This window comes from Pseudomonas reidholzensis (genome assembly GCF_900536025.1).
In the GTDB taxonomy this organism is placed as follows: Bacteria; Pseudomonadota; Gammaproteobacteria; order Pseudomonadales; family Pseudomonadaceae; genus Aquipseudomonas; species Aquipseudomonas reidholzensis.
Window position 1 is genome coordinate 114357 of record NZ_UNOZ01000037.1, and the last position, 56059, is coordinate 170415.

Annotated in this window: 51 protein-coding genes, 2 tRNA genes and 2 pseudogenes (2 of these 55 only partly in view); 17 read left to right on the forward strand and 38 right to left on the reverse strand. The window is 63.9% G+C overall.

Features of this window, described 5'->3' with window-relative positions; genetic code table 11:
* A protein-coding gene (cbpA, locus tag CCOS865_RS25845; RefSeq protein ID WP_119146234.1) for a curved DNA-binding protein crosses the window boundary here: on the reverse strand, window positions 1-441 show its start. The gene continues 528 nt to the left of window position 1, outside the view; 441 of the gene's 969 nt are visible here — the first part of the coding sequence; its start codon is at window positions 439-441; its stop codon lies off the left edge, out of view.
* A 163-nt stretch (window positions 442-604) separates the two neighbouring features.
* Between cbpA and CCOS865_RS25850 the strand changes: the two genes are divergently transcribed.
* Window positions 605-1876, forward strand: coding sequence for an Hsp70 family protein (locus CCOS865_RS25850; protein WP_119146236.1), 1272 nt, complete (start codon window positions 605-607; stop codon window positions 1874-1876).
* 142 nt (window positions 1877-2018) lie between these two features.
* Here the strand turns inward: CCOS865_RS25850 and CCOS865_RS25855 are convergent, their stop codons facing one another.
* From CCOS865_RS25855 to CCOS865_RS25865, 3 genes are all read right to left on the reverse strand, one after another.
* A complete protein-coding gene (locus CCOS865_RS25855; protein WP_119146238.1) occupies window positions 2019-3026 on the reverse strand; it encodes an AI-2E family transporter in 1008 nt (335 codons plus the stop codon).
* 71 nt (window positions 3027-3097) lie between these two features.
* Window positions 3098-3379 (reverse strand): PsiF family protein, encoded by a 282-nt coding sequence (locus CCOS865_RS25860; RefSeq protein WP_119146240.1) that lies wholly within the window; start codon window positions 3377-3379, stop codon window positions 3098-3100.
* A 74-nt stretch (window positions 3380-3453) separates the two neighbouring features.
* Complete coding sequence (locus tag CCOS865_RS25865) at window positions 3454-4239, reverse strand: AraC family transcriptional regulator (protein ID WP_119146242.1); 786 nt, start codon at window positions 4237-4239, stop codon at window positions 3454-3456.
* Between the two features lie 212 nt (window positions 4240-4451).
* On the opposite strand from CCOS865_RS25865, the gene CCOS865_RS25870 reads away from it, so the two are divergent.
* Window positions 4452-5345, forward strand: coding sequence for a DMT family transporter (locus CCOS865_RS25870; RefSeq protein WP_119146244.1), 894 nt, complete (start codon window positions 4452-4454; stop codon window positions 5343-5345).
* Here CCOS865_RS25870 and CCOS865_RS25875 read toward each other — a convergent pair.
* Complete coding sequence (locus tag CCOS865_RS25875) at window positions 5326-6216, reverse strand: esterase/lipase family protein (RefSeq protein WP_119146246.1); 891 nt, start codon at window positions 6214-6216, stop codon at window positions 5326-5328. The two genes, CCOS865_RS25870 and CCOS865_RS25875, sit on opposite strands and share 20 nt — an antisense overlap.
* Before the next feature lie 122 nt (window positions 6217-6338).
* On the opposite strand from CCOS865_RS25875, the gene osmE reads away from it, so the two are divergent.
* A complete protein-coding gene (gene osmE / locus CCOS865_RS25880; protein ID WP_119146248.1) occupies window positions 6339-6680 on the forward strand; it encodes an osmotically-inducible lipoprotein OsmE in 342 nt (113 codons plus the stop codon).
* Between the two features lie 43 nt (window positions 6681-6723).
* On the forward strand, window positions 6724-7254 hold the full coding sequence (locus CCOS865_RS25885; RefSeq protein ID WP_119146413.1) for a ferritin-like domain-containing protein: 531 nt from the start codon (window positions 6724-6726) through the stop codon (window positions 7252-7254).
* An 84-nt stretch (window positions 7255-7338) separates the two neighbouring features.
* On the opposite strand, the gene CCOS865_RS25890 is transcribed toward CCOS865_RS25885, so the two are convergent.
* Entirely contained in the window at window positions 7339-9402 is a 2064-nt protein-coding gene (locus tag CCOS865_RS25890) for an AsmA family protein (protein WP_119146250.1), read from the reverse strand.
* A gap of 340 nt (window positions 9403-9742) precedes the next feature.
* Here CCOS865_RS25890 and CCOS865_RS25895 point away from each other — a divergent pair, with 340 nt between their 5' ends.
* The 4 genes from CCOS865_RS25895 (at window position 9743) to CCOS865_RS25910 (ending at window position 12665) form a co-directional block, all read left to right on the forward strand.
* Entirely contained in the window at window positions 9743-10198 is a 456-nt protein-coding gene (locus tag CCOS865_RS25895) for a phage infection protein (RefSeq protein ID WP_119146251.1), read from the forward strand.
* A gap of 121 nt (window positions 10199-10319) precedes the next feature.
* The gene (locus tag CCOS865_RS25900; RefSeq protein WP_119146253.1) at window positions 10320-10952 is read left to right on the forward strand and encodes a TetR family transcriptional regulator; all 633 of its coding nucleotides are present in this window, start codon (window positions 10320-10322) and stop codon (window positions 10950-10952) included.
* Window positions 10953-11153: 201 nt separating this feature from the next.
* Window positions 11154-12263: an AGE family epimerase/isomerase gene (locus CCOS865_RS25905; RefSeq protein ID WP_119146255.1), complete on the forward strand. Its 1110-nt coding sequence runs from the start codon at window positions 11154-11156 to the stop codon at window positions 12261-12263.
* A gap of 81 nt (window positions 12264-12344) precedes the next feature.
* Complete coding sequence (locus CCOS865_RS25910) at window positions 12345-12665, forward strand: hypothetical protein (protein ID WP_119146256.1); 321 nt, start codon at window positions 12345-12347, stop codon at window positions 12663-12665.
* On the opposite strand, the gene CCOS865_RS25915 is transcribed toward CCOS865_RS25910, so the two are convergent.
* The 6 genes from CCOS865_RS25915 to CCOS865_RS25940 form a co-directional block, all read right to left on the reverse strand.
* Window positions 12616-13383 (reverse strand): SDR family oxidoreductase, encoded by a 768-nt coding sequence (locus CCOS865_RS25915; RefSeq protein ID WP_119146258.1) that lies wholly within the window; start codon window positions 13381-13383, stop codon window positions 12616-12618. The two genes, CCOS865_RS25910 and CCOS865_RS25915, sit on opposite strands and share 50 nt — an antisense overlap.
* 601 nt (window positions 13384-13984) lie before the next feature.
* Window positions 13985-14701: an ABC transporter ATP-binding protein gene (locus CCOS865_RS25920; RefSeq protein ID WP_119146260.1), complete on the reverse strand. Its 717-nt coding sequence runs from the start codon at window positions 14699-14701 to the stop codon at window positions 13985-13987.
* Window positions 14698-15573, reverse strand: coding sequence for an ABC transporter ATP-binding protein (locus tag CCOS865_RS25925; RefSeq protein ID WP_119146261.1), 876 nt, complete (start codon window positions 15571-15573; stop codon window positions 14698-14700). Before CCOS865_RS25925 ends, CCOS865_RS25920 begins: the two co-directional genes overlap by 4 nt.
* The gene (gene livM / locus CCOS865_RS25930; protein WP_119146263.1) at window positions 15570-16859 is read right to left on the reverse strand and encodes a high-affinity branched-chain amino acid ABC transporter permease LivM; all 1290 of its coding nucleotides are present in this window, start codon (window positions 16857-16859) and stop codon (window positions 15570-15572) included. The genes CCOS865_RS25925 and livM overlap by 4 nt, the downstream gene beginning before the upstream one ends.
* 2 nt (window positions 16860-16861) lie before the next feature.
* On the reverse strand, window positions 16862-17776 hold the full coding sequence (locus tag CCOS865_RS25935; protein ID WP_119146265.1) for an ABC transporter permease subunit: 915 nt from the start codon (window positions 17774-17776) through the stop codon (window positions 16862-16864).
* A gap of 154 nt (window positions 17777-17930) precedes the next feature.
* Window positions 17931-19067: a branched-chain amino acid ABC transporter substrate-binding protein gene (locus CCOS865_RS25940; protein WP_119146267.1), complete on the reverse strand. Its 1137-nt coding sequence runs from the start codon at window positions 19065-19067 to the stop codon at window positions 17931-17933.
* A gap of 434 nt (window positions 19068-19501) precedes the next feature.
* Between CCOS865_RS25940 and pncB the strand changes: the two genes are divergently transcribed.
* Entirely contained in the window at window positions 19502-20707 is a 1206-nt protein-coding gene (pncB, locus tag CCOS865_RS25945; RefSeq protein ID WP_119146269.1) for a nicotinate phosphoribosyltransferase, read from the forward strand.
* Window positions 20708-20710: 3 nt separating this feature from the next.
* Window positions 20711-21538 (forward strand): ammonia-dependent NAD(+) synthetase, encoded by an 828-nt coding sequence (gene nadE / locus CCOS865_RS25950; RefSeq protein WP_119146271.1) that lies wholly within the window; start codon window positions 20711-20713, stop codon window positions 21536-21538.
* A gap of 55 nt (window positions 21539-21593) precedes the next feature.
* Here the strand turns inward: nadE and azu are convergent, their stop codons facing one another.
* Entirely contained in the window at window positions 21594-22043 is a 450-nt protein-coding gene (gene azu / locus CCOS865_RS25955) for an azurin (protein WP_119146273.1), read from the reverse strand.
* 348 nt (window positions 22044-22391) lie between these two features.
* Between azu and CCOS865_RS25960 the strand changes: the two genes are divergently transcribed.
* Window positions 22392-22979, forward strand: coding sequence for an LOG family protein (locus CCOS865_RS25960; RefSeq protein ID WP_119146275.1), 588 nt, complete (start codon window positions 22392-22394; stop codon window positions 22977-22979).
* A 158-nt stretch (window positions 22980-23137) separates the two neighbouring features.
* On the opposite strand, the gene CCOS865_RS25965 is transcribed toward CCOS865_RS25960, so the two are convergent.
* The 8 genes from CCOS865_RS25965 to rnr form a co-directional block, all read right to left on the reverse strand.
* A complete protein-coding gene (locus CCOS865_RS25965) occupies window positions 23138-25435 on the reverse strand; it encodes a YgiQ family radical SAM protein (RefSeq protein ID WP_119146277.1) in 2298 nt (765 codons plus the stop codon).
* Window positions 25436-25643: 208 nt separating this feature from the next.
* A complete protein-coding gene (gene dnaB, locus CCOS865_RS25970) occupies window positions 25644-27041 on the reverse strand; it encodes a replicative DNA helicase (protein WP_119146279.1) in 1398 nt (465 codons plus the stop codon).
* 113 nt (window positions 27042-27154) lie between these two features.
* Window positions 27155-27601 carry a 50S ribosomal protein L9 gene (gene rplI / locus CCOS865_RS25975; protein ID WP_119146281.1) on the reverse strand — a complete coding sequence of 149 codons (447 nt, stop codon included), beginning with the start codon at window positions 27599-27601 and terminating at the stop codon, window positions 27155-27157.
* Between the two features lie 13 nt (window positions 27602-27614).
* Entirely contained in the window at window positions 27615-28511 is an 897-nt protein-coding gene (locus tag CCOS865_RS25980; RefSeq protein ID WP_119146283.1) for a YybS family protein, read from the reverse strand.
* A 33-nt stretch (window positions 28512-28544) separates the two neighbouring features.
* Window positions 28545-28775, reverse strand: a complete 231-nt coding sequence (gene rpsR, locus CCOS865_RS25985) for a 30S ribosomal protein S18 (RefSeq protein WP_003249563.1) — start codon at window positions 28773-28775, stop codon at window positions 28545-28547.
* A 28-nt stretch (window positions 28776-28803) separates the two neighbouring features.
* Complete coding sequence (gene rpsF, locus CCOS865_RS25990; protein WP_119146285.1) at window positions 28804-29229, reverse strand: 30S ribosomal protein S6; 426 nt, start codon at window positions 29227-29229, stop codon at window positions 28804-28806.
* Between the two features lie 301 nt (window positions 29230-29530).
* Window positions 29531-30277, reverse strand: a complete 747-nt coding sequence (gene rlmB / locus CCOS865_RS25995; protein ID WP_119146287.1) for a 23S rRNA (guanosine(2251)-2'-O)-methyltransferase RlmB — start codon at window positions 30275-30277, stop codon at window positions 29531-29533.
* Window positions 30274-32895, reverse strand: coding sequence for a ribonuclease R (gene rnr / locus CCOS865_RS26000; RefSeq protein WP_119146289.1), 2622 nt, complete (start codon window positions 32893-32895; stop codon window positions 30274-30276). Before rnr ends, rlmB begins: the two co-directional genes overlap by 4 nt.
* 271 nt (window positions 32896-33166) lie before the next feature.
* Here rnr and CCOS865_RS26005 point away from each other — a divergent pair.
* The 4 genes from CCOS865_RS26005 (at window position 33167) to CCOS865_RS26020 (ending at window position 36211) form a co-directional block, all read left to right on the forward strand.
* Window positions 33167-33253 (forward strand) — tRNA-Leu (locus tag CCOS865_RS26005).
* An 80-nt stretch (window positions 33254-33333) separates the two neighbouring features.
* Window positions 33334-33420, forward strand: a tRNA-Leu gene (locus CCOS865_RS26010).
* A 212-nt stretch (window positions 33421-33632) separates the two neighbouring features.
* Complete coding sequence (locus CCOS865_RS26015; RefSeq protein ID WP_119146291.1) at window positions 33633-34646, forward strand: extracellular solute-binding protein; 1014 nt, start codon at window positions 33633-33635, stop codon at window positions 34644-34646.
* Window positions 34646-36211 (forward strand): ABC transporter permease, encoded by a 1566-nt coding sequence (locus tag CCOS865_RS26020; protein ID WP_119146293.1) that lies wholly within the window; start codon window positions 34646-34648, stop codon window positions 36209-36211. The genes CCOS865_RS26015 and CCOS865_RS26020 overlap by 1 nt, the downstream gene beginning before the upstream one ends.
* Before the next feature lie 121 nt (window positions 36212-36332).
* Here CCOS865_RS26020 and CCOS865_RS28870 read toward each other — a convergent pair.
* The 13 genes and pseudogenes from CCOS865_RS28870 to CCOS865_RS26080 all read right to left on the reverse strand — a co-directional run.
* Window positions 36333-36848, reverse strand: a pseudogene (locus tag CCOS865_RS28870) (methyl-accepting chemotaxis protein); the annotation flags it as partial.
* A gap of 390 nt (window positions 36849-37238) precedes the next feature.
* Window positions 37239-37931: pseudogene (locus CCOS865_RS28875) on the reverse strand (methyl-accepting chemotaxis protein); the annotation flags it as partial.
* A 528-nt stretch (window positions 37932-38459) separates the two neighbouring features.
* On the reverse strand, window positions 38460-39752 hold the full coding sequence (locus CCOS865_RS26030; protein ID WP_119146297.1) for an adenylosuccinate synthase: 1293 nt from the start codon (window positions 39750-39752) through the stop codon (window positions 38460-38462).
* A gap of 56 nt (window positions 39753-39808) precedes the next feature.
* Window positions 39809-40996 carry an ATP phosphoribosyltransferase regulatory subunit gene (locus CCOS865_RS26035; RefSeq protein ID WP_119146299.1) on the reverse strand — a complete coding sequence of 396 codons (1188 nt, stop codon included), beginning with the start codon at window positions 40994-40996 and terminating at the stop codon, window positions 39809-39811.
* Between the two features lie 289 nt (window positions 40997-41285).
* Window positions 41286-42155 carry a protease modulator HflC gene (hflC, locus tag CCOS865_RS26040; protein ID WP_119146302.1) on the reverse strand — a complete coding sequence of 290 codons (870 nt, stop codon included), beginning with the start codon at window positions 42153-42155 and terminating at the stop codon, window positions 41286-41288.
* Window positions 42155-43336: an FtsH protease activity modulator HflK gene (gene hflK, locus CCOS865_RS26045; RefSeq protein ID WP_119146304.1), complete on the reverse strand. Its 1182-nt coding sequence runs from the start codon at window positions 43334-43336 to the stop codon at window positions 42155-42157. Before hflK ends, hflC begins: the two co-directional genes overlap by 1 nt.
* Before the next feature lie 96 nt (window positions 43337-43432).
* Complete coding sequence (gene hflX, locus CCOS865_RS26050; RefSeq protein ID WP_119146306.1) at window positions 43433-44734, reverse strand: ribosome rescue GTPase HflX; 1302 nt, start codon at window positions 44732-44734, stop codon at window positions 43433-43435.
* A gap of 12 nt (window positions 44735-44746) precedes the next feature.
* Complete coding sequence (gene hfq, locus CCOS865_RS26055; protein ID WP_028631835.1) at window positions 44747-45007, reverse strand: RNA chaperone Hfq; 261 nt, start codon at window positions 45005-45007, stop codon at window positions 44747-44749.
* A gap of 93 nt (window positions 45008-45100) precedes the next feature.
* Complete coding sequence (gene miaA, locus CCOS865_RS26060; protein WP_119146308.1) at window positions 45101-46072, reverse strand: tRNA (adenosine(37)-N6)-dimethylallyltransferase MiaA; 972 nt, start codon at window positions 46070-46072, stop codon at window positions 45101-45103.
* Window position 46073: 1 nt separating this feature from the next.
* Window positions 46074-47960, reverse strand: coding sequence for a DNA mismatch repair endonuclease MutL (gene mutL, locus CCOS865_RS26065; RefSeq protein WP_119146310.1), 1887 nt, complete (start codon window positions 47958-47960; stop codon window positions 46074-46076).
* A complete protein-coding gene (locus CCOS865_RS26070; protein ID WP_167469109.1) occupies window positions 47957-49402 on the reverse strand; it encodes an N-acetylmuramoyl-L-alanine amidase in 1446 nt (481 codons plus the stop codon). Before CCOS865_RS26070 ends, mutL begins: the two co-directional genes overlap by 4 nt.
* The gene (gene tsaE, locus CCOS865_RS26075; protein WP_119146314.1) at window positions 49403-49876 is read right to left on the reverse strand and encodes a tRNA (adenosine(37)-N6)-threonylcarbamoyltransferase complex ATPase subunit type 1 TsaE; all 474 of its coding nucleotides are present in this window, start codon (window positions 49874-49876) and stop codon (window positions 49403-49405) included. It lies immediately after the preceding gene.
* Entirely contained in the window at window positions 49864-50724 is an 861-nt protein-coding gene (locus tag CCOS865_RS26080) for an NAD(P)H-hydrate dehydratase (protein WP_167469110.1), read from the reverse strand. The genes tsaE and CCOS865_RS26080 overlap by 13 nt, the downstream gene beginning before the upstream one ends.
* Before the next feature lie 65 nt (window positions 50725-50789).
* Here CCOS865_RS26080 and queG point away from each other — a divergent pair, with 65 nt between their 5' ends.
* A complete protein-coding gene (queG, locus tag CCOS865_RS26085) occupies window positions 50790-51863 on the forward strand; it encodes a tRNA epoxyqueuosine(34) reductase QueG (protein ID WP_119146317.1) in 1074 nt (357 codons plus the stop codon).
* A 94-nt stretch (window positions 51864-51957) separates the two neighbouring features.
* Here queG and CCOS865_RS26095 read toward each other — a convergent pair whose 3' ends face one another.
* Window positions 51958-52569 carry a trimeric intracellular cation channel family protein gene (locus CCOS865_RS26095; RefSeq protein WP_119146321.1) on the reverse strand — a complete coding sequence of 204 codons (612 nt, stop codon included), beginning with the start codon at window positions 52567-52569 and terminating at the stop codon, window positions 51958-51960.
* Window positions 52570-52661: 92 nt separating this feature from the next.
* Complete coding sequence (gene orn / locus CCOS865_RS26100) at window positions 52662-53204, reverse strand: oligoribonuclease (protein ID WP_119146323.1); 543 nt, start codon at window positions 53202-53204, stop codon at window positions 52662-52664.
* Between the two features lie 127 nt (window positions 53205-53331).
* Here orn and rsgA point away from each other — a divergent pair, with 127 nt between their 5' ends.
* Complete coding sequence (rsgA, locus tag CCOS865_RS26105) at window positions 53332-54363, forward strand: small ribosomal subunit biogenesis GTPase RsgA (protein ID WP_119146325.1); 1032 nt, start codon at window positions 53332-53334, stop codon at window positions 54361-54363.
* A 62-nt stretch (window positions 54364-54425) separates the two neighbouring features.
* Here rsgA and motB read toward each other — a convergent pair whose 3' ends face one another.
* Both motB and motA read right to left on the reverse strand, forming a co-directional pair.
* Entirely contained in the window at window positions 54426-55436 is a 1011-nt protein-coding gene (gene motB / locus CCOS865_RS26110) for a flagellar motor protein MotB (protein WP_119146327.1), read from the reverse strand.
* 3 nt (window positions 55437-55439) lie between these two features.
* Window positions 55440-56059: the 3' portion of a flagellar motor stator protein MotA gene (motA, locus tag CCOS865_RS26115; RefSeq protein WP_119146329.1), read on the reverse strand. 232 nt of this gene lie beyond the right edge of the window; 620 of the gene's 852 nt are visible here — the last part of the coding sequence; the start codon falls outside the window, past its right edge; it ends in the stop codon at window positions 55440-55442.

Sequence of the window (56059 nt, forward strand, 5' to 3'; positions counted from 1 at the left end):
CTCCTCCAGGAAGACTGCCAGTTCCAGTTCCACGTCCTGCCCTCGCCTGCCCGCGCTGCGCTGTTGTTGCTGCTGCTGTCCGCGACCGAACGGGCTGCCACCACGGGCGCCGAAGATCGAGCTGAAGAAGTCCGAGAAGTCGCCGCCCTCGAAGCCTGCGCCGGCACCCGCACCGCCGCGGCTCTGCCAGCCTGGCGGTGCCTGGAACGGCCGGCCGTGCTGGCCGCCGTACTTGCGGATCTCGTCGAACTCGGCACGTTTCTGCGCATCGCCGAGCACTTCGTAGGCCTCGTTGGCCTCCTTGAACTTGTCCTCGGCGTCACGCTCCTTGCTGACATCGGGATGATACTTGCGGGCCAGTTTGCGGTACGCGGCCTTGATCGCCTTGTCGTCCGCGGTGGGCTCTACGCCGAGTATCTTGTAATAGTCTTTGAAGTCCATCTATGGATCACCAGTGTGAATTTGCGTGTTGCATCTGAAGATTGGGGTCAAGCATAGCCTTTCAAGGTCGGCTTGGGGTTGCTATAGAGCAGACGACTGGTCTTGATTCTGCTGGCCACTCGCATAAACTGCGCGGCCGTTTTGCCTCCGGAAGCTATTTCCCATGTCCGACGTATCCCCGGCCCGCGCCCTGGGCATCGACTTTGGCACCTCCAACTCCACGGTCGGTTGGCACCGCCCGGGTGCCGAGTCGCTGATTGCCCTCGAGCAGGGCAAGATCACCCTGCCCTCGGTGGTCTTCTTCAATATCGAGGAGCGTCGCCCGGTCTACGGCCGCCTGGCCCTGCACGAGTACCTGGAAGGCTATGAAGGCCGCCTGATGCGCTCGCTGAAAAGCCTGCTCGGCTCCAAGCTGATCAAGCACGACACCAGCGTGCTCGGCAGTGCCCTGCCGTTCAAGGACCTGCTCGGGATGTTTATCGGCGAGCTGAAAAAACGCGCCGAAACCGATGCCGGCCGCGAATTCGACCAGGTGGTACTGGGCCGTCCGGTGTTTTTCGTCGACGATGACCCGGCCGCCGACCAGGAGGCCGAAGACACCCTGGCCGACGTAGCGCGCAAGATCGGCTTCAAGGACGTCTCGTTCCAGTACGAGCCGATCGCCGCCGCCTTCGACTACGAGTCGGGCATCGACCGTGAAGAGCTGGTGCTGATCGTCGACATCGGCGGCGGTACCTCGGACTTCACCTTGATCCGCCTGTCGCCGGATCGCCACCTGATCGACGACCGCCAGAGCGACATCCTCGCCACCGGCGGCGTGCACATCGGCGGTACCGACTTCGACAAGCAGTTGAGCCTGCAGGGCGTGATGCCGCTGTTCGGCTATGGCAGCCGGATGAAGAGCGGCGCGTTGATGCCGACCAGCTACCACCTCAACCTGGCCACCTGGCACACGATCAACGCGGTGTATGCGCAAAAGTCGCAGCTGGCGCTGGGCAACATGCGCTACGACATCGAAGACGCGCTGGGCATCGACCGCCTGTTCAAGCTCATCGAGCAACGCGCCGGGCACTGGCTGGCGATGGAAGTCGAAGCCAGCAAGATCGAGCTGACCGACCAGCAAAGCCGCCAGATCGACTTGCGCCGGGTCGAGCCGGAGCTCACCGCAGAGCTGACCCGCGTGCTGTTCGAGGAAGCCATCGGCAGCCTGCTGGAGCGCGTGCGCGGCAGTGTCAGCGAGTTGCTGAACAAGGCCGGCGTGAGCGAGAGCCAAGTCGACACGGTGTTCTTCACCGGTGGTTCGAGTGGTATCCCGGCGCTGCGCAACAGCGTGGCGGCGATGCTGCCGAATGCGCGGCATGTCGAAGGCAACATCTTTGGCAGCATTGGTAGCGGCCTGGCAATCGAAGCGCGCAAGCGCTACGGGACTGTCTGATCCATCCCAGCAGCCAGTGCCTGCCTCTTCGCGGGTAAACCCGCTCCCACAGGGTTCTGTGGAGTTCCCAGAACTCGGACCTTACCGAGAAACCTGTGGGAGCGGGTTTACCCGCGAAGAGGTCAGACTGTCGAACTCGGTCTCAGACCAGCTCGGCGCGTCGCAACTCACTCTTCAGGTACGCGTAATAGATCGGCCCCGCCACCACCCCCGGCAAGCCGAACGCCGCCTCGAACACCAGCATCGCCAGGAGCAACTCCCACGACTTGGCACTGATCTGCCCACCGACGATCCGCGCGTTGAGGAAGTACTCGACCTTGTGGATGACGATCAGGTACCCCAACGCCGCCAGCGCCACCCAGATCGACAGCGACAAACCGACGATGGTGATCAGGGTGTTGGACATCAGGTTGCCGATCACCGGCAGCAGGCCGAGCAGGAAGGTCAGCACGATCAGGGTCTTGGTCAGCGGCAGGTGCACGCCGAACATCGGCAACACCACGGCGAGGAAGATGCCGGTGAAAAAGGTGTTGAGCAGGGAAATCTTGATCTGCGCGAAGACGATGTTGCGAAACGCCTGGACCAACAGGTTCAAGCGCTCGAACAACGCCGCTGCCAACGGCTTGCGCCGGGAGATGTCGGGGATCCGCTGCAAGGCCACGATGGCGCCGAGGATCATCCCGATCAGCAGCGTGACGAACATGTGCGCCATGCCCTTGCCGACCAGTTGCAGCTCGCCCAGGTGGCTCTTCAGCCACTCGCCGATGGCCACCTTGAACTCGGCCGCACTGGCCGGCAGGTAACCCTCGATGAACGGCGGCAGCTGGCTGCGCGCGCGCTCGACCAGGAGCATGAACTTGTCCAGCGAGGCACCGGGGTTTTCGGCCTCATGCAGCAGGAAGCTGAACGCGCCGGCGATCAACAGGGTCAGGGTGCTCACCACCAGCGTGCCCAGCAGGGCCACGGCCAGCCAGCGCGCACGCTGCCCGGCGATCAGCGGCTGCAACCGCGGGGTCAGCATGTTGACCAGCTCGAACACCAGCAGGCCCGCCAGCAGGCTGGGCAGCAACTTGAGCGGCAGCGCCAGCAGCAGGCCGGCAAAGACGATGATCCAACTGGCCAGGGTCACCTGGCGAGGGGTGAAAGTCATACAGCCTCAGGGGCAGACAGCGGAAAAGACCCGCAGTCTGCCAGCCTTCGTCCTGCAAACATAGGCGCAGGTCACTTCTTCTTCAGGCAGTCGCTCATGAACGCTTTGCGCGCGTCACCCTTGAGGGCTTGCTCGCCGGCCGTGGCGTTGCAGGTCTTCATCTTGTCCTGCTGGGTCGCCGGCTTGGCCTTCAGGCAAGTGCTCATGAACGCCTTGCGCTCATCGCCCTTGAGGGTCTTGGCGGTGGCGTCGGCATTGCAAGTTTTCATCTTCTCCTGCTGGGCGGTGGCGGCGAAGCCCTGCGCACTGATCAACACACCCAACACCAGCAACGGCACGTGCAGCATCTTCATGGCGTGGTCTCCTGGCTTCCGCGCCTGATGCACGGACATGCGCCTGAGTGTAGCCAAGATTTTTCAGCGTCTCTTCAGGCCGTGCGCGCCCGTCGCCGGTACTGCTCCGGGGTGCACTGGGCCTGGCGCTGGAACATCGCGATGAACGCCGAGGCGCTGCTGTAGCCAAGGTCGAAGGCGATCGCCTGGATCGGCGTGCCGGCCTCCAGCGCTTCGATCGCACGCAGGAAGCGCAGGCGCAGGCGCCACTCGCCAAAGCTCATGCCCAGCTCGCGCACGAACTGCCGGGCCAGGGTCCGCTCGCTGACATGCAGGCGGGCGGCCCAGTCGGCCAGCGGGCGCTGGTCGCCGGGTTCGGCGCTGAGTGCCTCGAGTACCTGACCGAGGCCCTCGCTGCGGGCGAACGGCAGGTAGCAGGCCTGGGTCGGCGACAGCTGCAACTGGTCGAGCAGGACCTCTACCAGGCGTTGATCGCGCGCGTCCTGCGCGACGGTGAGGTCGCGCCGGGCGAAGTCGCCGAGGATCGCCTTGAGGATATCGCTGATCTCCAGGCTGCACGGTTGCGCGGGCAGCGAGCGGCACAGGTCGCGGTGCAGGTAGACCGAGCGGTAGACGATGGCCTGCGGGTTGTAGCAGCCGTGCTCGGTGGCCGGCGGGACCCACACCGCGTAGCTCGGCGGCGAAACGAAGCGCTGGCCGGCGACGTCCAGGTGCATCACGCCGTGGGCGGCGTAGTTGAGCTGGCCCCACGCGTGGCAATGAGGCGCGCTGATGGTGTCGGCGCTGAATTCGTCGTAGCGAAAGTAGACCGGGGCGGGGAGCTGGTCGAACTGGGGGATCTCGAGGTATTTACCGGTCATGTCTGCTTCCAGGCACAGGTTGTCTGGATACAAGTATAGGCGTGCAGACAGTCAGCGGATAATGCGCGACAACCTGGGGGCGCTTTGCGCCCCTTTCGCGACACAAGGCCGCTCCCACAGGATTGCGCGGTCCTTGTGGGAGCGGCCTTGTGTCGCGAAAGGGGCGCAAAGCGGCCCCACGATCTTCGCTACAGCACAAGAGCACCTGCTAGATGAACTACACCTTCCCGCTGCTGGCCATCCTTATCTGGGCCGGCAACACCGTCGTCACCAAGCTCTCGGCCGGGGCCATCTCCCCGGCCGAGATCGGCTTCTACCGCTGGCTCCTGGCCGGCCTGCTGTTCACCCCGTTCCTGCTGCCCAAGGTCTGGCACAACCGCGCGGCAATCCGCCCGCACCTGGGCAAGGTGTTCATCCTCGGCATCCTCGGCATGGCCCTGTATCAGAGCCTGGCCTACTTCGCCGCCAGCATCACCAGCGCGACCAACATGGGCATCATCCTGTCGCTGATGCCCCTGATGTCGCTGGCCCTGGCGATCGCCTGGCTGGGCCAGCGGCTGACCTTTGGCGCCCTGCTCGGCGCACTGGTGTCGTTGGTCGGCGTACTCGAAGTGGTTTCCGCCGGCCAGCCGCTGGCCCTGCTCGACCAAGGCCTGAACCGCGGTGACCTGCTGATGCTGGTGGCCACCTTCGCCTATGCCCTGTACAGCGTTCTGCTGAAGAAATGGCAATTGCGCCTGCCGCCGTTGCAGCTGCTGTACCTGCAGGTACTGGTCGCGATCATCGTGCTGCTGCCGGCGTTCCTGTTCGCCAGCAAGACCGGGCTCGATGCGCACAACATCGGCCTGGTGCTGTACGCCTGCGTACTGGCCTCGATGGTCGCCCCGCTGCTGTGGATGCAGGCCGTGCACCGCCTGGGGCCGAGCCGCACGACGCTGTTCTTCAACCTGCTGCCGGTGGTTACCGCGCTGATCGCGGCCTGGGTACTGGACGAGGAACTGGCCAGCTACCACCTCTACGGCGGCCTGCTGACCCTGGCCGGGGTGCTCATCGCCGAACGCTGGACCACCCCCGTGCGCCGCGCCGCTACAGCCCCGCAGCCTTGAGCCGGGCCGCGTGCTCGGTGAACAGGCGCACCGGTTCGGCGCCCTTGCCCACTGCGCCGAGCGACTGGTTGACGATGTCCAGGTGGTCGAGCGGGTAGTCGTCGCCGATCACCTGCCCGAGGTGCGAGCTGCTGCGCCCGACCATGCCGTCGCACTGGCCCTGCTCGCGCTCGAAGCTGCGGGCGAACAGGCGGCAGAAGCGGTTGCTGCCGTCGAAGCGATTGCGCCCCTGGTCGGTGAGCCCGGGTTGCAGTGTGCCGGACCAGGAGTAGTACCTCACGGCATTGACCTCGTACGGCCCTTCCCCGCCCCACACCTCGGGCAACCCCTGTGGATACGCCAGGTTGAAGCGGGCCACGCCATGGTGGGTAAGGGACTGGTGCGAGGCGTGCACATCAACGGGCAGCGGGTCGCGCCGCCAACCGGTCTCCAGCCACACCAGCAGCACCGCCAGGCCATGCAATACGGCTTTGAGGATGCGCCCGTGAGGTGAGTCGCCTGGTGCCTTGTGGTCAAGGTAATCGGCGAGTTCCGAGCCATGGTTGGGCCCGGCGACCGAGGTCACCGACGCCACCCGGTCCGGCCGCTTGGCCGCCGCATAGCGCGCAGTCAGCGCGCCCTGGCTGTGGCCGATGAGGTTGACCCGCTCGGCGCCGGTGCGCTGGCAGATGTCTTCGATGATCGCCAGCAACTGCTCACCGCGCACTTCGCTGCTGTGCAGCGGTGAGACCTGCACCGGGAACACCTTGGCGCCGCCACGGCGCAGGGCCGGGACGATGCCGAACCAGTAGGGATAGAGCACCAGCCGGACGAATCCGAGCATGCCCGGCACCAGCACCAATGGGTATCGCGTGGCCAGATCCTGGTTCATCGCCCTTCCCTCTTCCGTGATCAGTCGGCCAACACTAGCGCCCCGTTGATGAACATCGCAATCGAACTCCTGACGCGCCGCGCGGTTCCAAACCAAACAGACCCTGAGCAAGGAGCGGGACCATGTACAAGCAGACCCTGGCAATCCTTCTGGCCAGCGCCACCCTGGCCGCCTGCGGCAGCCGTCCGGAAAACCCGGTGGACTACGTCACCTACCGTGATGAGCCGCTGGTCAAGCAGGTCGAGAACGGCATGACCATGCAGAAGGTCATCGCGATCGGCGGTAGCCCGTCCATGGTCATCGACCTGCCGCATGGCGGTACCTGCAACGACTACATCCTCAACCGCGACGGCCACCAGCAGCCGTACTACGTGCGCTTCGATGCCACGGGCCACGTCGACGCCAAGGGCTTCAAGACGTGCAAGCAACGAGAAGAGGACAAGGAAGCCGTTTCTGGCACCTGAGCCCTCCTGACACCCTGACCACCCTGATTCTTCGGAGATGACCATGAGCAACGTTGAACTGACCGATGTACAAACCCTGCGCCAGCGTGCCCGCCAGCACGTCGAGCAAGGGGCAGTGACCGAAGGCTACAGCGCTGATCGCGAGAAGATCCTGCGTGTGCTCAACGAGTCACTGGCGACCGAGCTGGTCTGTGTCCTGCGTTACAAGCGCCATTACTTTATGGCCAGCGGGATCAAGGCCAGTGTTGCCGCCAAGGAGTTTCTCGAACATGCCAACCAGGAAGCCGAGCATGCCGACAAGCTCGCCGAGCGCATCGTCCAGCTCGGTGGCGAACCGGATTTCAACCCGGACAACCTGACCAAGAACTCGCATGCGCAGTACGTGGCGGGTAACTCGCTCAAAGAGATGGTGCTGGAAGACCTGGTGGCCGAGCGCATCGCGATCGACAGCTACCGCGAGATCATCCAGTTCATTGGCGAGAGCGACCCGACTACCCGGCGCATCTTCGAAGACATCCTGGCCCAGGAAGAAGAGCATGCCGATGATATGGCGGATCTGCTGCAAGGCCTGTAATTGCTGAGGGCGCTTTGCGCCCTTTGCGCGACACAAGGCCGCTCCCACAGATACGGCGCACGCTTGCAAAGCGGCGCCGTATTTTCATTTCCTGGTTTTCACCGCCGCCGGTGCCTTGCCCGCACGCATCTGCTCGAGCAACGGCGTGCACTGGTTCGGCACATCGCCACTGGGCGCGATCAGCGCCAGCAAGCCCGCCGCCGGCCCGATCGCCACACCCAGCGCAACCATCCCCGCGCCGCGCAAGGCCAGCGGCACGGCTTGCACGCCGGCACTGGGCTTGGCGAACGGCCCGCGCACATACAGCGGTGAGCGCAGCGAGAACAGCCGCAGCCCCTTGGACTCAGGGGTGATCTTCAGGTCCAGGCGTTCGCTGGCAAAGTTGGCCGTGCCGTCGACATAGATGATCGCGTTCTCGGTATCGAAGAGGAACAACCGGGTGGTCGCCAGGCCGTCCTTGATGCCGACATCCGCCGCCGCGCAGTTGATCTTCACATCCTTGTCACCGAACAGTTTGCCGACCACATAGTTGCCGACGTTGAGCCCGGCAATTTCCATCAGGTCGCGGCTGATCGCACCGTCGTTGATCAACAGGCGCATGTCACCATTCGATGTCCCCAGCAAGGCCGCCACCGAGTTACCCCGACCGCGCAGGTCAGCGTCGCCGTTGAGCTCGCCGAAGCTGGTCTGCATCGGCGCAAAGCCTGGGAACAGCTGTTTGAGCTTGAAGCCGCGCGCGGTCAGCTTGGCGCTGCCCTGCAGCGGCACACTGCGCCCGTCCAGGCGAACGTTCGAGGCCAGGTTGCCGCCGGCCACGCCAAAGCGCAGCGGCTGCAGGCGCAGGAGGCCGTCGTCGAGAATCACATGGGCGCTGAGGTCATTGAACGGCAACTGCTCGCTGTGGACGATCCGCTTGCCGCTGAAGGTGACGTCGGCGTCCATCGCCCGCCAGCGCTCGGTCCGAAACTCCTCGACGGGCAGGACCTTGCCGGTCGGCTGCTTGCTGGCACCGCCACGGGCCTTTTGCTCGGTATTGGAGTCCGCGCCGATCAACGGCGCCAGGTCCTTGAACAGCAGTTGGTTGGACACCAGCTTGCCGGACAACCTGGGCCGCGGCTTACTGGCGACAAAGGCCAGGTCGCCATGAATATCGCTGTCGCCGATCTTGCCGTTGAAACCCTGATAGTTGAACTGTGCGCCCTCGGCGGCATGCAGGTTGGCCGTCAGGTGGCCGTCGGTGGCGTAGGCCGGGGTGTCCGGCAGGGTCACCCCGGTCAACGGGAACAGGTTGCCCAGGCTGCTGCCCGACAGACGCAGGCGCAGGTCGAGCGCGCCGAGGTTGCGCGGGTCGGTCAGGGTACCGGCGAGCACCACGTGGGTGTCGGCGATGCGCACATCGGCCTGCAGCGGGAACGGCTGGCTGGCGTCCTGCAGCTCCAGCAGGCCGCCGATCTTGCCGGTGCCGGAGACAGGCTGGTCCTTGTAGCGCCCCTTGGCCTTGAGACCGAACGCGTAGTCCTGGGCGCCAGCGGCTTTCTCGGCGCTGGCCTTGCCGACGATCTCGCTGAACGGGATCGGCTTGCCGAGCGGGTCGATCTGCACCTTCATGCGGGTGTTCAGGGTCTGGTCGTCGAAGCTGACGTTGCCTTGGTCGAAACCGATGGCACCGATGTCCAGCACCCATTTCGAGGGTTCGGCATTTTCATCCTTGGGGCCGAAGTCGAACGTCCAGTTGGCCCGGCCATCGGCCAGCCGGGTCAGGCTGGCGTTGGGCTGGGTCAGGTCGATGCGCGGGATGACGATCCGCTGGAAGATCAGCGGCAACGGTGCCAGGCGAAACTCGACACGCTCGAGGCCGACCATCTGCGGCGTCTTGGCCCACTCCGGGTTGCCCAAGGTCAGGTCTTCGGCGATGAAGTGCGGCCACGGCACCCAGGCCCGCCACCCGCCCTCCTCGGGCTCGGTGCGCCATTGCACGGCGAGGTTGCCGTTGATCGCGAAGGGGCGGTGCAAGGCCTCGGAGACCTTTTCGTTGAGCAGCGGCTTGGCCCGGTTCCAATCGAACGTGGCGATGACCACCACCAGTATCGCCAGCACGGTGACAAGGCTGGTGAAGATCCAGGTGAAGATTCTGGCAGGGCGCGTCATTGCGTAATTCTCCTGACTGCATGGCACACGGCGAGCGCGACGATGGCACTTAGTATGTCGGACTGATGAAAAGCCGCTGGGTTTAATCCAAACACGCATGATACCGAGGATTTTCCTGACAGCCTGCTCAGCTTTCGACCTGCCAGCGAGGGCGGGCTGACCTGCCACGCCCGCCATCACTTAGCCACCTAAGGCCTCGCAAACACTGTGCTAGAGCCCTCCTCGACCAGTATCAATGCGGTCGATTGTTACCATTATCCTTATGAACTTTTCTCTGGAGTTACCGGGAGTAGCATTGGCTCCGTACCCACTTTCCAGCCCCCCAGAGGAGCACCGAATCATGAAACGCCACCTGCTGCTGAGCCTGACCCTGACCCTCGCCGCCACCAGCGCTTTTGCCCTGCCGGCCCAGGACCAACACCTGACCGCCGAATCCCGCTCGAGCTCGGCGACCGTTGCCCAGCCCCTGAACACCCTGGCCGAAGGCGGCGCTGAACGCCTGCAAGAACGTGCCGGGCGTGTTGCCGAAGGTGGCTCGGATCGCTTGATCGAACGCAGTGGTCGCGTAGCCGAAGGTGGCTCGGATCGCCTGATCGAACGCAGTGGCCGCGTCGCCGAAGGTGGCTCGGATCGCCTGATCGAACGCAGTGGTCGCGTCGCCGAAGGTGGCTCGGATCGCCTGATCGAACGCGGTGGTCGGGTCGCTGAAGGTGGCTCTGATCGCCTGATCGAACGCAGTGGTCGGGTCGCTGAAGGTGGCTCTGATCGCCTGGTTGAAATCAGCCGTGTGAGCTGATCGCCATGGTCGAAAAGAACAATCCAAGACACTGCGCCTGCTACCCTCCAAGCCCGGTCCATTGACCGGGCTTCGTTTTTCTATCCAGAATGCGCAGTCGTACAGCCACAGAATCCTCGCCATGCTGCCTCGCGCCGAACAGAAGCTACAGACCCGACAGGCCCTGCTGGATGCCGCCTGCCAGCTCATGGAGAGCGGCCGCGGGTTCGGCGGCATCAGCTTGCGTGAAGTGGCCAAGGCCGCCGGCATCGTGCCCACCGGCTTTTATCGACACTTCCCGGACATGGACGCGTTGGGCCTGGCCCTGGTCGAAGAGGTCGACGTGACCTTCCGCCGGACCATCCGCCTGGTGCGCCAGAACGAATTCGAGCTGGGCGGCATCACCGACGCGTCGGTACGGATCTTTCTCGACGTGGTCGCGGCTCACCGCGCCCAGTTCCTGTTCCTCGCCCGCGAGCAGTACGGCGGCTCGCAGCCGGTGCGTCAGGCAATCGCCCGCTTGCGCCTGGACATCAGTTCCGACCTGGCCACCGACCTTGCGCGCATGCCGCGCTGGCAGCACCTCGACGCGGCCGCCCTGGAAGTGATGGCAGACCTGGTGGTGAAAACGGTGTTCGCTACCCTGCCCGAGCTGATCGACAGCCCTGATCCGCAGCTGGCACAACCGATGAGCGCGCAGGAAAAGATCACCCAGCAGTTGCGCTTCATCTTTGTCGGCGCGCGTCACTGGCAAGGCTTGAGCACCTCCGGCTGATCCCATTATCTGCAGGGTCGTCACTGTCCTCTTCGCGGGGCAAGCCCGCTCCCACAGGATCTCTGCTGGCCGGGAGAGCGACACAGTACCTGTGGGAGCGGGCTTGCCCCGCGAAGAGGCCAGAGCTGGCCGACTACCGCTCCAGCCCCCGTCCGCAGTTCTGCTACCATGGCGCACTGCCCGATTGCGACGAGCGCATCCATGTCCGACCCCCGCCCCACCCCGTCCGAGCTGACCACCCGCCTCGCCGGTTTGCGCCAGCATTTTGCCGAGCGCATCGTGCCGTTGTGGCAAGGTCCGGGCTGGAACGCCGAGCTGGCCCTGCCGTTCGAAGCACTCGACGCCGAACATCGGCCCTTGCCTGTGCAGCGCTACCGCGCCATGGCGGTGGCCCGTCAGCTGTACCTGTTCAGCAGCCGCATCGAGCAACCGGGCGCGGCAGAGCGGGCCGAGGCGCTGTTCCGTTCACTGCAGCGGCACTTTCACGACGCCGAGCACGGTGGCTGGTTCTACAGCATCGACGCCGCCGGCCAGCCACTGGATCGCCGCAAGGACCTCTACACCCACGCCTTCATCGTCTTCGCCTGTGCCCATTACTGGGGCCAGGTCCGCGAGGGCCTGGTCGAAGCCACGCTGAATGCCGCGCTGGACATCGTCGCCGAGCGCTTCGCCCGCGATGATGGCCTGTACGAGGCCAGCCTCGGCGAAGACTGGGCGGACCTGAGCAGCGGCCCGCTGCAAAATCCACAGATGCACCTGGCCGAGGCGTTCCTGCAGACCTTGGCGGTGCGTGAGGATGAGGACGTGCAGCAGGCGTTATTGCAGCTGTGCGATGCCCTGCAGGCGCACTTCGTCGAGCCCGAACACGGGCTGATGCTGGAGAAACCGCGCGGGGCTGTGGATAACTGGTTCGAACCCGGCCACCAGTTCGAGTGGTTCTACCTGCTGCAAACCTCGCCGCTGTTGCGTGGCACACCCCTGCACCGCTCCATCGAGCGCGCGTTCGGCTATGCCGAGCACACCGGCGTAAAGGATGCGGCGGTATTGGCGATGCTCGAGGTAGACGGCAAGGTCAGCGACCCGACCCAGCGCATCTGGGCCAAGGCCGAGTACCTGCGGGCACTGGCATTGCGTCCAGGCAGCGAAGCGCAGCTGCTTGAGCAACTGGTGACACTGGAACAGCACTTTCTCCACGCCGGTGGCTGGCATGAATGCCTGGACGCCAACGGCGCGGTCAGCCGGCATGACATGCCGTCGACCACGCCCTATCACTTGGCGACCTGCCTCGAAGGCCTGCAGCGCCTCGCCTGAACCCCCTACCTGGCATTTTTGCCAGTAGCAGGGTGGTCGCCCCCTTGTTAGCGTTGAGCCTCCACTGATGGGGGTTCAACGATGGACACAGCAGCGCTCAAGCACTTCCTCGAAGAGAAAATCGACGCAGCGGCCAAGCAGATCCAGGACAAGAAAAAGGCTGACCTGGATCATCTCGCCTATGGCCAGCTCAGTTATCTGATGAGCCTGCGCCGGCTGGTCGAGGGCACGCACACCAAGGAGGACCTCGGCCTGCACGACGCCATCAACGATGTCCTGGAAGAGCTCGGCGTGATTGGCTTGCTGCAACAAAGCGGCAAGCTCAAAAAAGCCGAGAGCTACCTGAAACTGATTACCCCTTCACCGACCGATCAACCGAGAACCCTGCCCAATCCTGGCTGACCGGCATCAGCTCGAGGCTGTTGATGTTGATGTGCGCCGGTTGGTTGAGAATCCAGAAGATAGTCTCGGCGATGTCCTGCGGCTGGATCGCCTCGGCGCCAGCGTAGGTGGCGTCGTACTTGGACTGATCACCGCCAAAGCGCACCAGCGAGAACTCGCTTTCGCACAGTCCCGGCTCGATGTTGCTGACCCGTACGCCCGTGCCGCGCAGGTCGCAGCGCAGGCTCAGCGAGAACTGGCCGACGAAGGCCTTGGTGCCGCCATACACATGGCTGCCCGGGTACGGGTAGTTGCCCGCGACCGAACCGACGTTGAGGATCGATGCGCCACGGCCGTGGGCGATCAGCCGTGGCAGCAGCAGGCGGGTGGTGTACATCAGGCCCTTGATGTTGGTGTCGACCATGGTGTCCCAGTCGTCCAGGTCGCATTTCTGCGCCGGGTCCGCGCCCAGCGCCAAACCGGCGTTGTTGACCAGGCCGCGAAGCTTGTCGAAGGCCGGCGGCAGGTTGGCGACGGCCTGCTCCATGGCCGCACGGTCGCGCACATCGACTACCACGCCGTGCACCTCGGTCTTGGCCGAGAGCTCGGCACAGAGGGCGTCCAGGCGCTCCTTGCGGCGGCCGGTGAGGACCAGTTTCCAGCCGGCGTCCGCGAACAGACGGGCCGTGGCCTCGCCAAAACCGGAAGTGGCGCCAGTGATGAATACGGTGGACGTCATGCTGTTCTCCTTCGCAATAGGGGTGTCGTCGGCAGGCCTTGAAGGATGCCCGCCGCCAGCGTCGCCAGCAAGCCGTTTCGCCAGCTGGTCAGAAAACGATCAAAGCTGGCAAAGCCTTGCAGCAGAGGCCTCGGCGAAGGGTATACGCATGTTATCCACAGGCCTTTCCCCACGGAATGGGGGCAACTCGTCGGGCGGTGGGAACCGAAGCGCGGCAAAGACGACTGGGGATATCTTTCCGGTGATGGCGCAAGGCTTTCAACGGTGCCGGTTGCAGCGGTCTGTACAAGGCTTTTGCACAGAGTTATCCACAGAATTGGCGAGTTTTCAAAAGATTGACCTTCAGGACAGTTATCCCTGATAAATCAACTACAAAGCGCACTTGATCAAAAAACGACCAACACGGTGCAAGCCTTTATCCGCGTAGCTTGCAGCGGATTGCCACCATGTTTTCCACAGGCGGTTCCACACGATCCGTGGACAGTTTTGTGCCTGTGGAAACAAGGGCTTGGCGCAGGCTTCGGAGAGGGATCAGGAAAGATATGCGACAAGTTGTCCACATGTGCCAGCGTAATGGGGCCGCAAAGCGGCCCCATGCATCTCAATGCCCGCCGAGGTAGGCGTTGCGCACCTCTTCGTTGACCAGCAGCTCCTGGCCAGTGCCGGTCATGCGAATCTGCCCGTTGACCATCACATAGGCCCGGTCCGACAGCTTCAGCGCATGGTTGGCGTTCTGCTCGACAAGAAAGATGGTCATCCCGGTCTTGGCCAGCTCACGCAAGGTGGCGAAGATCTGCTTGACCACGATCGGCGCCAGCCCCAGCGACGGTTCGTCGAGCAGCAGCAGCTTCGGCCGGCTCATCAACGCCCGGGCGATCGCGAGCATCTGCTGTTCACCACCGGACATGGTCATGGCCCGCTGGGTACGCCGCTCCTTCAACCGCGGGAACAGTTCGTACATGCGCTGCATGTCCTCGGCGGCATATTTGTCGCCGATCGGGATGGTGCCCATCATCAGGTTCTCCTCGACGGTCATGTCGGGGAACACCCGGCGGCCTTCCGGCGACTGGGCAATACCGTTGGAGGCAATGTAGTGCGATGACTTGCGGGTGATGTCGGTGCCGCGGTAGACGATCTGCCCGGAGGCCGCGCGCGGCTGGCCGAAGATCGACATGAGCAAGGTCGACTTGCCCGCGCCGTTGGCGCCGATCAGGCTCACCGTCTCGCCTTCGTTGATGTGCATCGAGACGCTCTTCAGGGCCTGGATCGGCCCGTAGAACACGTCCAGGTTCTTCAGTTCGAGAATGGGTGCAGTCATACCAGTTCCTCTTCGTCAGCACCCAGATAGGCGGCGATTACCGTCGGGTTGTGGCGGATTTCCTGCGGGGCGCCTTCGGCAATGACGTTGCCGTGGTCGAGCACGACGATGTGGTCGGAGATGCTCATGACCATGCCCATGTCGTGCTCGATCAGCACCACGGTGATGTCGTGCTCGTCGCGCAGCACGCGGATCATGCGGCTCAGCGCCTCGGTTTCCTGCGGGTTGAGGCCGGCCGCCGGTTCGTCGAGGCAGATGATCTTGGGCCGCGTGCACATGGCCCGGGCGATCTCCAGGCGGCGTTGCTGGCCGTACGACAGTTCGCCGGCCAGGCGGTTGGCGCAATCGACCAGGTCGACCACTTCCAGCCAGTAGAAGGCGTGATCCAGCGCATCGCTTTCGGCCTTGCGGTAGCCCTTGGTGTTGAGCACCCCGGCCAGCAGATTGCGGTTGACCCACATGTGCTGGGCCACCAGCAGGTTCTCCACCACCGACATTTCCTTGAACAGGCGAATGTTCTGGAAGGTGCGGGCCAGGCCCGCACGGTTGACCAGGTGGGTACCGCCGAACATCTTGTAGTACAGACGGTTGGCAAAGCGCGCAGGTGAAACGAAGTCGGTCGCCTGGAAGCGCTCGCCGAGCAACTGGATGACGTCGGTGCGGTTGCCGCGCACGTTGAGTTCGATGCGCCCACCGCTGGCCTTGTAGAAGCCGGTCAGGCAGTTGAACACCGTCGTCTTGCCGGCACCGTTGGGGCCGATCAGGGCGAAGATCTGGTTGCGTTTGACCTGCAGGCTGACATCGCTGAGCGCCTTGATGCCGCCGAACTGCATCATCAGGTGTTCGACCGAGAGAATGATTTCGTCGCTCATGGCGCCACTCCTTTACGCGGGACCACGCCGGCACGGCTGATCCGGATCAGCCCGCGCGGTCGCCAGATCATCATCAGCACCATCAATACGCCGAACAGCAGCACGCGGTACTCGGAGAAGCTGCGCAGCAACTCCGGCGCCACGGTCAGGACGAACGCCGCGATGACCACGCCAACCGTCGAACCCATGCCGCCGAGGACGACGATCGCGAGGATCAGCGCCGACTCGAAGAAGGTGAACGACGACGGGTTGACGAAGCCCTGATAGGTGGCGAAGAACACCCCGGCCAGGCCCGCAGTAGAAGCCCCGAGGGTAAACGCCGAGAGTTTCACCAGGACGTGGTTGAGGCCCATCGAACGGCAGGCGATCTCGTCTTCGCGCAGCGCTTCCCAGGCGCGGCCCACCGGCATCCGGGTCAGCCGGTGCTTGATGTACAGCACCGCCAGTACCACCAGGAACAGCACGATGTAGATGAACAGGAATTTGATGTTGGGGTTGTAGTCGAGGCCGAAGAACTCGTGGAACGGCACCCCACCGTCCTTGGCCCGGCGGCCGAACTCGAGGCCGAAGAAGGTCGGCGACGGTGCCGGCATGCCGTTCGGCCCGCCGGTGAACGACAACCAGTTGTTCAGCACCAGGCGGATGATCTCGCCGAAGCCCAGGGTCACGATCGCCAGGTAGTCACCGTGCATGCGCAACACCGGGAAGCCGAGAATACACCCCGCCAACGCCGCCGCGATGGCCGCCAGCGGCAGCACGCTCCAGAAGCCCAGGCCCAGGTACTGATAGCCCAGCGCCAGGCCGTAGGCGCCGATCGCGTAGAAGGCCACGTAGCCGAGGTCGAGCAGGCCGGCCAGGCCGACCACGATGTTCAGGCCAAGCCCGAGCAACACGTAGATCAGGCCGAGAATCACCACGGTCAGCAGGTACTTGTTGGCGAAGATCGGGAAGACGATGGCGATCACCACCAGTGCCGGGATGATGTAGCGCAGCCGCGACTTGTAGTCCGGCGCCAATACGTGCACGCCCGAGCCACCACTCTCGAAGCCTTGCAGCAGGCGCTGGCCGGTGCCGCTCTGGAAGAACAGGCTGAGCAGGAAACGCCCGGCCATCACCCCGCCGACCAGCCAGGCGACACGGGCCGGCTCGGCGTTGAAGGTATAGCCGTCGAGCACCACGCCGACCACCGGGCCGAACACGATCAGCGCCAGCAGGCCGGCGACCACGGTTTCGATCAGGCTGCGTTTGATATCGAAGGCAGAAGCAACAGTAGGGGCAGAGGACATGATCACACCTTAGCCACGAGCGGGCGGCCCAGCAGGCCTTGGGGACGGAAGATGAGGATCAGTACCAGCAACGAGAAGCTGAACACGTCCTTGTAGTCGGAGTTGATCAGGCCGGCGAACAGCGACTCGGAAATCCCCAGGATGATCCCGCCCAGCATTGCCCCCGGCAGCGAGCCGATGCCGCCCAGCACCGCCGCGGTAAACGCCTTGATGCCGATGATGAAGCCGGCATAGAAGTCGAAGGTGCCGTAGTTCATGGTGATCAGCACGCCGGCGAGGGCGGCCATCACCGCGCCGATGACGAACACGTAGGAAATCACCCGGTCGGTATTGATGCCCAGGATCGAGGCCATCTTGCGGTCTTGCTGGGTGGCGCGGCACATGCGGCCGAGCTTGGTGTACTTGATCACATAGGTCAGCAGGGCCATGCCGGCAAACGCGGCGATCAGGATGAAGATCTTGGTGTAGGTCAGTTGCACGAAGCCCGTGCCGACTTCGACGCGCCAGGCGCCTTCGAGCAGCGTCGGTACGCCTTGCTGGCGAGCGCCCTGGCTGATCTGCGCGTAGTTCTGCAGGATCAGCGAAATACCGATGGCACTGATCAGTGGGGCCAGGCGGGTGGAGTTGCGCAGCGGTTTGTAGGCGATGCGTTCAATGGTGAAGCCGTACACACCGGTGACCACCACGGTGAACAGCAGCGTGCCGAGCATCAGCAGGGGGAAGGATTCGACACCGAAATAAGCCAGCAATGCCAGGCTGATCGCCGCAAGGTATGCGGAGATCATGTACACCTCGCCGTGCGCGAAGTTGATCATGCCGATGATGCCATAGACCATTGTGTAGCCGATGGCGATCAAGCCATAGACCGACCCGAGGGTCAGGCCGTTGACCAGTTGCTGCAGGAAAATACCATCCATAACGCAATCTCGCTGATTGAGATTGCACGAGCGCCGACCACGGCGGGCCTCGGATGAAGCGGCCCTCGCAGCGCAGAACCGGTGCAGATCTACGGATAAAGACAGGTACCGCGGGGGTGTCGGCCCGGGCGTGTGCCCGGGCCTTCAGCCGTTATTATTTTTGTTTGTCCAGCTGGTGGTATTTACCGTCCTTGTCCCACTGGTAGACCACGTAGTCGGAGACGGTCAGGTCGCCCTTGCTGTCCCATTTCTTCTCGCCCATGACGGTCTGCACCGGGTTGGCCTTGAGCCATTTGGCGGCGTCTTCGCCCTTGTTGGTCTTGGCGCCGTTGAAGGCGGCTGCCAGCGCCTGGACCGAGGCGTAGGCGTACAGGGTGTAGCCTTCAGGCTCGGTGCCGTTCTTGCGGAACTCATCGACCACCGCCTTGCTGTCCGGCAGCAGGCGAGGGTCGGCGCCAAAGGTCATGTACACGCCATCGACGTACTGCGCGCCGCCGGCGGTGGCGACCAGTTCATCGGTGACGATGCCGTCATCGGACATGAACTTGACGTCTTTCAGGCCAGCTTCGCGCAGCTGGCGGACCAGTGGGCCGGCTTCCGGGTGCAGGCCACCGAAGTAGACGACGTCGGCGCCGGTGCCGCGGATCTTGGTGACCACAGCGCTGAAGTCCTTCTCGCCACGGGTCAGGCCTTCGTACAGCACCGGCTTGACGCCGCGCTTCTCGAGCTGCGCCTTGGTCGCATCGGCCAGGCCCTGGCCATAGGTGTCCTTGTCGTGCAGGACGGCGACTTTCTTGCCCTTGAGCACGTCGACGATGTAGTCGCCGGCGACGATGCCCTGTTGGTCGTCACGCCCGCACATGCGGAACATGGCGCCCAGGCCGCGTTCGGTAACCTGCGGGTTGGTCGAGCCTGGGGTGATGGCGATAACGCCGGCTTCGTCGTAGACCTCGGAGGCCGGTATGGTGTTGGACGAGCAGAAGTGGCCGACCACGCCGACCACCTTGTCCTGGTCGACCAGGCGGTTGGCCACGGCCACGGCCTGCTTCGGCTCACAGGCGTCATCGCCCTTGACCAGGAGGATCTTCTCGCCGTTGACGCCGCCTGCGGCGTTGATCTTGTCGGCCGCTGCCTGCGCACCTTTCATGTACTGCTCGCCAAACGCTGCGTTGGCCCCGGTCATCGGGCCTGCGACGCCGATCTTGATGTCGGCCTGAACATACGAAGAAACACCCAGCGCTGTTGCTACGGCGAGCGCCAGGAAGCCTTTCTTGTAAAACGTCTGCGACATGAGGTGGTGCTCCTAGAGTTTTTTTGGTTGGCACTACAACTTCAGCACCTTGCTCAGAGCAAGGGCCGTGCCATCGGTTTTGTTATTCGAGGAAACGCACTGGCAGGGCGCTCGACGAGCGACCGACGGGCTTTCTTTATTGAGCGTGCAACCGTCTGGCACACGTCGGGCGCCACCACGCGAGCAACAAAGGAGCAACCCGTCAGTGCCATCATTGCAACCCTGCCCAGTGTTAACGTGCAACCGACCTGTAACAGACGACGTCACCGAAGTGCACACCGCTGGTGCGCGACTGCTACAAGGGGCACTGTTTCAAGGCTAGCTGGTGCACGAAAAAACACCTGTTTTGGCAGCCCCGGCAAAGGCTGGCACAATGGCCGCCATCCCCGCGCGCTTGCGCCGTTTCAGCGAGCGCCGCCGACCTGGAGCTTCACATGAGCGAGAGCGCATTCGCCGAGCGCATCGTGCACAACCTGCTCGACACCGACTTCTACAAGCTGACGATGATGCAGGCGGTGCTGCACAACTACCCGGACGCCGACGTCGAATGGGAGTTTCGCTGCCGCAACGGTGAAGACCTGCGGCCTTACCTGGGCGAGATCCGCCACCAGATCGAGCTGCTCAGCGAGCTCACCCTGGAGGATGCCCAGCTGGCCTTCCTGGAACGCATCAGCTTTCTCAAACCCGACTTCCTGCGGTTTCTGCGGCTGTTCCGCTTCAACCTGCGCTACCTCCAGCTGGGCATCGAAAACGACCAGCTGTGCCTGCGCCTGCGCGGCCCGTGGCTGCATGTGATCCTCTTCGAAGTGCCGCTGCTGGCGATCATCAGCGAAGTGCGCAACCGCCACCTGCACCCCCGCATGCGCCTGGCCGATGCCAGCGACCAGCTGTACCGCAAGTTCGACTGGTTGCGTGCACACGCCAGCGACGACGAACTGGCCGAGCTGCAGGTCGCCGATTTCGGCACCCGCCGGCGCTTCTCCAGCCGCGTCCAGGCAGAAGTGGTGCGGGTCCTGCGCGATGACTTCCCGGGGCGTTTCGTCGGTACCAGCAACGTTGACCTGGCATGCAAACTGGATATCAAGCCACTGGGCACCATGGCCCATGAATGGTTGATGGCCCACCAGCAGCTCGGCCCGCGGCTGATCGACAGCCAGATCGCCGCGCTCGACTGCTGGGTCCGCGAGTACCGTGGGCTGCTCGGTATCGCCTTGACCGACTGCATCACCATGGATGCCTTCCTCAACGATTTCGACCTGTACTTCGCCAAGCTGTTCGACGGTTTGCGCCATGACTCCGGCGAACCGGTGGCCTGGGCAGAGAAAGCCATCGTCCATTACGAGCAACTGGGTATCGACCCGATGACCAAGACCCTGGTGTTTTCCGACGGCCTCAACCTGACCCGCTCGCTGGAAATCTTCCGCGCCCTGCGCGGGCGCATCAACGTCAGTTTCGGCATCGGCACCAACCTGACCTGTGACCTGCCCGGCGTGGCGCCGATGAACATCGTGCTTAAAATGACCGACTGCAACGGCTCACCGGTGGCGAAGATCTCCGACGAGGCCGCCAAGACCCAATGCCGCGACGAAAACTTCGTCGCCTACCTGCGTCACGTATTCAAAGTCCCCCACAAGGAGTAACCCATGCAAGCCGTCCAGCAAGAGATCGCGCAGCAGCTCAAGGTGCAGCCGCCGTTCGCCGACGCGGCCGCGCTCGAGGCCGAAGTCGCCCGGCGCGTGGCGTTCATCAAGGACTGCCTGGCCAATGCCCGGCTCAAGACCCTGGTCCTGGGCATCAGCGGCGGGGTCGACTCGCTGACCGCCGCCCTGCTCGCCCAGCGCGCGATCAACGAGCTGCGCGCCACCACGGGCGATGCTGCCTACCGTTTCATTGCCGTGCGCCTGCCGTACCAGGTGCAGCATGACGAACACGACGCGCAGGCCTGCCTGGACGTGATCAAGGCGGATGAAGTGCACACCGTCGACATCGCCCCTGCGGTACGCGCCCTGGCCGGAGAAGTGAAAACCCTCGAAGGTGCCTCGCCCACCCTGGTCGACTTCGTCGTCGGCAACACCAAGGCGCGCATGCGCATGATCGCCCAGTACACCATCGCCGGTGCGCGCGGCGGCCTGGTGATCGGCACCGACCACGCCGCCGAGGCGGTGATGGGGTTCTTTACCAAGTTCGGTGATGGGGCGTGTGATCTGGCGCCGCTGAGCGGGCTGGTGAAAAACCAGGTGCGGGCCATCGCTCGCAGCTTTGGCGCGGCCGAGGCGCTGGTGGAGAAGGTGCCGACAGCGGACCTGGAAGACCTCGAGCCGGGCAAGCCGGATGAGGCGTCACATGGCGTGACCTACCAGCAGATCGATGCGTTCCTGCACGGCCAGCCGGTGAGCCAGGAGGCGTTCGACATCATCGTCAACACCTACCGCAAGACGCAGCACAAGCGCGAGCTGCCTTTCGCGCCGTAAAACGTAACGTAGGAGCGGGCCAGCCCGCTCCCACGTGATACACGTCAGGCCTCGATTACTTGACGACAACCTTGCCCTTCATCATCGAGATGTGGCCCGGGAAGGTGCAGAAGAAGCTGTAGTCACCACCAGCTTCCAGTTTCGACGTGTCGAATTTCACCTCGGTTTCTTTCTCTGGCGCGCCAATCATCGCGGTGTGCGCAATGATGTTGGCGTTGTCTTCCTTCAGGTAGCCCTTGTCGACGCCCTGGGTCATGCCTTCAGTGGCAATGGCCTGCATGTCGGCCGTCTTGCTGATCACCAGGTTGTGGCCCATGACGTTCTTCGGCAGGTTGCCGGTGTGGGTCAGCTTGACCGTGAATTCCTTGCAGCTCTTGTCAACGGTGAACTCTTTGCTGGTGTACGACATCTGGTCGGTCGACTCGACCGTTACCGAACATTCGGCTGCAAAGACAGAAGCGCTGGCGAGGGTCAGCAGGGATACCGCTACAGCTTTCGCAAACATCGTGAATCTCCTTGGCAGGGTTTTATCAGTTGCGAGACTGCCTGAAGCCGGTACGACCGTCCCTGATGTGCATCAAGGGGGTGTCCAGTGGCCAGTCAGTTAATTTGTTCTATGGATTGTATACAACCAATCTAAGTGCACATCATGCCCTCTTACTAGACGATGAGACAACCTCACATTTAGGAGCAATTGATATGTCCCTTGGTAGCTTGATCAACAGCTTGCTCGCCGCCTACGCCCACGGCGCCACCGGCGCCGCCTGCGAATTCTCCCGCCCGGAGTGAATTCACCCCTTGGAAGCGGCAGGCCTGCGCCTTACCCTGTGCGCCATGTAAAGGGAGAGAAGCAATGCCTGTACGTTCCGTTTGTGTCTTCTGTGGTGCCAGCATCGGCAGCAATCCGGCCTACCGCCAAGCCGCGGTCGCCCTCGGCGAGGCCATCGCCCGGCGTGGCCTGACACTGGTCTACGGCGGTGGAGCGGTCGGCCTGATGGGCACGGTCGCCGACGCTGCGATGGCGGCGGGCGGCGAAGTGATCGGGATCATCCCGCAGAGCCTGGTCGACGCCGAAGTCGGCCACAATGGCCTGAGCCGCCTGGAAGTGGTCGACGGCATGCACGCGCGCAAGGCGCGCATGGCCGAGCTCAGCGATGCCTTCATCGCCCTGCCGGGTGGCCTGGGCACGCTTGAGGAGTTGTTCGAGGTGTGGACCTGGGGGCAACTGGGCTATCACGCCAAGCCGCTGGGGCTGCTGGATGTGAACGGCTTCTATGCCAAGCTCGGCGGGTTCCTCGACCATATCGTCGAAGAAGGCTTCGTGCGGCCGCAGCACCGGGCGATGCTGTTGCTCGGCGAGCAGGCGGATGCGCTGCTCGATGGGATGGATGAGTTCGTGGCACCGGTGGCGCCGAAGTGGGTCGATCGCGCGCCTGATTGACCGCGCAGCTGGGCCCGCTGCGCGGTCCTTTCCGACCGGTCCGGCGCCCCGGCAAGGCCGCTCCCACAGGGTGGCGCAAGTTGGATGCCTTACGCGATTCCTGTGGGAGCGGCCTTGCGTCGCGAAAGGGCCGCAAAGCGGCCCCAGCAGTCTTCAGATCAACGCGGTACAGCAGGCTGACGCTGCGGCTTCTTGCCGCCGCCCTTGGCGGCTTCCTTGCGTTCCTTGGCGGCCTGCTGGTTACGCGCAAATGCTTCGGCCTTGGCCTTCTCGCGCTTGTCCCACGGCTTGCTGCCATCGCTGGCACGTGGCGGCAGGCCGCTGTGCTGGGTGAGGATCTTCTGTTCCTTGGCCACCTTGTGGCTGCCGCTCGGCGTCGAGTTCTTGCGCCGGGCGCTCTGGTAGCTGTCGGTCTGCGGCTGGTGCAGCGGGATCAGCTGGTGCTTGCCCGGGCCGATCAGGTCGGCACGGCCCATCCGCTCCAGGGCTTCACGCAGCATCGGCCAGCCCTTCGGATCGTGGTAGCGCAAGAACGCCTTGTGCAAGCGGCGCTGCTCGTCGCTCTTGACGATCTCGACCCCTTCGCTCTTGTAGGTGACCTTGCGCAGCGGGTTCTTGCCCGAGTGGTACATGGCCGTGGCCGAAGCCATCGGCGACGGGTAGAACGCCTGCACCTGGTCCGCACGGAAGCCGTTGCCCTTGAGCCACAGCGCGAGGTTCATCATGTCCTCGTCGGTGGTGCCTGGGTGCGCGGCGATGAAGTACGGGATCAGGTACTGCTCCTTGCCCGCCTCCTTCGAATACTTCTCGAACATGCGCTTGAAGCGGTCGTAGCTGCCGATGCCCGGCTTCATCATCTTGTCCAGCGGGCCACGCTCGGTGTGCTCCGGGGCAATCTTCAGGTAGCCGCCGACGTGGTGGGTGACCAGCTCCTTGACGTACTCCGGCGACTCCACGGCGAGGTCGTAACGCAGGCCCGAGGCGATCAGGATCTTCTTCACACCTGGCAGGGCACGGGCCTTGCGGTACAGTTCGATGAGCGAGCTGTGGTCGGTATTGAGGTTCTCGCAGATGCCCGGGAACACGCACGACGGCTTGCGGCAGTGCTTCTCGATCTCGGTGCTCTTGCAGGCGATGCGGTACATGTTGGCGGTCGGCCCGCCGAGGTCGGAGACCACGCCGGTGAAGCCCGGCACCTTGTCGCGCATCTCCTCGATCTCGTGCAGGATCGACTCGTGCGAGCGGTTCTGGATGATCCGCCCTTCGTGCTCGGTGATCGAGCAGAAGGTGCAGCCACCGAAGCAGCCACGCATGATGTTCACCGAGAAGCGGATCATCTCGTAGGCCGGGATACGCTCCTTGCCATACGCCGGGTGCGGAATGCGCGCGTAGGGCATGCCGAACACGTAGTCCATTTCTTCGGTGGTCATCGGGATGGGCGGCGGGTTGAACCAGACGTCCACTTCGCCATGCTTCTGCACCAATGCGCGGGCGTTGCCCGGGTTGGTTTCCAGGTGCAGCACGCGGTTGGCGTGGGCGTACAGGACCGGGTCGTTACGGACCTTCTCGAACGATGGCAGGCGCAGCACGGTCTTGTCGCGGGTCATGCCCGGGCTGTCGAGGATCTGCACCACCTTGGCTTCGTTCGGGTCTTCGACCTCGTCCTTGGCCTGTTCGATCGCACAGGCCTGGGTGTCCTGGGTATTGACGTAGGGGTTGATGATCTTGTCGACCTTGCCCGGCCGGTCGATGCGGGTGGAGTCCACCTCGTACCAGCCCTGGGGCGTATCGCGACGCACGAACGCGGTGCCGCGCACGTCGGTGATCTGCTCGATGCTCTCACCGTGGGACAGCCGCTGGGCGACTTCGACCACCGCGCGCTCGGCGTTGCCGAACAGCAGGATGTCGGCGCAGGCGTCGATCAGGATCGAATGGCGGACCTTGTCCTGCCAGTAGTCGTAGTGCGCGATGCGGCGCAGCGACGCCTCGATGCCACCGAGCACGATCGGTACGTGCTTGTAGGCTTCCTTGCAGCGCTGGCTGTACACCAGGCTGGCGCGGTCCGGGCGTTTGCCGGCCAGGCCGCCGGGGGTGTAGGCGTCGTCGGAACGCACCTTCTTGTCAGCGGTGTAGCGGTTGATCATCGAGTCCATGTTGCCGGCGGCGACGCCGAAGAACAGGTTCGGCTCGCCGAGCTTCATGAAGTCGTCTTTGGACTGCCAGTTCGGCTGGGCGATGATCCCCACGCGAAAGCCCTGGGCTTCCAGCAGGCGGCCAATGATGGCCATGCCGAACGACGGATGGTCGACGTAGGCATCACCGGTCACGATGATGATGTCGCAGGAATCCCAGCCGAGCTGATCCATCTCCTCCCTGCTCATCGGCAGGAAAGGCGCTGGCCCGAAGCATTCGGCCCAGTACTTGGGATAGTCGTAGAGTGGTTTGGCTGCTTGCATGTCAGTGACCGGTTCTTGGTGTGCAGGGAAATCGCGGGCGCGGAATATAGCACAAATTTTGATCAAATCCGACGATCGTGGTCGGATTCATTTTCAGGCAGGTCTCGCCGGTGCAACGGGCTTATCCCGAGACGGGCGCATTGCGCAGGTAACAGTAATCCTGGGGCGAGCCCGTTCTCACGCGGCTCGCCTCGAATCAACGGCTGCCTTATTCGTCGTCGTCGAAGTTGTAAGCGCCCGGCGCGAGGTTCTCGAAGCGGGTGTACTTGCCGATGAACGCCAGGCGGATAAAGCCGATGGGGCCGTTCCGCTGTTTACCGATGATGATCTCGGCCACGCCCTTGTGCTCGGTTTCCGGGTGATAGACCTCGTCCCGGTAGACGAACATGATGACGTCGGCGTCCTGCTCGATTGCACCCGATTCCCGCAAGTCGGAGTTGACCGGGCGCTTGTTCGGGCGCTGTTCCAGCGAGCGGTTGAGCTGGGACAGGGCGATGACCGGGCAGTTGAACTCTTTGGCCAGGGCCTTGAGCGAGCGGGAAATCTCGGAGATCTCGTTGGTCCGGTTGTCGCCGCTGGAACCCGGGATCTGCATCAACTGCAGGTAGTCGACCATGATCATGCCGATCTCGCCGTGCTCACGGGCCAGGCGACGGGTGCGCGCACGCATCTCCGACGGGCTGATGCCGGCGGTATCGTCGATGAACAGCTTGCGGTCGTTGAGCAGGTTGACCGCCGAGGTCAGGCGCGGCCAGTCGTCGTCGTCGAGCTGACCGGAACGGACCTTGGTCTGGTCGATGCGACCCAGCGACGAGAGCATCCGCATGATCAGCGATTCGCCTGGCATCTCGAGGGAGAACACCAGCACCGCCTTGTCGCTGCGCAGCACCGCGTTCTCCACCAGGTTCATGGCGAAGGTGGTCTTGCCCATCGACGGACGGCCGGCAACGATGATCAGGTCGGCCGCCTGCAGGCCGCTGGTCTTGCCGTCGAGGTCGGTGTAGCCGGTGGAGATACCGGTGATGTCGCTGTCGGAGTTGAACAGCGTGTCGATCCGGTCGATGGCCTTGGCCAACAGGTCGTTGACCCCCACCGGGCCGCCCGTCTTGGGCCGCGCCTCGGCGATCTGGAAGATCTGCCGTTCGGCGTCGTCGAGGATCTCGGCGGCGTTGCGGCCCTGCGGGTTGAAGGCGTTGTCGGCGATGTCGGTGCTGATGCTGATCAGCTGGCGCAGCGTGGCGCGCTCGCGAATGATCGCCGCATAGGCCTTGATGTTGGCGACCGACGGGGTGTTCTTGGCCAGCTCGGCCAGGTACGCCAGGCCGCCGACCTGGCTCGACTGGCCTTCGCGGTCCAGCTGTTCGTGCAGGGTGACCACGTCGAACGGCTGGTTGAGGTCGACCAGCTTATGGACCGCACGGAAGATCAGGCGGTGGTCATGGCGATAGAAGTCACCGTCCGACACCTGGTCCAGCACCCGCTCCCAGGCTTCGTTGTCCAGCATCAGACCACCGAGCACGGCCTGTTCGGCCTCGATGGAATGCGGCGGCACCTTCAGGGCGGCGGTTTGCAGGTCTAGCTGTTCGGGATTGGTGATCTCGTTCATGTCCACAAGAGAATTCTGGGAGAGGAGAAAAACAAAGGGCACGGTCTGCCAAAGGCAGAGCCGTGCCCAATGTTAACCGCCTGGCTCACAAGGAGCCAGTCGATTACTGCAGCTTAGGCTGCGACGACGACCACACGTACGGTGGCTTCAACGTCGCTGTGCAGGTGCACGGCTACGTCGTATTCGCCAACGTTACGGATGGTGCCGTTCGGCAGACGAACTTCAGCTTTGGCCACTTCAACGCCGGAGGCGGTCAGGGCGTCAGCGATGTCGTGGGTGCCGATCGAACCGAACAGCTTGCCTTCGTCGCCAGCGGTGGCAGTGATGGTCACTTCCAGCTCGGCCAGTTGGGCAGCACGGCTTTCAGCCGAAGTTTTCTTGTCGGCAGCAGCCTTTTCCAGCTCGGCGCGACGTTCTTCGAACGCAGCCAGGTTGGCGGCGTTGGCAACGGTGGCCTTGCCGAATGGCAGCAGGAAGTTACGGCCGTAACCGGCTTTAACTTTAACTTTGTCGCCCAGGTTGCCCAGGTTAGCGACTTTTTCCAGCAGGATCAGTTCCATTTGGTAAAACCTCTTAACTTTTACCTTCACCGTTCGCGGAATCATCACCCTGAGGTGACTTGCGACCGCGAAAATCAATCAGGCTATCGACAATGGCCAAAACCACGAGCAACGGATAGATCAGTTGCATGAACAGGACCAGCGTGACGTACAACCCGACCAGCCAGAACTTGGCCAGGCGTTTCTGTGCCACCAACCCGTGCAGCAGGGCGAGCCCGGCGAACATGAGCGGTACGCTGCACAGTGGCGTGAGCAGTGCCAGGGCAGAACCGAAGTTCGGACCGAACACCATGCACGCCAGCAGTACCAGCGCTGGCAACCGAGGAATCCGCACCGCTTGAAACTCGCGGCCGAAACCTCCGGGGTTGTACAACGAGGCCTGCCAGTAGCGCCCCAACATCAGGGACAACACACTGACAACCTGCAGCAATGCCGCAATCAGGCCGTTGAGCACAGGTACGATAAGAGCCCCGAGGCGTGCCTGTTCCTCTACCGATAACTGCTGGTAGAGACCGTCGAGCATCTGCGGCAGGGCTTTTTCAAGCGCTCGCGCCAGAGCTTCAATCGGTTCACGGAACACCGAACCAAGGATCACACCGTACAACAGGCCCAGCGCGATGCTGACAAGCAGCACCCGGTTCCAGGAATGCCCGGCGCGCAACAGCGCAGCCAGCCCCAGCGTACCCAGCAACACCATCAAGGTGCGCGGCTCGCCGAAGACCCACCAGGCCATCGCGGGCAAAATGCCCCAGACGATGACCGAGGAAGCGTCCTTGAAACCGCGCCGCAGGAACACCAGGGTCCCCGCGGCGGCACACAACCAGAACAACAGCGGCAATGCCGCACAACCGGCCACCACTACGGTGGCCTGCACGCGACCGCGCATGATGAAATCAGCTAACGCTCGCATGCTTATCCCTTGCTACTTGTCGAAAACCCGGTCTCAGCGGCCGTGGCTGTCGGTGTAGGGCAGCAGGGCCAGGAAGCGGGCGCGCTTGATAGCGGTAGCCAGCTGACGCTGATAACGAGCTTTGGTACCGGTGATACGGCTTGGAACGATCTTGCCGGTTTCGGATACGTAAGCTTTCAGGGTGTTGAGATCTTTGAAGTCGATCTCTTTCACGTCTTCAGCAGTGAAGCGGCAGAATTTACGACGACGGAAGAAACGTGCCATGTAATAGGCTCCTCAAAAGGTCCGTGGATTACTCGTCAGCGTTATCGCTGTTGTCGCTGTCATTGCTGTCGTCGCCATCGGCGCCATCAGCAGATTCAGGACGTTCACGACGCTCACGGCGCTCGCTGCGGTTCTCTTCGGCCTTGAGCATCTCGGACGGGCCAGTTACGGCTTCGTCACGACGGATGACCAGGTTACGGATCACGGCATCGTTGTAGCGGAAGTTGTCTTCCAGCTCGGCCAGGGCCTTGCCGGTGCACTCAACGTTCAGCATCACGTAGTGAGCCTTGTGAACATTGTTGATTGCGTAGGCCAGTTGACGACGGCCCCAATCTTCCAGGCGGTGGATTTTGCCACCATCTTCTTCGATCAGCTTGGTGTAACGCTCAACCATGCCGCCGACTTGCTCGCTCTGATCCGGGTGGACCAGGAAGATGATTTCGTAATGACGCATGAATGCTCCTTACGGGTTAGTAGTCTGCCAGGGAATCTGGTCAGACAAGGAGTGAATGACACTGTATGACTTGCCTTGTGCAGAAGGCACATGCGCGCCTGCCTGCTTGGCAAGGGGCGCAATTGTAGAGAAGGCCGAACGCACACGCAAGGTGATTGGCGATTATTTGAACAACCGGAAACATATCCGCCAACGCTGGCGCCTGTGCTGACGTCTTCGCGGGTAAACCCGCTCCCACAGGGATTTCGCCGAACCCTGTGGGAGCGGGTTTACCCGCGAAGACGTCGGCTCAGACAGCCAATCAGCGTTTGATCTGACGCTGGCGCACGGCCTCGAACAGGCACACGCCGGTGGCCACGGAGACGTTCAGGCTGCTGACGCTACCGCTCATCGGCAACTTCACCAGGAAGTCGCAATGATCGCGGGTCAGGCGACGCATGCCCTTACCTTCGGCCCCCATGATCATCACGATCGGCCCGGTCAGGTCCTGCTGGTAGATCTCCTGCTCGGCCTCGCCGGCGGTGCCGACCACCCACAGGCCACGCTTCTGGAGTTTCTCCAGGGTGCGCGCCAGGTTGGTCACGGCCACCAGCGGGATCACCTCGGCGGCGCCACACGCCACCTTGCGCACTACGGGCGTCAGGGTTGCCGACTTGTCCTTGGGCACCACCACTGCGGTGGCGCCGGCGGCATCGGCAGTGCGCAGGCAGGCACCGAGGTTGTGCGGGTCGGTGACACCGTCCAGCACCAGGATCAGCGGCGGGGTTTCGGTACGCTCGAGCAACTCCTCGAGCATCAGCTCACCCCACACCTGGCTCGGGCTGACCTCGGCGACGACGCCCTGGTGGACGCCCTCGACCCAGGCGTCCATCTCACGGCGCTCGGCCTGGCCGACCGGGATGCGGTTTTCCGCGGCCAGCGCCAGCAGCGCCTGGACCCGCGGCTCGCTACGCCCTTCCGACAGCCAGATCTGCTTGACCCGCTTGGGGTGATGCTGCAACAGGCCCTGTACGGCGTGCACGCCGTAGATTTTTTCCAGCTGACTCATGACTTGCTCTTGCTCTTGCTTGGCGCGCCCGACTTTGGCGGCCCCTTGCGGTGCTTGGTGGGCTTGCCCGAGGACGACGACTTGCTGCCCTTCGGCTTGCTGGCGGTCGGGGCGTTGCGCGCCTCGCCCATCAGCGCCTTTTTCACTTCGCGGCTCTTGCGCACGTCGGCGTTACGCTGCACGGCGTCCTTGGGGAAGTACGCATCACCGGCTTCGCTCTTGCGCTTGCGCGGCGCCGGCTCGGCCTTGGCTTCAGGCTTGGCTTCGGCCTTGGCGTCACGCTTGCCGCCGGCCTTGGCGGCTGGCGCGGATTTGCCGGCAGGCGCCGTATTGGCAGCGCCACGGTGCTTGCGACCCACGGCTTCGGTGACGGTTTTGTCCGACATCTCGAAGTCGATCTTGCGCTCGTCGAGGTCGACCCGCATGACCTTGACTTCGACCGTGTCGCCGAGGCGGAAGGTGCGACCGGTGCGCTCGCCCGACAGACGGTGATGCACGGCGTCGTAGTGGTAGTAGTCACCCGGCAGCGCACTGACGTGCACCAGGCCTTCGACGTAGATGTCGGTCAGCTCGATGAACAGGCCGAAACCGGTCACCGCGGTGATCACACCCGGGAAGATCTCGCCGACGCGGTCCTTCATGTACTCGCACTTGAGCCAATTGACGACGTCACGGGTGGCCTCGTCGGCGCGGCGTTCGGTCATCGAGCACTGCTCGCCCAACTGCTCCAGCATGGTCTCGTCGTACGGGTAGATACGCGCCTTGGGAATGCTCATGGCGCCCGCGCGCTTGACGTGCGGCGTCTCGACCTTGGAGCGGATCACGCTGCGAATGGCGCGGTGCACCAGCAGGTCGGGGTAGCGACGGATCGGCGAGGTGAAGTGGGTGTACGCCTCGTAGTTCAGGCCGAAGTGGCCGTTGTTATCGGTGCTGTACACCGCCTGGCTCAACGAGCGCAGCATGACGGTCTGGATCAGGTGGAAGTCCGGGCGACCGGCGATGCTCGCCAGCAGTGCCTGGTAATCCTTGGGCGACGGCTCCTTGCCCTTGTGCAGGGACAGGCCCAGTTCGCCAAGGAAGGCGCGGAGTTTTTCCAGGCGCTCCGGTGGCGGACCATCGTGCACGCGGTACAGCGACGGCACGTGGTGCTTGCGCATGAACTCGGCGGTGGCGACGTTGGCTGCCAGCATGCACTCTTCGATCAGCTTGTGGGCTTCGTTGCGCACGGTCGGACGAATTTCGTCGATCTTGCGGTTTTCGCCGAAGATGATCCGAGTTTCCTGGGTCTCGAAGTCGATCGCGCCACGGGTGTGACGGGCCGCCAGCAAGACCTTGTACAGCGCATGCAGGTGCTTGAGGTCCGGCAGGACTTCGCTGTACTCCTCGCGCAGGGCCTTGCCCTCGCGGGTGCGGGCGTGCTCGAGCATGCTGCTGACCTTGTTGTAGGTCAGGCGTGCGTGCGAGTGGATGACCGCTTCGTAGAACTGGTAGTCGACCATCTGGCCAGACTTGTTGATGGTCATTTCGCAGACCATCGCCAAGCGGTCGACGTGCGGGTTCAGCGAGCACAGGCCGTTGGACAGCTCTTCAGGCAGCATCGGCACTACCCGCTCAGGGAAGTACACCGAGTTGCCGCGCTGCTGCGCTTCGATGTCCAGGGCCGAGCCCAGGCGCACGTAGCTGGAAACGTCGGCGATCGCCACGAACAGGCGCCAGCCGCCCGAGAACAGGCGCAGCTTGCCCTGGGGCTCGCAGTAGACCGCGTCGTCGAAGTCGCGGGCGTCTTCGCCGTCGATGGTGACGAACGGCAGATGGCGCAGGTCGATGCGCTTCTCTTTGTCCTTCTCTTCGACTTCGGAGCGGAACTTGCGCGCTTCCTTGACCACTTCTTGCGGCCACACGTGCGGGATGTCGTAGCTGCGCAGGGCAACGTCGATTTCCATGCCCGGGGCCATGTAGTTGCCGATCACCTCGACCACGTCACCTTGCGCCTGGAAGCGCGGGGTGGGCCAGTGGGTGATCTTGATCTCGACGAACTGACCGATCTTGGCGCCGCCGTTACGCCCGGCGGTGACCAGCACTTCCTGCTGGATCTTCGGGTTGTCGGGGGTGACGTAGCCGATACCGCCTTCTTCGAAGTAGCGGCCGACCACGCTTTCATGGGCACGCGAGATGATCTCGACCAGCACGCCTTCACGGCGGCCACGGCGGTCGGTACCGGAAACCCGCGCCAGGGCACGGTCACCGTCGAACGCCAGGCGCATCTGTGCCGGGCTGATGAACAGGTCGTCGCTGCCATCGTCGGGGATGAGGAAGCCGAAGCCATCGCGGTGGCCCGAGACCCGGCCGCAGATCAGGTCCAGCTTGTCTACCGGGGCATAGGTGCCGCGCCGGGTATAGATCAGCTGACCGTCACGCTCCATGGCGCGCAGACGGCGGCGCAGCGCTTCGATCTGGTCTTCTTCGTGGAGACCGAACTCCGCGGCCAGTTGCTCGCGCGCAGCGGGTTCGCCGCGGTCGGCAAGCTGCTGCAGGATCAGCTCACGGCTGGGAATAGGATTATCGTATTTATCCGCTTCGCGAGCGGCCTCGGGATCGAGGGATTGCCAATCGGCCATCAGAAGGGGTTCACCTTGGGGTATATAGAGTAGAAGTTTGGCATAGGCGTATTGAAACCGGAAATGTCGGCCTTGGACAGCCCCCGTCTGAGGGTCTTGTACGCATTGGAAGGCCTGTGGAATCAACGGGTTGAATTTTTTGAATTTTTTTTGATCCGGGGGCTTTACAGCCTCCAGAGGCGTCCGTATAGTGCGCACCACAACGACGGACACCGACGTTGTAGTTGAGATGGACGATGTTGTAAAGCATCATGTGATTTCGACGATGTGTGCCCAGGTGGCGGAATTGGTAGACGCGCTGGTTTCAGGTATCAGTGACCGCAAGGTCGTGGAAGTTCGAGTCTTCTCCTGGGCACCAAATATTTAGAGTGATAGATAGCAGGTCTGTCTGTCATTCAGCAAGAGATTCATCGCAGTACGCTGTAGATGTAAAGCTTTGCCCAGGTGGCGGAATTGGTAGACGCGCTGGTTTCAGGTATCAGTGACCGCAAGGTCGTGGAAGTTCGAGTCTTCTCCTGGGCACCAAATAAAAACCCACTAGCTTGCTAGTGGGTTTTTTCTTGCCTGCGTTTTTTGTTGCACTGCCCTTCCCCTGCCGTGTCAGACCCCGTGTCTCGGGCTCGCGACGCAAAGGCATTGATAGTCAGCTCATGAATTTCTCGTCACCCGGCCACTTGAGAAACGATTTCGTTTACCATTGTTTCCAAATATGTAGCCGTAAGCGAGGAAGTACCCGCATGACGATCCGTCCGCAACCGCTGATGCGCAGCCTGGCCGCCGCTGTCCTGAGCCTGGTGATCGGCGCCCCGGCCGCCATGGCAGACGCCCCGGTCACCCTGACCCTGTACAACGGCCAGCACAAGGAAATCGGTGAAGCCATCGCCAAGGCCTACGAGGCCAAGACCGGCATCCACATCGATATCCGCAAGGGCAGCAGCAACCAGCTGGCCAGCCAGATCATCGAAGAAGGCGACCGCTCGCCGGCCGACGTCATCTATACCGAGGAGTCGCCGCCGCTGAACAACCTCGGCGAGCTGGGCCTGCTGGCCAAGATCGACGACGCCACGCTGAACATGCTGCCCAAGGAATACGTGGCCGCCAACGGCAGCTGGATGGGCGTGACCGCACGCACCCGGGTGGTGGTGTTCAACCCGAAGAAGGTCGACGAGAAAGACCTGCCGCAATCGGTCATGGACTTCGCCAACCCCGAGTGGGACGGTCGTGTCGGCTTCGTGCCGACCAGCGGCGCCTTCCAGGAACAGGCCGTGGCCATCCTCAAGATGCACGGGCGTGATGCCGCCGAAGAGTGGCTGACCGGCCTCAAGGCGTTCGGCAAGACCTACACCAACAACATGGTCGCACTGAAGGCCGTGGAAAAAGGCGAAGTCGACGCGGTGCTGGTCAACAACTACTACTGGTACGCCCTGCAACGCGAGCGCGGCCAGCTCGACTCCAAGCTGTACTACCTGGCCGACGGCGACGCCGGTGGCCTGGTGACCATCTCCGGCGCCGCTGCGGTCAAGGCCAGCAAGCACCCCAAGGAAGCCCAGGCCCTGCTCAACTGGATGGCCAGCGAAGAAGGCCAGCGGGTGATCACCCAGACCACCGCCGAGTACCCGCTGCACAAGGGCATGGTCTCGGACCGTGGCCTGAAGCCGTTCGAAGAGCTGCGCCCGCCGCAGATCACCCCAGCCGACCTCGGTAACGCCGAGGAAGCCCTGGAGCTTGAACGCGAGGTCGGTCTGCTCTGATGACTGCCGCCCTGCACACCGCGGCCCCGGTGCGTTTCGTGCCACGCCGCAAGCGCCCCTCGATCTGGGTGGTGCTGCCCGTCCTGTTCCTGGTGGCGATGAGCTTGCTGCCATTGCTGTACGTCGCCTTGAAAGCCTGGGAAGCGGGCTGGCGCGAGGCCCTGCACCTGCTCTGGCGGCCGTTCGTGTGGGGCCTGCTGCGCAACACGATGCTGTTGATGGTCGGTGTGACCCTGGTGTGCATGGCGGTCGGCCTGGCCATCGCCTGGCTGCTCGAGCGCAGCGACCTGCCGGGGCGGCGCCTGTGGGGCGTGGTGCTGTGCCTGCCGTTCGCGGTGCCGTCGTTTGTCAGCAGCTTTACCTGGGTGTCGCTGAGCTCGGACTTCGAGGGCCTGGGCGGGGCGATCATGATCATGGCGCTGTCCAAATACCCGCTGATCTTCCTGCCGGTGGCGGCGACCCTGCGCAACGTCGACACCTCGCTGGAGGAGTCGGCACGCACCTTGGGCTGCAGCCGCTGGGGGGTGTTCCGCAAGGTCACCCTGCCGCTGCTGTGGCCGGCCATGCTCGGCGGCGCGCTGCTGATCGCCCTGCACATGCTCGTGGAGTTCGGCGCGCTGTCGATCCTTGGCCTGCAGACGTTCACCACGGCGATCTACCAGCAGTTCGAGCTGGAGTTCAGCAACGCCAACGCGGCGATGCTCTCGGCGGTGCTGCTGGCGCTGTGCCTGGTGATGCTGACGCTGGAGCTGCGGGTGCGTGGCAAGGCTCGCCATGTGCGCATCGGCCAAGGGGTGGCGCGGCGCGCCAAGCCGGTCAAGCTGGGTGGCTGGATGCCGCTGGCGCAGGGGCTGTGCGTGGGCCTGGCGGTGCTCGGCAGCGGCATCCCGCTGGCCATGCTCGGCTACTGGCTGAGCGTGGGCTCGTCGGCGGCGTTCCCGGTCGGCGAGATCAGCCAGGCGCTGCTCACCTCGCTGTCGGTGTCGCTGGGCGGTGCGGGCTTGTGCGTGTTGCTGGCCCTGCCGATCAGCTTCCTGGTGGTGCGCTACAAGGGTCGCCTGGCGATCTGGGCCGAGCGCCTGCCGTACCTGCTGCATGCCCTGCCGGGGCTGGTGATTGCCCTGACCCTGGTGTTCTTCGCCCTGCATTATGTACCGGCGCTGTACCAGACCACGGCGTTGCTGTTGCTGGCCTATGCGCTGTTGTTCCTGCCGCTGGCCCAGGCGCCGGTACGCACGGCCTTGAACAAGGCTTCGCCGACCCTCGAAGAAGCCGCACGCACCTTGGGCGCGAGCAGCTTCAGCGCGTTTTGCCGGGTGACCTTGCCGATCATCTTCCCGGCACTGGCGGCGGCGTTTGCGCTGGTGTTTCTGGATGCGATGAAAGAGCTGACAGCGACCTTGCTGCTCAGCCCTACCGGGATGACCACGCTGGCGACCGAGGTATGGGCGCATACCGCCAACGTCGAGTTTGCCGCTGCGGCGCCGTATGCGGCGTTGCTGATCGTGGTGTCGGGGTTGCCGGTGTATCTGTTGACTACGCGGATGTACCTGAACCGCGCGTAAAACCTATGGGGCCGCTTTGCGGCCCTTTCGCGACACGAGGCCGCTCCCACAGTAAGCATGCGCGAACTCTGTGGGAGCGGCCTTGTGTCGCGAAACGAGGGCAAAGCCCTCGCCAGGGCGATCAAGCCCTGAACTGGCCCAGGCTGGCGCGCAACTGCGCGGCCAGGTCATCCAGCACCTTGCCGCTCGCGGTGGTCTGCATCACCACCCGCGCCGACTGCTCGGCCTGCGCATGGATCGTCTCCACCCTCCCTCGTACCGCCTGCGCGCCATGCGCCTGGTGCTCGGCCGCGCGCGTGGCCAGGCCGATCGCCGCGTGCACCTGCTCCACCGCCGCCTGCACCGACTGCTGCCGGCGTGCGTTGTCACGCAGCACCAGCAAGCCCTCGCTGGCTTGGCGCCCGGCCTGGCTGATGGTCGCCACGGCCTCCTTGGCACCCTGCTGCAGGGCAACGATATGCGCCTGGATATCGCCGGTGGAGCTCTGCGTCTTGCTCGCCAACGCCCGCACCTCGTCAGCGACCACGGCAAAGCCGCGGCCGGTCTCGCCGGCACGCGCGGCTTCGATCGCGGCATTCAGGGCCAGCAGGTTGGTCTGCTCGGCGATGCCATGGATCACCGTCAACACCACCTCGATCTGCTCGCTCTGCTTGGCCAGCCGCTCGATCACCTGGGAGCCGGCGTCGACCTGGCCGGCGAGGTTCTCGATCAAACCGGCGAGCTGAGTCGAGGTGCGGCTGTTCTCGTTGGTCGCCTGGCGGATGTCCACCACCTGCTGCAACGCCGCCTGCATGGCGTGGCTCTCGGCCTGGGCCTCGTCGGCCATGCTCGACAGGTCGCGCAGGCTGGCGGCGACTTCATCGCGCTGGAGCGCGGCGGCGGCGTCGGCACCGGCGCTGCGTTGGGTCATCGCACCGATTTCCACGCCGGTGCGCTGCGCCACTTCACCCGCTTCGCGGACGATTGGCTGGAGCTTGTCGACAAAGCGGTTGACCGCCTTGGCCATATCGCCGATTTCGTCGCGGCTGTCGAGGCTGACGCGCTTGGTCAGGTCGCCCTCGCCCGCCGCCAGGTCGTCGAGCGCAGCGATCAGCAGGCGCAGCTTGCTGACCACCCGCCGACCCAGCACCAGCGCCACCACCAGCAGCACCCCCAGGCCGACCAGCACCAGGCCCAGGCCAATCCGCCAGCGCAGCTCGCCGGCCGCATCGCGTACGGTCTGGGCCGTGTTGGCCTGCATCGCGGTGGCGCTGTGCTGGGCGGTTTCCAGGCGTGCGCGCAGGGCTTTGCCGCTGTCGGCGGCCGCCGCGCCAAGGCTCTCGCCGACCAATTGCTCGCCACTGCCGATCAACGCCGCAAAGCGCTGATCGAGGGCTTTCAGCGCCTGCTCGACGCCGGCGGTGGAGACGCCCATCAAGACCTTGCCGATCTCGACCCCATTGGGGCTGATCGACGCTTCGACGAAGTACACCGACGGGTCTTTGCGCGCAGCATCCAGCACCTTGTCCAGCGCCCGCTCGCCCTGGCCTTTGTCCATCAGCGCCTGGTTGATCGGGTTCTGCCGATTGAGGTAGCGGGTCAGGTGCTGGCCCTGGGCGTCGTCATAGATCACGAACAGCACGTTGGGGTTGCGCTGGGCGCGCCGGGCGAAATCCGAGAGCACCGGCACGTCGTTGTCCCAGATCGCCCGTGGCGCTACCGAGGCGAGCAGCTCGGCCATGTCGTTGGCGGACTCCTTGAGGGTGTTCTCGAGGGTCGCGCGCAGTTGCTGCTGCTCGGCCTGCAGGCGGGTCGACAGGCCGCTGCTGAGGCGCTGACGGGTACTGCTGGAAAGGTTGTCGAGGCCGGCACGGACGTCCTGCCCGGCCAGCTCCAGTTCATTGGCGAGCTGACGGCTGTCGGCGCCCAGGCGTTCGCCGAGATCGGCCTCAAGCGCGGTGACGGTGCTCCGGGTCAGCGCAACGGCGACCAGCACCTGCACCAAAAGAGCGATACCCAAGGCAACAAACACAGGCCGCAAGAGGCGGCTTCGTAACAGTGAGAGGATGGCAGACACGGTGAAACCCTCGTGCTTCTGGCGCCATTATTTTGATGGCATCTACAAAGCATTCTTACAGCAAGGGTTGTGCCGCAAGCAGCAGGTATAAACGCCAAGTTTATAAGGCGATACGGGCGCGGGCGAATGAGCCAAAAAAAAACGCCGCGCTTCCTTGCGGGAGCGCGGCGTTGGATCAGCCTGTCAGGCTGATCAGGCGAACGGATGACGCAGCACGATGGTTTCGTTGCGGTCCGGGCCGGTCGAGATGATGTCGATCGGCGCGCCGGTCAGCTCCTCGATGCGCTTGATGTAAGCGCGGGCAGCTTCTGGCAGCTCTTCCAGGGTCTTGGCACCGAGGGTCGACTCGGTCCAGCCTGGCATCGCTTCGTACACCGGCTCCAGGCCGATGTAGCTGTCGGCATCGGACGGTGCGTCGATGACGGCGCCGTTCTCGTTCTTGTAGCCAACACAGATGTTGATGGTTTCCAGGCCGTCCAGAACGTCCAGCTTGGTCAGGCAGATGCCCGAGATGCTGTTGACGTCGATGGCGCGACGCAGGATGACGGCATCGAACCAGCCGCAACGACGAGCACGGCCGGTGGTCGAACCGAACTCATGACCACGCTTGGCCAGAGTAGCACCCGTCTCGTCGAACAGTTCGGTCGGGAACGGACCGGAACCAACGCGCGTGGTGTACGCCTTGGTGATGCCGAGGATGTAGTCGAGGTACATCGGGCCAACGCCGGAACCGGTGGAGATGCCACCGGCAGTGGTGTTGGAGCTGGTCACGTACGGGTAGGTACCGTGGTCGATGTCGAGCAGCGAACCCTGCGCGCCTTCGAACATGATGTCCTTGCCGGCGCGACGCAGGTTGTGCAGCTCGGCGGTGACGTCGAGCATCATCGGCTTGAGCTGCTCGGCGTAGGCCATGCACTCGTCCAGGGTCTGCTGGAAGTCGATCGCCGGCTCTTTGTAGTAATTGACCAGCTGGAAGTTATGGTAGTCCAGCAGCTCACCGAGCTTGGCGGCGAAACGCTCGCGGTGGAACAGGTCACCGATGCGCAGGCCGCGACGCGCGACCTTGTCTTCGTAGGCTGGGCCGATACCACGACCGGTGGTACCGATCTTGGCTTCGCCACGGGCCTTCTCGCGGGCCTGGTCCAGCGCCACGTGGTAGGACAGGATCAGCGGTGCGGCCGGGCTGATGCGCAGGCGCTCGCGGACCGGTACGCCCTTCTCTTCGAGCTTGGTGATTTCACGCATCAGGGCATCGGGAGCGACCACGACGCCGTTGCCGATCAGGCACTGAACGCCTTCACGCAGGATGCCCGATGGAATCAGGTGCAGAACGGTCTTCTCACCGTTGATCACCAGGGTGTGGCCCGCATTGTGACCGCCCTGGTAGCGCACTACGGCGGCAGCATGTTCGGTCAGCAGATCAACGATCTTGCCTTTGCCCTCATCACCCCATTGGGTGCCCAGGACGACGACATTCTTACCCATAACACTTGTCCTCATTCACGCAACTTGGTTGCCGGCCTATTGCCGACCGAAAAATCTCAATGGGTCAGCGGCAGAACCTGCCAGCGCCCGTCTTGCTGAATCAATTGCCGATCACAATCCGCCTCGAGAGCAGCACTCAGCGGTTGCCCAGGCAATGCCTGAACCACCCGCTGGCCCTCGTTGCGCAACTGGCAGACCATCTGCCAGAGGGTCGCGTCGCCGCTGTCGGGCATCCAGATCCCGCCAGAAGGCAATACGACCTCCGCTCGCCCCAGTGTGACCAGGGTCTTCAAATCCGTGGAGAAGCCAGTGGCCGGACGCGCCCGGCCAAAGTCGGCGCCGATGTCGTCGTAGCGACCGCCCTGGGCGATCGACTGACCGACGCCCGGAACGAACACGGCGAACACCACGCCGGTGTGATAGTTGTAGCCACGCAGCTCGCCGAGGTCGAAGTACAGCGGCAGCTGCGGGTAACGCGCGGTCAGGCGGTCAGCGATCGACAGCAGGTCGTCGAGTGCCGCCAGGACGCTGGCCGGGGCACGACCGAGGCGCACACGGGCGTCGGCCAGCACTTCGCGGCCACCACACAGCTCGGTCAGGGCGCGCAGCATGCTGCTGAGGTCCTTCGGCAGGTCGGCGGTGAGTGCGTACACTTCATCGCGGGCCTTGCGCTGCAGGGCGTCGAACAGCTGCTGCTCGACAGCACCGGAGAGCCCGGCGGCACGGGCCAGGCCGCGGTAGATACCGACATGGCCAAGGTCCATGTGCACATCCGGCACATCGGCCAGCTGCAGCATCGCCAGCATCAGGCTGATGACTTCGACGTCGCTGGTCGGGCTGGCATCGCCGTACAGCTCGGCACCCAGCTGGATCGGGCTGCGCGAGGTCGACAGCTGGCGCGGCTGGGCGTGCAGTACGCTGCCGGCGTAGCACAGGCGGCTCGGGCCTTCGCGACGCAGGGTGTGCGCATCGATGCGCGCCACCTGCGGGGTGAAGTCGGCACGGAAACCCATCAGGCGGCCGGACTGCGGGTCGACCACCTTGAAGGTATGCAGGTCCAGGTCCTGGCTGGCACCGGTGAGCAGCGATTCCAGGTACTCGATATGCGGCGTCACGACCAGTTCGTAACCCCAACTCTGGAACAGGTCCAACACCTGCCGACGCGCAATCTCGATGCGCGCGGCTTCAGGTGGCAGTACTTCCTCGATGCCATCTGGCAGCAGCCAGCGGTCTACCGTTGCCATTACGCCTTTTCCCCTCTGGTCCGAGCGGCCTGCCTGGTGGGCGAGCCGTGAGTAAAGCAGGCATTGGCACACAACAGCAGGCAGCACTCATCCCAGCGCCACCGCCGTACCAACACCTTCGAATTACCAGCGTTGCGGCTGAGCCATGGATGGCAATCAACCTTGCAGACGCAAAAAAGCCGGGAAATTTCCCGGCTGACTCATCATACACCCCTTTTCCGTCGGGATGCACCCCGCCGGCAGTTTTACCTGCCGGGCGGGGTTTGCAGCAGCGTGCGAGGCCGCTAGATCAAGGCTTGCTCTTGTCCAGGTAACGGAAGAATTCGTTCTTCGGGTCCAGGACCAGCACATCGCTCTTGTTCGAGAAGCTCGCGCGATACGCCTGCAGGCTACGGTGGAACGCATAGAAATCAGCGTCCTGGTTGTAGGCCTTGGCGTAGATGGCAGCCGCCTGGGCGTCACCATCACCACGGGTTTCCTCGGACTCGCGATACGCTTCGGCCAGCAGTACACGGCGCTGACGGTCGGCATCCGCACGGATACCTTCAGCCAGCTCGTTACCCTTGGCGCGGTGCTCGCGGGCTTCACGCTCCCGCTCGGTGCTCATACGATCGAACACGCTGCGGTTGACTTCCTTCGGCAGGTCGATGGCCTTGACGCGAACGTCGACCACTTCGATACCCAGCTCCTTGTTGGCCATGCGGTTCAGCGATGCAGTGATGTCAGCCATCAGCGCGTCACGTTCACCGGAAACCACTTCGTGCAGGGTGCGCTTACCGAACTGGTCACGCAGGCCGCTTTCCAGACGACGCGACAGGCGCTCGTCGGCGATCTGCTTGAGGCCCGAGGTCGCGGTGTAGAAGCGATCGGAGTCCTTCACCCGCCATTTGGCGTAGGCGTCGACCATGACCGCTTTCTTCTCGAGGGTCAGGAAGCGCTGGGTCGGAGCATCCAGGGTCATCAGGCGGGCGTCGAACTTGCGCACCTGGTTGACGTACGGGATCTTCACATGCAGGCCAGGCTGGACATCGGCCTGAACCACGCGACCGAACTGCAGCAGCACCGCACGCTCGGTCTGAGCGACGATATAGAAGCTGTTCCAGGCCACGACAGCCAGCACCACTGCGGCAATCAGGGCGATCAGCGATTTATTGCTCATCAGCGGCTCTCCCTAGTACGCAGCGTCTGTTGTTGCTGTTGCAGATCCTGCGCTGCGCGCACGGCAGGGTCGTTGACCGACGGCGATCCGCTGGCGGCCGCGGCCGACGTGTTGCGGCTGCCTTCGATCATCTTGTCCAGCGGCAGGTAGAGCAGGTTGTTCTGCCCGTCCTTGGTCGCCACCATGACCTTGCTCGAATTGCTGTAGACCTCTTGCATGGTCTCCAGGTACAGACGCTGACGGGTGACGTCCGGCGCCTTGCGGTACTCGGTGACCAGCTTGGTGAAGCGGTCGGCCTCACCCTTGGCGCGGGCAATCACTTCATCGCGGTAGCCGTTGGCATCCTCGATGATGCGCTGGGCCTGACCACGGGCTTCCGGCACCACGCCATTGGCGTAGGACTCGGCCTGGTTACGCGCACGCTGCTCGTCTTCACGGGCACGGATCACGTCATCGAAGGCTTCCTGCACTTCACGCGGGGCTGCCGCGCTCTGTACGTTGACCTGGGTCACGGTGATACCGGTACGGTAGGTGTCGAGGAAGCGCTGCAGGCGCTCGCGGATATCCACGGCCATCTGCTCGCGGCCTTCGGTCAGGACCTGGTCCATCGAGGTGGAACCCACCACGTGGCGCAAGGCACTGTCGGTCGCATGCTGCAAGCTCACTTCCGGCTGGTCGACGTTGAGCACGAAGTCCTGCAGGTTGGTGATCTTGTACTGCACGGTCAGCGGCACCTCGACGATGTTCTCGTCTTCGGTGAGCATCTGCCCCTGCTTGGTGTACGCACGCTCACGCGTGACGTTCTCCATGTATTTGCGATCGATCGGCGGGAAATAGATATTCAGGCCTGGACCCACGGTCTCGTAGTACTTGCCGAAGCGCAGCACGACTGCCTGCTCCTGCTCGTCGACCACGTACACGGCACTGTACAGCCAGATCGCAGCCAACACCGCCAGGCCGATGCCCAGCAGGCCGTAGCCGCCACCCTTGCCGATATTGCGGTCACCACCGCCGCGTTTCTTGCTGCCGCCGAACATGCCGTTCAGGCTGTCCTGCAGCTTGCGGAAGGCCTCGTCGAGATCCGGTGGTCCTTTCTTGTCGCCACCACCGCCGCCGCCGCCACGGCGACCGCCCCAGGGATCCTGATTATTCGAGTTGCCACCCGGCTCATTCCAAGCCATAGCGCTCTCCATCTGATAAAGCAAAGACGCGCCCACGGCGCGCCGTCCAATGCTACAGAATGCCTGTCACGGCTGCCCGGCGACCTCGACGGGCATTTATTGCAAAGTGTGTTGCGCAATAAACGTTTGCGGTTCAAGACCTGCGCGGCTGACCAGGCGATTGAGTTCGACCATGGGCAGGCGCACGCTCAACAAGCTGCTGCCTTCTTCGTCATGTTCTTCGCTGCGCACCACGCCCAGTTCAAAGAATTGCGCGCGCAAGCGCGCAAAACGCTGTTCAAGGCGCAGGGTGCCGACGAACAGATCATCCCCCAGCAACTCGGCAATTGCCTGGCCAACCAGCTCCAGGCCACGTCCATCACGTGCCGACACCCAGACCCGCTCCGGTTTGCCATCGGCATCCCGCTGGATCTGCGGCTCGACATCTTCGAGCAGGTCGAGTTTGTTATAGACCTCGAGGATCGGCAAGCCTTCGGCACCGATCTCACCCAATACCGCCAGCACCTGCTCGATCTGCTCCATGCGCTCTGGCTCATGGGCATCGATCACATGCAGCAGCAGGTCGGAGTTGCTCGACTCTTCGAGCGTAGCCCGAAATGCCTCGACCAGCTTGTGCGGCAGGTGACGGATGAAGCCCACGGTGTCGGCCAGCACGATCGGCCCCAGGTCGTCGAGCTGCAGACGGCGCAGGGTCGGGTCGAGGGTCGCGAACAGTTGGTCGGCGGCGTAGACCTCGGATGAGGTCAGGGCGTTGAACAGGGTCGACTTGCCGGCGTTGGTATAGCCCACCAGCGAGACCGACGGGATATCCGCGCGCCGGCGCCCGCGCCGCGCTTGCTCGCGCTGGCTGCGGACCTTTTCCAGGCGTGCCTTGATCTGCCGCAGACGGACCCGCAACAGACGGCGGTCGGTCTCCAGCTGGGTCTCACCCGGGCCACGCAGGCCGATACCGCCCTTCTGCCGCTCAAGGTGCGTCCAGCCGCGTACCAGCCGCGTGCTCATGTGCTCGAGCTGGGCCAGTTCGACCTGCAGCTTGCCTTCATGGGTACGCGCCCGTTGGGCGAAGATATCGAGAATCAGCCCGGTACGGTCAAGCACGCGACACTCGAAAACACGTTCGAGGTTACGTTCCTGACTGGGCGTGAGGGTGTGATTGAAAATCACCAGATCTACCTGCTCGGCTTTGACCAGGTCGCGAAGTTCCTCGACCTTGCCGCTGCCAATCAGGTATTTGGCGCTCGGCTGGTGCCGCGTCACTGTTGACAGTGAAACGATCTCAGCTCCGGCCGACAGTGCCAACTCCTGAAACTCCTGCGGGTCTTCGCGCGCCTCAGGGTTCTGACCTTCCAAGTGAACGAGCAGCGCTCGATCACCACCACCGTGGCGCTCAAAGAACAATGCAGGCTCCTATCAGGCGTTGCCTGGCTCGCTGTCACCGCTCTCGGAGTCGGACGGGCTTGGCAGGCGAACCGGACGTGCAGGAACCACGGTCGAGATCGCGTGCTTGTAGACCATCTGGCTGACGGTGTTCTTCAGCAGGACCACGAACTGGTCGAACGATTCGATCGAGCCCTGCAGCTTGATCCCGTTGACCAGGTAGATCGAAACCGGGACCTTTTCTTTTCTCAAGGTGTTCAAGTAAGGGTCTTGTAGCGAATGCCCTTTTGACATATGCCGCACTCCTGTAAGGATCAGTAATAAAAAATACGAAAATTCGATGATTACGCCGCCCACTCGCAAGAATAGCCGGCAATTAGCAGGGACTCAGCTCAATATGGAGACGGACCCAAGGTATTTCAAGGTGCGGGACAGATTGTCGCAGGCCAGGCTGTCCAGCCAGTGCACGTCGGACCAACCGCGCAACCAGGTGAACTGCCGCTTGGCCAGCTGGCGAGTGGCGATGATACCGCGTTCTCGCATCTCATTCTCATCAAGCTTGCCGTCGAGGTAATCCCAGACTTGCCGATAGCCCACTGCCCGTATAGACGGCAGCCCGGCGTGCAAGTCACTTCTGCTTCGCAGCTCTCGGACCTCGTCGACGAAGCCCTGTTCCAGCATCTGGGAAAATCGTAGCGCAATTCGCTGATGCAAAATGTGACGATCCGTAGGAGCAATCGCCAAGCTGGCGACAGTATAGGGCAAATGTCCGCCTGCGCCTGCGTCTGCGCCGCTACTTTCGGCCAATTGCCGCTGGCGATGGGCCGTCATGCTCTCGCCGCTGACCCGGTACACTTCCAGCGCACGGATCAACCGCTGCGGGTCGTTGGGGTGGATGCGCGCCGCCGACACCGGGTCGACCTCGGCCAACTGGCGATGCAGCTCAGCCAGCCCCAGCGCGCTGGCCTGAGCCTCTAGCTCGGCACGTACGGCCGGGTCGGCGGCCGGCATGTCGGCCAGCCCCTCGAGCAACGCCTTGTAATACAGCATGGTGCCGCCGACCAGCAGCGGGATCTTGCCGCGCGCGGTGATCTCGGCCATGGCCGCCAGGGCATCGGTGCAGAAATGCGCGGCGGAGTAACTTTCGGCCGGGTCGATGATGTCGATCAGCCGGTGCGGGTGGGCAGCCAGGATGTCTTTCGACGGCTTGGCGGTGCCGATGTCCATGCCCCGGTAGACCAGCGCCGAGTCGACGCTGATCAGTTCGCAGGGCAGCACCTTGGTCAGTTCGATGGCGAGGTCGGTCTTGCCGGCCGCCGTCGGGCCCATGAGGAATATTGCTGGGGGCTTGCCGCTCATTTCATCGACCGCGCAGGAAAAGTTTGTCCAGATCGTCCAGGCCCATCTGGGTCCAGGTCGGTCGGCCGTGGTTGCACTGGCCGCTACGTTCGGTGTTTTCCATGTCCCGCAGCAGCGCGTTCATCTCGGGGATGGCCAGGCGCCGGTTGGCGCGCACGGCGCCGTGGCAGGCCATGGTCCCGAGCAGTTCGTTGAGGTGCGCCTGGATACGGTCGCTGGTGCCGTATTCCATGAGGTCGGCGAGCACGTCCTGGACCAGGCGATTGGCCTCAGCCTGCTTGAGCAGGGCGGGAATCTGCCGAATCGCCAGGGTTTCAGGGCCCAGCCGCTGCAGCTCGAAGCCCAGCCGCTGGAACCACTGCGCGTGCTCTTCGGCGCAATCGGCCTCGCGCTGGCTCAGCGCCAGCGACTCCGGCACCAGCAGCGGCTGACCGCTCAGGCCTTCACTGGCCATGGCCACCTTGAGCCGCTCGTACATGATCCGCTCGTGGGCGGCGTGCATGTCCACCAGCACCAGGCCGACGGCGTTCTCGGCAAGGATGTAGATGCCCTTGAGCTGGGCCAGGGCATAGCCCAGCGGCGGAATGTCGCCCTGGCTTTCCGGCAGCGCCGCCGGTGCGCCGTTGTTCAACGGCGCGTAGAACTCGCGGTAGGCGGCTTGCGCCTCGGCCACCGGCACTGGCTGCGAAGGGCGTGGGGTGTACTGGTATTGATAGCCCGCACCCGCACCGGAGCCAGCAGCGGGCTGCGCCTGAGGCTGCTCGAGCACCGGCGTGGCCAGGCGCATTTCGCCCTGCGGGCCGAATTCGCCAACCTGCTGGCCGCTCGGGCGAAGCATTTCGGTGGTCGCGGCGGGCGCGGCCAGTTGGTCTTCCGGACGCACGTCCGCCAGCGCCCGGTGCAGGGTGCCGTAAAGGAAGTCGTGCACCGTGCGCCCTTCGCGGAAGCGCACTTCGTGCTTGGTCGGGTGAACGTTGACGTCGACGCCGTTGGGCTCAAGCTCGAGGAACAGCACGAAGGTCGGGTGACGGCCGTTGAACAGCACGTCGCGGTAAGCCTGGCGCACCGCATGGGCGACCAGCTTGTCGCGCACCGCACGGCCATTGACGAAGAAGTACTGCAGGTCGGCCTGACTGCGCGAGAAGGTCGGCAGGCCGACCCAGCCCCACAGGCGCAAGCCGTTGCGCTCGACATCGATCGGCAGCGCCTGCTCGAGGAAGCCCGGGCCGCAGATCGCGCCGACCCGCCGCGCCCGCGAGATATCGTCGGGTGCGTCGTGCAGGCTGAGGATGCTCTTGCCGTTGTGGCGCAGGTGGAAGCCGACATCGAAGCGGGCCAGGGCCAGGCGCCGAATGACTTCCTGCAGGTGATCGAATTCGGTCTTCTCGGCCTTGAGGAACTTGCGTCGGGCCGGGGTATTGAAGAACAGGTCACGGACTTCGACCGAGGTGCCCACCGGGTGCGCGGCAGGCTGCACCCGCGGGGTCATGTCGCGGCCTTCGGTCTCGACCTGCCAGGCCTCGCTGGCGTCAGCCGTGCGCGAGGTCAGGGTCAGGCGGGCCACCGAGCTGATCGACGCCAGGGCCTCACCGCGGAACCCGAGGCTGAGCACCCCTTCGAGGTCTTCCAGTTCGCGGATCTTGCTGGTGGCGTGACGGGCCAGGGCCAGCGGCAGGTCGTCGGGCGAAATGCCGCTGCCGTCGTCACGCACACGCAGCAGCTTGACCCCGCCCTGCTCGACCTCGACATCGATGCGCCGGGCGCCGGAGTCGAGGCTGTTTTCCAACAGCTCCTTGGCCACCGACGCGGGGCGCTCGACCACCTCGCCGGCGGCAATCTGGTTGGCCAGCCGCGGGCTGAGCAGCTCGATGCGTGAACCACCACTCATTGCTGGGACGCCAGGGTCGTGCCCGGGATATCCAGGTGCTGGCCGACCTTCAGCTCATCGCTCTTGAGGCTGTTGGTGCTGCGCAGGCTGGCCACGCTGACCTGATAGCGCACCGCGATCATCGCCAGGGTTTCGCCGGGGCGCACGGTATGGTCGCGCGGGCCTTGGGCGATCTTGCCGCTGTCACGCAGCCAGGCGATGTAGGTACCCGGCGGTGGGCTCTGCTGGAAGTACTGGCGCAAGCCGGTATGGATCGAACGGGCCAGGGCCTGCTGATGGCTCCTGGTGGCCAGCTTGGCCGCCTCGTTGGCGTTGGAAATGAACCCGGTCTCGACCAGGATCGACGGGATGTCTGGCGATTTCAGCACCATGAAGCCGGCCTGCTCGACCCGACGCTTGTGCAGCGAGGTGATGCGGCCCATGTTGCCGAGCACTTTCTGCCCGACATCGAGGCTGGAGCTGAGGGTGGCCGTCATCGACAGGTCGAGCAGCACGCCTGCGAGCATGCGGTCCTTGTCGTCGAGGCTGACGTTGCCAGCACCGCCGATCAGGTCCGAGCGGTTTTCCGTGTCGGCCAGCCAGCGCGCGGTCTCGGAGGTGGCGCCACGGTCAGACAGGGCGAACACCGATGCGCCAAAGGCGGCCTTCGACGGCGCCGCGTCGGCGTGAATCGAGACGAACAGGTCGGCGCCTTTCTTGCGGGCGATCTCGGTCCGCTTGCGCAGGGGGATGAAGTAGTCGCCGGTGCGCGTCAGCTCGGCGCGGTAACCCTTCTCGCCGTTGATCTGGCGCTGCAGCTCCTGGGCAATCTGCAGGACGATGTCTTTTTCGTGCTGACCGCGCGAGCCCGAGGCGCCCGGGTCTTCACCGCCGTGGCCGGCGTCGATGGCGACGACGATGTCACGCTTGCCGCTCGGTGCGGGTGGCAATTTGATCGCCGGCTGGGCCGGGGTCACCGGGATGGCCGGGGTAGTGGCCGGGGTCGGCACCGGCGTCGGCGGTGGCGTCGGCGCAGTGGCCGCGACAGCGTCCGACTCCTGGTCGTACAGGTCGACCACCAGGCGGTTGCCGTACTGGGCGTTGGGCGCAAGGATGAAGCTCTTCGGCGTTACCGCTTTTTTAAGGTCGACCACCACCCGCAGGTCGGTCGGCGTCCGCTGGGCCGAACGCACGCTGCTGATGGGCGTGTTGGACGTGGAAACGTTGAGCGGCGCGGCCAGGGTCGCACCGTTGATATCGATGACCAGCCGGTCCGGTGCGCTCAGGGTAAAGACACTGTGCTGCACAGGGCCGGACAGGTCGAAGACCAGCCGTGTGTTATCCGGCGCGCGCCACAGACGCATGCTTTTGACTTGTGTGGCGGCCAGAACGTCGACGGTCACTGCGGTGAGCAGAAGACCAACGACGGCGACCAGTGCGCGTAGGCGCATACCTATCCCCATCTACTGTTTGATTTTGTTGGCCAACGCGGTGCACCAGGCTTCGCCGCGAGGCCCCTGCGGCGACAGGTACAGCGAGCGTCCGCCCGCTTGCGGGCTTATGGTAATGGTCAGGTCGGGCTTTGGCAAAACGCCCGCACCTTTATCGGGCCATTCGAACAGGCACAAGGCATCGCCCTCGAAATAGTCGCGGATGCCGAGGTACTCCAATTCCTCGGGGTCGACCAGCCGATAGAGGTCGAAGTGGAATGCGCGCACCTCGCCAATCTCGTAGGGTTCGACCACGGTAAAGGTCGGGCTCTTGACGGGCCCGGTGTGGCCGAGGCCACGGATCAACCCGCGCGACAAGGTGGTCTTGCCGGCGCCGAGGTCGCCTTCGAGAAAGATCACGCCATGACCGCCGGTCACTTCGGCCAATTGTGCGCCGAAGGCTACCGTGGCCTCTTCGTCGGCCAAAAACAGGGTTACGCCTGACACGCTGAATGCTCCTCCAATAATTCACGAATGACCGGCAGCAGATCGCTGGCTGCCAGGCCCCTGCCCTTCAACCCCAGGCGTTCACCGGCACAGGCATGCAGCCAGGTGCCCAGGCACGCCGCCGACCACGCATCGAGGCCCTGGGCGAGCAACGCCGCCAGCACCCCGGTGAGCACATCGCCGAGGCCTGCACCGGCCATCGCCGGATGTCCACGGCCGCACACGGCCAATTGCCCTGCGGGGTCGGCCACCAGGGTGCCGGCGCCCTTGAGCACGCAGACGCTGGCATATTTGCGCGCCAGCTTGCGTGCGGCGCCCGGTCGGTCGGCCTGCACCGCCTCGGTGGATATCCCCAGCAAGCGCGCCGCCTCTCCCGGATGCGGGGTGAGAATGCTCGCGCTGGGCAGGGCCAGCGGGCTGCCTGCTAGCAGGTTGAGCGCATCGGCGTCCCACACCTGTGGCAGCGCGGCGTTGGCCACCGCCGACAGCAGGCTGCGCCCCCAGGCCGCCTGGCCGAGGCCAGGGCCGACGACCAGCACCGAAGCGCGCTCGAGCACCGCCATCAACTGGTTGGCCGAACTGACCCCGAGGCACATGGTTTCCGGCAGCCGGGCCAGCGCCGCGGGTACGTGCTCGGGCCGCGTGGCCACGCTGACCAGGCCGGCGCCACAGCGCAAAGCCGCCTCGGCACTGAGCAGCACCGCGCCACCGGTACCCAGGTCGCCACCGACCACCAGCACATGGCCAAAATCGCCCTTGTGGGCGTCGACACGGCGTGGCGGCAGGCTGGCAAGGGTATCCCGGCTGAGCGTTTTTGGCGTATTGCCGAGGTGTTTGGTCTGGGGCATGGGGTCAAAGGCTCCGATGTCTGGCAGAATTATACGCACCTGAGCCTGTAATGCCTTGCCCATCCATGTCCGCTTGTACTCCTGACCTCGCCGCGCTGGCCCAATCGATCAAGGATTGGGGCCGCGAACTCGGCTTCGCCCACGTCGGTATCGCTGGTGTAGACCTTGGCGAGCATGAACAGCACCTGCAACGCTGGCTCGACGCCGGCTACCAGGGCGAGATGGACTATATGGCCGCGCATGGCAGCAAGCGCTCCCATCCCGATCAACTGGTGCCGGGCACCCTGCGCGTGGTCTCGCTGCGCATGGACTACCTGCCGGGCGACACGCGCATGGCGCAGTTGCTGGCGCAGCCAGAAAAAGCCTATGTGTCGCGTTACGCGCTGGGCCGCGACTACCACAAGCTGGTGCGCAAGCGGGTGCAGCACCTGGCCGACCGGATCCAGGCGGCCATCGGGCCGTTTGGCTTCCGCGCCTTTGTCGACAGCGCCCCGGTGCTGGAAAAAGCCATCGCGCAACAAGCCGGGCTGGGCTGGATCGGCAAGAACACCCTGCTCCTCAACCGCAAGGCCGGCAGTTACTTCTTCCTCGCCGAGCTGTTCGTCGACCTGCCGCTGCCGGTCGACGAAGCCCAGGCCAGCGAGCACTGCGGGCGCTGCCAGGCGTGCCTGGACGTGTGCCCGACCCAGGCGTTCGTCGGCCCTTACGTGCTGGATGCGCGGCGCTGCATCTCGTACCTGACCATCGAGCTCAAGCAGGCGATCCCGGTCGAACTGCGGCCGCTGATCGGAAACCGGGTGTTCGGCTGCGATGACTGCCAGATCGTCTGCCCGTGGAACCGCTTCGCCCGGCCGACCCAGGAAGACGACTTCAAGCCGCGCCACGGGCTGGACAATGCCGAGCTGGCGCAGCTGTTTCTCTGGGATGAAGCGACGTTTCTCGGCAACACCGAAGGCTCGCCGCTGCGCCGGGCGGGGTATGAACGCTGGTTGCGCAACCTGGCGGTAGGGCTGGGCAATGCGCCGTCGAGCATTCCGGTGCTGGAGGCGCTGCGCGCGCGGCGGGAGTATCCGTCAGAGCTGGTGCGCGAGCATGTGGAATGGGCGTTGGCGCAGCATGAGGCGCGCCGGCAGGGATAATTGTGTTGGCCACTTCGCGGGTAAACGCGCTCCCACAGGTTCGGAGGCGCTCACAACACCTGTAGGAGCGGGCTTGCCCGCGAAGAGGCACAGATCACTGCTGGTCGTTGTAGTGGAACTTGGGCATTTCCCAGTGGAAACGAATCGCCAGCAGGCGCACCAGGAACCCGCCAAACAAGGTCAGCAGCATGCCCTGCTCGGCCGGCACATTGAAGTGCACACAGCCCAGGTAGAACCAGGCCGCGGCAAACGACACGCTGGCATACAGCTCACGGCGGAACACCAGCGGGATGTCGTTGCAGAAGATATCCCGCAGGATCCCGCCAAACACCCCGGTGATCACCCCGCTGATCGACGCCACCAGCATGCCCTGGCCCATCTCCAGTGCCGTCATGCAGCCGATCAGGGTAAAGGCCACCAGCCCCAGCGCATCGAGCACCAGGAACAGCGAACGCAGATGGCGCATCAACGGCGCGATGAAGATGGTCAGCAACGCGGCAAAGCTGGTCAGCACCAGGTACTCAGGGTGCTTGACCCAGGTCAGCGGGTAGTGCCCCAGCAGCACGTCACGCACCGATCCGCCACCCAGCGCGGTGACGCAGGCGATCAGCACCACACCGAACCAGTCCATGCCGCGACGGCCGGCCGACAACGCGCCGGTCATGGCTTCGGCGGTGATCGCTACGAGGTAGAGCATCAACAACATGGTGCGTGTCCGCTGAAGAAAGGCGCGCAGTCTAACCAGTTGTTCAAGGCACCAAAAGAGGGCGCGCCGAGGATAATCGGCGCACCTGGGCTTCACACCTTGATGAAATGCTCGCGGTAGTGGCGCAGCTCGGCGATCGACTCGCGGATATCGTCCAGGGCCAGGTGGGTACCGCCCTTCTTGAAGCTGTCACGCACCTCCGGGGCCCAGCGCGCGGCCAGCTCCTTGAGGGTCGAGACGTCGAGGTTGCGGTAGTGGAAGTAGCCTTCCAGGGTCTTCATGTGGCGGTAGAGGAAGCGCCGATCCTGGCAGATGCTGTTGCCGCAGATCGGCGACTTGCCCTTGGGTACCCACTGCTCGAGAAACTTCACGGTTTCGGCCTCGGCCTCGGCCATGCTGATGCGGCTCTCGCGCACGCGCTGGGTCAGGCCTGTGCCGCCGTGGGTGCGGGTGTTCCACTCGTCCATGCGCGCCAGCACTTCATCGCTGTGGTGGATGGCGATCACCGGCCCTTCGGCCAAGGTGTTGAGGTTGCTGTCGGTGACGATGGTGGCCATCTCGATGATGACGTCGCTGTCCGGATCCAGACCGGTCATTTCCAGATCGATCCAGATCAGGTTCTGTGTGTTGTCCATGAAGGGCTCCTCGAATAGGCCGTCATAGTAGCGTAGCGGCGCCGGGCAAAGGTAAGCGGATTGGTCCCCCTGTGGCCGTGCTAAACTGCCAGCCGTTTTCTTTCTGCCCCGCCAACACGGAACCTTCATGGCCAAACGCCAGCTCAATCGCCGCCAAAACTGGCGCATCGAAAAAATCCAGGGCGAGCGCGCCGCACGCGCAGCCAAACGCGAGCAGCATGCCTTGCAGGAACTGGAAGGCGGCGACCTCGGGCCGGAGCAGTTCGGCCAGGTCATCGCCCACTTCGGCGTGCAAGTCGAGGTCGAGGCCCAGGAGGGCGAAAGCGCAGGGCAGATCTTCCGTTGCCACTTGCGTGCCAACCTGCCGGCGCTGGTCACCGGCGACCGCGTGGTCTGGCGAGCAGGCAACCAGGGCATCGGCGTCATCGTCGCGCAGCTGCCACGCAGCACCGAGCTGTGCCGGCCGAACAACCATGGCCAGCTCAAGCCAGTGGCGGCCAACGTCGACCTGATCGTGATCGTCTTCGCGCCGGCGCCCGAGCCGCATGCCAACCTGATCGACCGCTACCTGGTGGCGGCCGAGCACGCCGGCATTCGCCCGCTGCTGCTGCTGAACAAGGCTGACCTGATCAACGAGGACAACGCCCCCGCCCTGAATGCCTTGCTCGAGGTCTATCGTGAGCTGGGCTACCCGCTCCTGGAAGTCTCGGCGCACGAGGGTGATGGCATGCAGCAGCTGCAAGCGCTGCTCGATGGCCACGTCAGCGTGTTCGTCGGCCAATCCGGCGTGGGCAAGTCGTCGCTGGTCAACAGCCTGCTGCCGGCGGCCGACACCCGCGTCGGCGATCTGTCCGAGTGGTCCGGCCAGGGCACGCACACCACCACCACCGCGCGCCTGTATCACTTCCCCAATGGCGGCGACCTGATCGACTCCCCGGGTATTCGCGAGTTTGGCCTGGTGCACGTCAGCCGTGATGATGTCGAAGCGGGCTTCATCGAGTTCCGGGAGCTGTTCGGCAACTGCCGCTTCCGCGACTGCAAGCATGACCGCGAGCCCGGCTGTGCATTGCTCAAGGCGCTGGAAGACGGGCGGATCAAACCGCAGCGGATGCACAGCTACCGCTCGATCATCGCCAGCCTGACGCAAGACACCTACTGAGTAGGCGGGCTTGAACGCACTGGGGCCGCAAAGCGGCCCCAGACGATTACCAACCCGAGCGGTTATTCCTTGGGTTCATCCATCTTCAGCGTACCGTCCTCGAAGATATTCATCTTCTGGCGCAGCTCGCGTGGCTGCATCGGTGCCTGTTCGGCTGGCGCTGCCGGTGCAGCAGCGCCCGGCGCGGCAGGTGCATCACTGGCCGGTGGCGCGTCAGGTGTGCCCTGCTCGCCCTCGATGTTGCGCTGGGCCTTCTTGGTCAGGACGATGATGTCGATGCGCCGGTTGACCGGGTTGAACGGGTTCTTGCGGTCGAACAGCGACGACGACGCATAGCCCACCACCCGCGCCACCTGATCATCCGGATAACCGCCGGCGACCAACGCGCGACGCGCGGCGTTGGCACGGTTGGCCGACAGCTCCCAGTTGCCATACTCACCGCTGCCGGCATACGGCTTGGCATCGGTGTGGCCGCTGACGCTGATCTTGTTCGGCACCGCCTTGATGGTGTCGGCCATGGCCAGCAGGATGTCTTCGAAGTACGGCTGCAAGCGGGCACTGCCGATGTCGAACATCGGCCGGTTCTCGGCGTCCATGATCTGGATGCGCAGGCCGTCCTGGGTGATCTCGAAGAGGATCTGGTCCTTGAACTTCTGCAGTTGCGGGTTTTCTTCGACCTTGTTCTGCAGCTCTTGCAGCAGCAGGTTCAGCCGCTCCTGTTCGACCTGCTCGGCCATGCTCTCGACCTGGTCCTGGTTCAGCTGAACGCTGCTCTCAGGGGTTGGATCGGACTTCACTTCCGGGTTGATGGTCTTCTCCGGCGCCAGCTCTGGCGAGCCGCCCAGGTCGATGACGTAGGGCGTGCCGCTTTCGGAGAAGCCGATCGGGTCCTTGAAGTAGCCGGCAATGGCGATCTTCTGCTCCGGGGTGGCCGTGGACATCAGCCACAGCACCAGGAAGAACGCCATCATGGCCGTGGCGAAGTCGGCGAAGGCGATCTTCCACGCGCCGCCGTGGTGACCGCCGTTGAAGCGCTTGACGCGCTTGATGATTATCGGCTGATTGTTTTCCATGACTCAGCGACCGCGAACTGCTTGTTCCAGCTCGGCGAAGCTTGGGCGATGCTTGGGATACAGCACTTTGCGCCCGAACTCGACGGCCAGCGAAGGCGGCATGCCAGAGGCAGAAGCAACCAGCGACGCCTTGATCGACTCGTACAGGTTGACCTCTTCCTTGGCGTCGTGCTCCAGGCACTTGGCCAGCGGGCCGAAGAAGCCGTAAGCGGCGAGAATACCGAAGAAGGTACCGACCAGTGCCGCACCCACGTGCTTGCCGATCGCCGCCTGGTCGCCTTCACCCAGCGAGGCCATGGTCACCACGATACCCAGTACCGCCGCGACGATACCGAAGCCTGGCATGCCGTCGGCGATACCGTTGACCGCATGGGAAGGATGCTCCAGCTCCTCCTTCATGCTCAGCAGCTCCATGTCGAACAGGCCTTCGAGCTCGTGCGGCGCCATGTTGCCGGTGGACATGATGCGCAGGTAGTCGCAGATGAACGCAGTCATGCGCTCATCGCCCAGCACCGCCGGGTATTTTGCGAAGATCGGGCTGGCCGAGGCGTCTTCGATATCCGCCTCGATCGCCATCATGCCTTCGCGGCGGCTCTTGTTGAGGATCTCGTAGACCAGGCCCA

What these genes read in the sequence shown, in the direction of transcription:
- CCOS865_RS26080 (WP_167469110.1), bottom strand. Translation starts at nt 50,724, where the DNA reads ATGCCCCAGACCAAACACCTCGGCAATACGCCAAAAACGCTCAGCCGG.
- mutL (WP_119146310.1), bottom strand. Translation starts at nt 47,960, where the DNA reads ATGAGTGGTGGTTCACGCATCGAGCTGCTCAGCCCGCGGCTGGCCAAC.
- rpsF (WP_119146285.1), bottom strand. Translation starts at nt 29,229, where the DNA reads ATGCGTCATTACGAAATCATCTTCCTGGTCCACCCGGATCAGAGCGAG.
- CCOS865_RS26035 (WP_119146299.1), bottom strand. Translation starts at nt 40,996, where the DNA reads ATGGCAACGGTAGACCGCTGGCTGCTGCCAGATGGCATCGAGGAAGTA.
- rlmB (WP_119146287.1), bottom strand. Translation starts at nt 30,277, where the DNA reads ATGAGTCAGCTGGAAAAAATCTACGGCGTGCACGCCGTACAGGGCCTG.
- CCOS865_RS26020 (WP_119146293.1), top strand. Translation starts at nt 34,646, where the DNA reads ATGACTGCCGCCCTGCACACCGCGGCCCCGGTGCGTTTCGTGCCACGC.
- CCOS865_RS25935 (WP_119146265.1), bottom strand. Translation starts at nt 17,776, where the DNA reads ATGGATGGTATTTTCCTGCAGCAACTGGTCAACGGCCTGACCCTCGGG.
- miaA (WP_119146308.1), bottom strand. Translation starts at nt 46,072, where the DNA reads ATGAGCGGCAAGCCCCCAGCAATATTCCTCATGGGCCCGACGGCGGCC.
- CCOS865_RS26030 (WP_119146297.1), bottom strand. Translation starts at nt 39,752, where the DNA reads ATGGGTAAGAATGTCGTCGTCCTGGGCACCCAATGGGGTGATGAGGGC.
- livM (WP_119146263.1), bottom strand. Translation starts at nt 16,859, where the DNA reads ATGTCCTCTGCCCCTACTGTTGCTTCTGCCTTCGATATCAAACGCAGC.
- nadE (WP_119146271.1), top strand. Translation starts at nt 20,711, where the DNA reads ATGCAAGCCGTCCAGCAAGAGATCGCGCAGCAGCTCAAGGTGCAGCCG.
- CCOS865_RS25875 (WP_119146246.1), bottom strand. Translation starts at nt 6,216, where the DNA reads ATGAACCAGGATCTGGCCACGCGATACCCATTGGTGCTGGTGCCGGGC.
- pncB (WP_119146269.1), top strand. Translation starts at nt 19,502, where the DNA reads ATGAGCGAGAGCGCATTCGCCGAGCGCATCGTGCACAACCTGCTCGAC.
- CCOS865_RS25915 (WP_119146258.1), bottom strand. Translation starts at nt 13,383, where the DNA reads ATGACGTCCACCGTATTCATCACTGGCGCCACTTCCGGTTTTGGCGAG.
- hfq (WP_028631835.1), bottom strand. Translation starts at nt 45,007, where the DNA reads ATGTCAAAAGGGCATTCGCTACAAGACCCTTACTTGAACACCTTGAGA.
- rnr (WP_119146289.1), bottom strand. Translation starts at nt 32,895, where the DNA reads ATGGCCGATTGGCAATCCCTCGATCCCGAGGCCGCTCGCGAAGCGGAT.
- orn (WP_119146323.1), bottom strand. Translation starts at nt 53,204, where the DNA reads ATGGACAACACACAGAACCTGATCTGGATCGATCTGGAAATGACCGGT.
- motB (WP_119146327.1), bottom strand. Translation starts at nt 55,436, where the DNA reads ATGGAAAACAATCAGCCGATAATCATCAAGCGCGTCAAGCGCTTCAAC.
- azu (WP_119146273.1), bottom strand. Translation starts at nt 22,043, where the DNA reads ATGTTTGCGAAAGCTGTAGCGGTATCCCTGCTGACCCTCGCCAGCGCT.
- CCOS865_RS25925 (WP_119146261.1), bottom strand. Translation starts at nt 15,573, where the DNA reads ATGAGCGACGAAATCATTCTCTCGGTCGAACACCTGATGATGCAGTTC.
- CCOS865_RS25865 (WP_119146242.1), bottom strand. Translation starts at nt 4,239, where the DNA reads ATGACCGGTAAATACCTCGAGATCCCCCAGTTCGACCAGCTCCCCGCC.
- CCOS865_RS25910 (WP_119146256.1), top strand. Translation starts at nt 12,345, where the DNA reads ATGGACACAGCAGCGCTCAAGCACTTCCTCGAAGAGAAAATCGACGCA.
- queG (WP_119146317.1), top strand. Translation starts at nt 50,790, where the DNA reads ATGTCCGCTTGTACTCCTGACCTCGCCGCGCTGGCCCAATCGATCAAG.
- CCOS865_RS25895 (WP_119146251.1), top strand. Translation starts at nt 9,743, where the DNA reads ATGAAACGCCACCTGCTGCTGAGCCTGACCCTGACCCTCGCCGCCACC.
- CCOS865_RS25920 (WP_119146260.1), bottom strand. Translation starts at nt 14,701, where the DNA reads ATGACTGCACCCATTCTCGAACTGAAGAACCTGGACGTGTTCTACGGG.
- CCOS865_RS25870 (WP_119146244.1), top strand. Translation starts at nt 4,452, where the DNA reads ATGAACTACACCTTCCCGCTGCTGGCCATCCTTATCTGGGCCGGCAAC.
- CCOS865_RS25850 (WP_119146236.1), top strand. Translation starts at nt 605, where the DNA reads ATGTCCGACGTATCCCCGGCCCGCGCCCTGGGCATCGACTTTGGCACC.
- CCOS865_RS25860 (WP_119146240.1), bottom strand. Translation starts at nt 3,379, where the DNA reads ATGAAGATGCTGCACGTGCCGTTGCTGGTGTTGGGTGTGTTGATCAGT.
- CCOS865_RS25900 (WP_119146253.1), top strand. Translation starts at nt 10,320, where the DNA reads ATGCTGCCTCGCGCCGAACAGAAGCTACAGACCCGACAGGCCCTGCTG.
- CCOS865_RS26070 (WP_167469109.1), bottom strand. Translation starts at nt 49,402, where the DNA reads ATGGGGATAGGTATGCGCCTACGCGCACTGGTCGCCGTCGTTGGTCTT.
- dnaB (WP_119146279.1), bottom strand. Translation starts at nt 27,041, where the DNA reads ATGAACGAGATCACCAATCCCGAACAGCTAGACCTGCAAACCGCCGCC.
- CCOS865_RS25980 (WP_119146283.1), bottom strand. Translation starts at nt 28,511, where the DNA reads ATGCGAGCGTTAGCTGATTTCATCATGCGCGGTCGCGTGCAGGCCACC.
- rpsR (WP_003249563.1), bottom strand. Translation starts at nt 28,775, where the DNA reads ATGGCACGTTTCTTCCGTCGTCGTAAATTCTGCCGCTTCACTGCTGAA.
- CCOS865_RS25940 (WP_119146267.1), bottom strand. Translation starts at nt 19,067, where the DNA reads ATGTCGCAGACGTTTTACAAGAAAGGCTTCCTGGCGCTCGCCGTAGCA.
- CCOS865_RS25960 (WP_119146275.1), top strand. Translation starts at nt 22,392, where the DNA reads ATGCCTGTACGTTCCGTTTGTGTCTTCTGTGGTGCCAGCATCGGCAGC.
- CCOS865_RS26095 (WP_119146321.1), bottom strand. Translation starts at nt 52,569, where the DNA reads ATGTTGTTGATGCTCTACCTCGTAGCGATCACCGCCGAAGCCATGACC.
- CCOS865_RS25965 (WP_119146277.1), bottom strand. Translation starts at nt 25,435, where the DNA reads ATGCAAGCAGCCAAACCACTCTACGACTATCCCAAGTACTGGGCCGAA.
- CCOS865_RS25890 (WP_119146250.1), bottom strand. Translation starts at nt 9,402, where the DNA reads ATGACGCGCCCTGCCAGAATCTTCACCTGGATCTTCACCAGCCTTGTC.
- CCOS865_RS25905 (WP_119146255.1), top strand. Translation starts at nt 11,154, where the DNA reads ATGTCCGACCCCCGCCCCACCCCGTCCGAGCTGACCACCCGCCTCGCC.
- CCOS865_RS26015 (WP_119146291.1), top strand. Translation starts at nt 33,633, where the DNA reads ATGACGATCCGTCCGCAACCGCTGATGCGCAGCCTGGCCGCCGCTGTC.
- CCOS865_RS25855 (WP_119146238.1), bottom strand. Translation starts at nt 3,026, where the DNA reads ATGACTTTCACCCCTCGCCAGGTGACCCTGGCCAGTTGGATCATCGTC.
- rplI (WP_119146281.1), bottom strand. Translation starts at nt 27,601, where the DNA reads ATGGAACTGATCCTGCTGGAAAAAGTCGCTAACCTGGGCAACCTGGGC.
- rsgA (WP_119146325.1), top strand. Translation starts at nt 53,332, where the DNA reads ATGGCCAAACGCCAGCTCAATCGCCGCCAAAACTGGCGCATCGAAAAA.
- hflK (WP_119146304.1), bottom strand. Translation starts at nt 43,336, where the DNA reads ATGGCTTGGAATGAGCCGGGTGGCAACTCGAATAATCAGGATCCCTGG.
- CCOS865_RS25885 (WP_119146413.1), top strand. Translation starts at nt 6,724, where the DNA reads ATGAGCAACGTTGAACTGACCGATGTACAAACCCTGCGCCAGCGTGCC.
- hflC (WP_119146302.1), bottom strand. Translation starts at nt 42,155, where the DNA reads ATGAGCAATAAATCGCTGATCGCCCTGATTGCCGCAGTGGTGCTGGCT.
- osmE (WP_119146248.1), top strand. Translation starts at nt 6,339, where the DNA reads ATGTACAAGCAGACCCTGGCAATCCTTCTGGCCAGCGCCACCCTGGCC.